General features: G+C 65.3%; 51 protein-coding genes (1 of these 51 cut by a window edge). 33 read left to right on the plus strand and 18 right to left on the minus strand.

Annotation, left to right across the window (positions count from 1 at the left end; genetic code table 11):
• Nucleotides 1-230: 230 nt before the first annotated feature.
• The 6 genes from QX108_RS19430 to QX108_RS19455 are packed head-to-tail and all read left to right on the plus strand — an operon-like array spanning nt 231 to nt 8,546.
• Complete coding sequence (locus QX108_RS19430) at nt 231-1,385, plus strand: glycosyltransferase (RefSeq protein ID WP_315787236.1); 1,155 nt, start codon at nt 231-233, stop codon at nt 1,383-1,385.
• Between the two features lie 26 nt (nt 1,386-1,411).
• Nucleotides 1,412-3,682: an exopolysaccharide transport family protein gene (locus tag QX108_RS19435; RefSeq protein ID WP_315787238.1), complete on the plus strand. Its 2,271-nt coding sequence runs from the start codon at nt 1,412-1,414 to the stop codon at nt 3,680-3,682.
• On the plus strand, nt 3,679-4,836 hold the full coding sequence (locus QX108_RS19440) for a glycosyltransferase family 4 protein (protein ID WP_315787310.1): 1,158 nt from the start codon (nt 3,679-3,681) through the stop codon (nt 4,834-4,836). Before QX108_RS19435 ends, QX108_RS19440 begins: the two co-directional genes overlap by 4 nt.
• Nucleotides 4,833-6,353, plus strand: coding sequence for a lipid II flippase MurJ (locus tag QX108_RS19445; RefSeq protein ID WP_315787240.1), 1,521 nt, complete (start codon nt 4,833-4,835; stop codon nt 6,351-6,353). The genes QX108_RS19440 and QX108_RS19445 overlap by 4 nt, the downstream gene beginning before the upstream one ends.
• Nucleotides 6,350-7,372, plus strand: coding sequence for a polysaccharide deacetylase family protein (locus QX108_RS19450; protein WP_315787242.1), 1,023 nt, complete (start codon nt 6,350-6,352; stop codon nt 7,370-7,372). Before QX108_RS19445 ends, QX108_RS19450 begins: the two co-directional genes overlap by 4 nt.
• Complete coding sequence (locus QX108_RS19455; RefSeq protein WP_315787244.1) at nt 7,365-8,546, plus strand: glycosyltransferase; 1,182 nt, start codon at nt 7,365-7,367, stop codon at nt 8,544-8,546. Before QX108_RS19450 ends, QX108_RS19455 begins: the two co-directional genes overlap by 8 nt.
• 9 nt (nt 8,547-8,555) lie before the next feature.
• Here the strand turns inward: QX108_RS19455 and QX108_RS19460 are convergent, their stop codons facing one another.
• The gene (locus tag QX108_RS19460) at nt 8,556-9,740 is read right to left on the minus strand and encodes a glycosyltransferase family 4 protein (RefSeq protein WP_315787246.1); all 1,185 of its coding nucleotides are present in this window, start codon (nt 9,738-9,740) and stop codon (nt 8,556-8,558) included.
• 132 nt (nt 9,741-9,872) lie between these two features.
• Between QX108_RS19460 and QX108_RS19465 the strand changes: the two genes are divergently transcribed.
• Both QX108_RS19465 and QX108_RS19470 read left to right on the plus strand, forming a co-directional pair.
• On the plus strand, nt 9,873-11,093 hold the full coding sequence (locus tag QX108_RS19465; protein ID WP_315787248.1) for a hypothetical protein: 1,221 nt from the start codon (nt 9,873-9,875) through the stop codon (nt 11,091-11,093).
• A 174-nt stretch (nt 11,094-11,267) separates the two neighbouring features.
• A complete protein-coding gene (locus QX108_RS19470) occupies nt 11,268-12,179 on the plus strand; it encodes an acyl-CoA acyltransferase (protein ID WP_315787250.1) in 912 nt (303 codons plus the stop codon).
• Between the two features lie 57 nt (nt 12,180-12,236).
• Here QX108_RS19470 and gmd read toward each other — a convergent pair whose 3' ends face one another.
• Nucleotides 12,237-13,328 carry a GDP-mannose 4,6-dehydratase gene (gene gmd / locus QX108_RS19475; RefSeq protein WP_315723723.1) on the minus strand — a complete coding sequence of 364 codons (1,092 nt, stop codon included), beginning with the start codon at nt 13,326-13,328 and terminating at the stop codon, nt 12,237-12,239.
• Between the two features lie 197 nt (nt 13,329-13,525).
• On the opposite strand from gmd, the gene QX108_RS19480 reads away from it, so the two are divergent.
• Nucleotides 13,526-13,726 (plus strand): hypothetical protein, encoded by a 201-nt coding sequence (locus QX108_RS19480; protein ID WP_315723724.1) that lies wholly within the window; start codon nt 13,526-13,528, stop codon nt 13,724-13,726.
• 126 nt (nt 13,727-13,852) lie between these two features.
• Nucleotides 13,853-15,490: an indolepyruvate/phenylpyruvate decarboxylase gene (ipdC, locus tag QX108_RS19485; protein ID WP_315787253.1), complete on the plus strand. Its 1,638-nt coding sequence runs from the start codon at nt 13,853-13,855 to the stop codon at nt 15,488-15,490.
• A 5-nt stretch (nt 15,491-15,495) separates the two neighbouring features.
• Here ipdC and QX108_RS19490 read toward each other — a convergent pair whose 3' ends face one another.
• Nucleotides 15,496-16,644 (minus strand): hypothetical protein, encoded by a 1,149-nt coding sequence (locus tag QX108_RS19490; protein ID WP_315787255.1) that lies wholly within the window; start codon nt 16,642-16,644, stop codon nt 15,496-15,498.
• Nucleotides 16,645-16,956: 312 nt separating this feature from the next.
• Here QX108_RS19490 and QX108_RS19495 point away from each other — a divergent pair, with 312 nt between their 5' ends.
• Nucleotides 16,957-17,556 carry a helix-turn-helix transcriptional regulator gene (locus QX108_RS19495; protein ID WP_315787313.1) on the plus strand — a complete coding sequence of 200 codons (600 nt, stop codon included), beginning with the start codon at nt 16,957-16,959 and terminating at the stop codon, nt 17,554-17,556.
• Between the two features lie 126 nt (nt 17,557-17,682).
• Here QX108_RS19495 and QX108_RS19500 read toward each other — a convergent pair whose 3' ends face one another.
• The 5 genes from QX108_RS19500 to QX108_RS19520 form a co-directional block, all read right to left on the minus strand.
• Nucleotides 17,683-17,928, minus strand: a complete 246-nt coding sequence (locus QX108_RS19500; RefSeq protein ID WP_172112836.1) for a hypothetical protein — start codon at nt 17,926-17,928, stop codon at nt 17,683-17,685.
• Nucleotides 17,929-18,146: 218 nt separating this feature from the next.
• Complete coding sequence (locus QX108_RS19505; protein ID WP_315787257.1) at nt 18,147-20,699, minus strand: hybrid sensor histidine kinase/response regulator; 2,553 nt, start codon at nt 20,697-20,699, stop codon at nt 18,147-18,149.
• A 6-nt stretch (nt 20,700-20,705) separates the two neighbouring features.
• Complete coding sequence (locus tag QX108_RS19510; RefSeq protein ID WP_172112834.1) at nt 20,706-21,119, minus strand: response regulator; 414 nt, start codon at nt 21,117-21,119, stop codon at nt 20,706-20,708.
• 226 nt (nt 21,120-21,345) lie between these two features.
• Entirely contained in the window at nt 21,346-21,735 is a 390-nt protein-coding gene (locus QX108_RS19515) for a response regulator (protein WP_006614400.1), read from the minus strand.
• Nucleotides 21,736-21,986: 251 nt separating this feature from the next.
• Nucleotides 21,987-22,709, minus strand: coding sequence for a Crp/Fnr family transcriptional regulator (locus tag QX108_RS19520; protein ID WP_315723744.1), 723 nt, complete (start codon nt 22,707-22,709; stop codon nt 21,987-21,989).
• 686 nt (nt 22,710-23,395) lie between these two features.
• Between QX108_RS19520 and QX108_RS19525 the strand changes: the two genes are divergently transcribed.
• The 10 genes from QX108_RS19525 to QX108_RS19570 all read left to right on the plus strand — a co-directional run bounded on the left by QX108_RS19525 (nt 23,396) and on the right by QX108_RS19570 (nt 33,560).
• Nucleotides 23,396-24,166: a histidine kinase dimerization/phospho-acceptor domain-containing protein gene (locus tag QX108_RS19525; protein ID WP_315726562.1), complete on the plus strand. Its 771-nt coding sequence runs from the start codon at nt 23,396-23,398 to the stop codon at nt 24,164-24,166.
• A 260-nt stretch (nt 24,167-24,426) separates the two neighbouring features.
• A complete protein-coding gene (locus QX108_RS19530; RefSeq protein ID WP_315787261.1) occupies nt 24,427-25,974 on the plus strand; it encodes a flagellin in 1,548 nt (515 codons plus the stop codon).
• A 214-nt stretch (nt 25,975-26,188) separates the two neighbouring features.
• On the plus strand, nt 26,189-26,584 hold the full coding sequence (flbT, locus tag QX108_RS19535; protein WP_315723746.1) for a flagellar biosynthesis repressor FlbT: 396 nt from the start codon (nt 26,189-26,191) through the stop codon (nt 26,582-26,584).
• 246 nt (nt 26,585-26,830) lie between these two features.
• Entirely contained in the window at nt 26,831-29,608 is a 2,778-nt protein-coding gene (locus tag QX108_RS19540) for a hybrid sensor histidine kinase/response regulator (protein ID WP_315799599.1), read from the plus strand.
• Between the two features lie 25 nt (nt 29,609-29,633).
• Nucleotides 29,634-30,107, plus strand: coding sequence for a chemotaxis protein CheW (locus tag QX108_RS19545; protein ID WP_315723768.1), 474 nt, complete (start codon nt 29,634-29,636; stop codon nt 30,105-30,107).
• A 30-nt stretch (nt 30,108-30,137) separates the two neighbouring features.
• A complete protein-coding gene (locus QX108_RS19550; protein ID WP_284422362.1) occupies nt 30,138-30,527 on the plus strand; it encodes a PleD family two-component system response regulator in 390 nt (129 codons plus the stop codon).
• Between the two features lie 30 nt (nt 30,528-30,557).
• The gene (locus QX108_RS19555; RefSeq protein WP_315787267.1) at nt 30,558-31,427 is read left to right on the plus strand and encodes a protein-glutamate O-methyltransferase CheR; all 870 of its coding nucleotides are present in this window, start codon (nt 30,558-30,560) and stop codon (nt 31,425-31,427) included.
• 33 nt (nt 31,428-31,460) lie between these two features.
• Nucleotides 31,461-31,784, plus strand: a complete 324-nt coding sequence (locus QX108_RS19560; protein ID WP_315787269.1) for a PilZ domain-containing protein — start codon at nt 31,461-31,463, stop codon at nt 31,782-31,784.
• Nucleotides 31,785-31,974: 190 nt separating this feature from the next.
• Nucleotides 31,975-32,484: a response regulator gene (locus QX108_RS19565; RefSeq protein WP_172115190.1), complete on the plus strand. Its 510-nt coding sequence runs from the start codon at nt 31,975-31,977 to the stop codon at nt 32,482-32,484.
• A gap of 440 nt (nt 32,485-32,924) precedes the next feature.
• Entirely contained in the window at nt 32,925-33,560 is a 636-nt protein-coding gene (locus QX108_RS19570) for a response regulator transcription factor (protein WP_006612093.1), read from the plus strand.
• Between the two features lie 57 nt (nt 33,561-33,617).
• On the opposite strand, the gene QX108_RS19575 is transcribed toward QX108_RS19570, so the two are convergent.
• Complete coding sequence (locus QX108_RS19575; RefSeq protein ID WP_315787272.1) at nt 33,618-37,226, minus strand: PAS domain S-box protein; 3,609 nt, start codon at nt 37,224-37,226, stop codon at nt 33,618-33,620.
• Nucleotides 37,207-37,641: a response regulator gene (locus QX108_RS19580; RefSeq protein ID WP_315787315.1), complete on the minus strand. Its 435-nt coding sequence runs from the start codon at nt 37,639-37,641 to the stop codon at nt 37,207-37,209. Before QX108_RS19580 ends, QX108_RS19575 begins: the two co-directional genes overlap by 20 nt.
• Before the next feature lie 406 nt (nt 37,642-38,047).
• Here QX108_RS19580 and QX108_RS19585 point away from each other — a divergent pair, with 406 nt between their 5' ends.
• Complete coding sequence (locus tag QX108_RS19585) at nt 38,048-40,249, plus strand: methyl-accepting chemotaxis protein (protein ID WP_315787274.1); 2,202 nt, start codon at nt 38,048-38,050, stop codon at nt 40,247-40,249.
• Between the two features lie 30 nt (nt 40,250-40,279).
• Here QX108_RS19585 and QX108_RS19590 read toward each other — a convergent pair whose 3' ends face one another.
• Nucleotides 40,280-40,987: a GntR family transcriptional regulator gene (locus QX108_RS19590; RefSeq protein ID WP_315787276.1), complete on the minus strand. Its 708-nt coding sequence runs from the start codon at nt 40,985-40,987 to the stop codon at nt 40,280-40,282.
• Between the two features lie 127 nt (nt 40,988-41,114).
• Here QX108_RS19590 and QX108_RS19595 point away from each other — a divergent pair, with 127 nt between their 5' ends.
• From QX108_RS19595 to QX108_RS19620, 6 genes are all read left to right on the plus strand, one after another.
• Complete coding sequence (locus QX108_RS19595; protein ID WP_315787278.1) at nt 41,115-42,146, plus strand: ABC transporter substrate-binding protein; 1,032 nt, start codon at nt 41,115-41,117, stop codon at nt 42,144-42,146.
• A complete protein-coding gene (locus QX108_RS19600; protein ID WP_315787281.1) occupies nt 42,146-42,910 on the plus strand; it encodes an ABC transporter ATP-binding protein in 765 nt (254 codons plus the stop codon). The genes QX108_RS19595 and QX108_RS19600 overlap by 1 nt, the downstream gene beginning before the upstream one ends.
• An 11-nt stretch (nt 42,911-42,921) precedes the next feature.
• On the plus strand, nt 42,922-43,782 hold the full coding sequence (locus QX108_RS19605; protein WP_315723787.1) for an ABC transporter permease: 861 nt from the start codon (nt 42,922-42,924) through the stop codon (nt 43,780-43,782).
• Nucleotides 43,779-45,515, plus strand: a complete 1,737-nt coding sequence (gene araD, locus QX108_RS19610) for an L-arabinonate dehydratase (RefSeq protein WP_315787283.1) — start codon at nt 43,779-43,781, stop codon at nt 45,513-45,515. Before QX108_RS19605 ends, araD begins: the two co-directional genes overlap by 4 nt.
• Before the next feature lie 70 nt (nt 45,516-45,585).
• Nucleotides 45,586-46,305 carry a ribonuclease activity regulator RraA gene (locus QX108_RS19615; RefSeq protein WP_315723791.1) on the plus strand — a complete coding sequence of 240 codons (720 nt, stop codon included), beginning with the start codon at nt 45,586-45,588 and terminating at the stop codon, nt 46,303-46,305.
• Nucleotides 46,306-46,589: 284 nt separating this feature from the next.
• Nucleotides 46,590-48,599 carry a methyl-accepting chemotaxis protein gene (locus QX108_RS19620; protein ID WP_315723793.1) on the plus strand — a complete coding sequence of 670 codons (2,010 nt, stop codon included), beginning with the start codon at nt 46,590-46,592 and terminating at the stop codon, nt 48,597-48,599.
• Between the two features lie 49 nt (nt 48,600-48,648).
• Here QX108_RS19620 and QX108_RS19625 read toward each other — a convergent pair whose 3' ends face one another.
• Nucleotides 48,649-49,323, minus strand: a complete 675-nt coding sequence (locus tag QX108_RS19625; RefSeq protein ID WP_315787286.1) for an MBL fold metallo-hydrolase — start codon at nt 49,321-49,323, stop codon at nt 48,649-48,651.
• Nucleotides 49,324-49,476: 153 nt separating this feature from the next.
• On the opposite strand from QX108_RS19625, the gene QX108_RS19630 reads away from it, so the two are divergent.
• Nucleotides 49,477-51,075 (plus strand): alpha-amylase family glycosyl hydrolase, encoded by a 1,599-nt coding sequence (locus QX108_RS19630; protein ID WP_315787288.1) that lies wholly within the window; start codon nt 49,477-49,479, stop codon nt 51,073-51,075.
• 131 nt (nt 51,076-51,206) lie between these two features.
• Here the strand turns inward: QX108_RS19630 and QX108_RS19635 are convergent, their stop codons facing one another.
• On the minus strand, nt 51,207-52,916 hold the full coding sequence (locus tag QX108_RS19635) for an alpha-amylase family protein (protein ID WP_315787290.1): 1,710 nt from the start codon (nt 52,914-52,916) through the stop codon (nt 51,207-51,209).
• Between the two features lie 121 nt (nt 52,917-53,037).
• Between QX108_RS19635 and QX108_RS19640 the strand changes: the two genes are divergently transcribed.
• Entirely contained in the window at nt 53,038-53,520 is a 483-nt protein-coding gene (locus QX108_RS19640; RefSeq protein ID WP_315787292.1) for an MmcB family DNA repair protein, read from the plus strand.
• 159 nt (nt 53,521-53,679) lie between these two features.
• Here the strand turns inward: QX108_RS19640 and QX108_RS19645 are convergent, their stop codons facing one another.
• The 3 genes from QX108_RS19645 to QX108_RS19655 all read right to left on the minus strand — a co-directional run bounded on the left by QX108_RS19645 (nt 53,680) and on the right by QX108_RS19655 (nt 54,527).
• Nucleotides 53,680-53,940 (minus strand): DUF1488 domain-containing protein, encoded by a 261-nt coding sequence (locus QX108_RS19645; protein WP_172115162.1) that lies wholly within the window; start codon nt 53,938-53,940, stop codon nt 53,680-53,682.
• Nucleotides 53,941-54,043: 103 nt separating this feature from the next.
• A complete protein-coding gene (locus QX108_RS19650) occupies nt 54,044-54,286 on the minus strand; it encodes a hypothetical protein (RefSeq protein WP_315723803.1) in 243 nt (80 codons plus the stop codon).
• Between the two features lie 103 nt (nt 54,287-54,389).
• Nucleotides 54,390-54,527: a hypothetical protein gene (locus QX108_RS19655; protein ID WP_315723805.1), complete on the minus strand. Its 138-nt coding sequence runs from the start codon at nt 54,525-54,527 to the stop codon at nt 54,390-54,392.
• A gap of 497 nt (nt 54,528-55,024) precedes the next feature.
• On the opposite strand from QX108_RS19655, the gene QX108_RS19660 reads away from it, so the two are divergent.
• From QX108_RS19660 to QX108_RS19670, 3 genes are all read left to right on the plus strand, one after another.
• Nucleotides 55,025-55,294, plus strand: a complete 270-nt coding sequence (locus tag QX108_RS19660) for a hypothetical protein (protein ID WP_172115156.1) — start codon at nt 55,025-55,027, stop codon at nt 55,292-55,294.
• Entirely contained in the window at nt 55,287-55,583 is a 297-nt protein-coding gene (locus QX108_RS19665) for a hypothetical protein (RefSeq protein WP_315723807.1), read from the plus strand. The genes QX108_RS19660 and QX108_RS19665 overlap by 8 nt, the downstream gene beginning before the upstream one ends.
• A 218-nt stretch (nt 55,584-55,801) precedes the next feature.
• Nucleotides 55,802-56,167, plus strand: coding sequence for a hypothetical protein (locus QX108_RS19670; RefSeq protein ID WP_315723809.1), 366 nt, complete (start codon nt 55,802-55,804; stop codon nt 56,165-56,167).
• A gap of 16 nt (nt 56,168-56,183) precedes the next feature.
• Here the strand turns inward: QX108_RS19670 and QX108_RS19675 are convergent, their stop codons facing one another.
• On the minus strand, nt 56,184-56,738 hold the full coding sequence (locus tag QX108_RS19675; protein ID WP_009025614.1) for an ActR/PrrA/RegA family redox response regulator transcription factor: 555 nt from the start codon (nt 56,736-56,738) through the stop codon (nt 56,184-56,186).
• A 176-nt stretch (nt 56,739-56,914) separates the two neighbouring features.
• Nucleotides 56,915-57,671: the 3' portion of an ActS/PrrB/RegB family redox-sensitive histidine kinase gene (locus QX108_RS19680; protein WP_315787296.1), read on the minus strand. The gene runs 593 nt beyond the window's last position; only the last 757 of its 1,350 coding nucleotides appear in the window; its start codon lies off the right edge, out of view; the stop codon is at nt 56,915-56,917.

Below are 57,671 nucleotides of genomic sequence, written 5' to 3' on the forward strand. Positions count from 1 at the left end.
GAGTGTGCCGAAGCGAGACCATAGCCTTGTTGTTCGTTCTGGTCCGGCACACCTGTCGCAAATCGAGACGCGGCGAGGCTGACATATCCTTAACCGATCCTTACCTGATAGCAGCGGATTCGACGGGTCGGAGGACAAGGGCGATTAACTAGAAGTTTAGGATTGGTTTTGTGCGCGTGAACGCCTCCCTTAAGGGTTTGTTCAAATACCCAGGGACTTGGGAGAGCGGGATGCGCGTCGCGATCGTCCACGATTGGCTTTACGTTCTCGGCGGCGCCGAGAAGGTGCTGCAGGAGATCCTGCGCTGCTACCCCGGTGCGGATGTCTTCGCGCTGTTCGACCTGCTCCGTCCCGAGGACCGCGCCAAGCTGGGCTTCGAGACGTCGCAGACCAGCTTCCTGCAGAAGATGCCGGGCTTGCGGAAGTATCACCGCTCCTATCTGCCGCTGATGCCGCTCGCGATCGAGCAGCTCGATCTGTCGAGCTACGACCTCGTGATCTCCTCGAGCTGCGCGGTGGCCAAGGGCGTGCTGACCGGGCCGGAGCAGCTGCACATCGCCTATGTGCATTCGCCGATGCGCTATGCCTGGGACCTGCAGCACCAGTACCTGGAGGAGAGCGGCTACGCGACGGGCATCAAGGGCCTCATCGCCCGCACCTTGCTGCACAAGATGCGGATCTGGGACGCGCGCACCGCGCACGGCCCCGACGCCATCTTCACCAACTCGCAATTCGTCGCCCGCCGCATCAAGAAGATCTACGGCCGCGACGCCAAGGTGATCTATCCGCCGGTGACGATCGGCCAGCGCGATGCGATCCTCCCGGTCGGCAACCACTTCCTGGCCGCGAGCCGTCTCGTTCCCTACAAGCGAATCGAGCCGATCGTCCGCGCCTTCAACACCATGCCGGACCTCGAGCTGGTCGTCGCCGGCGACGGCCCGGAAGCGGCGCGGTTGAAGTCGATCGCGGGCCCCAACGTGACCTTCGCCGGTTTCGTGCCCGACAAGCAGCTCCGCGATCTCATGACCACCGCCCGCGCCTTCGTGTTCGCGGCGGAGGAGGATTTCGGCATCATTCCCGTCGAGGCGCAGTCCGAGGGCGCGCCGGTTCTGGCATTGGGCCGCGGCGGTGCGCGCGAGTCGATCCTGACCACGGGGCCCCGTCCGACCGGCATGTTCTTCGAGACGCCCGAGCCCGCGGCGATCGCCGAATGCGTCCGCGCGTTCGTGGCCAGGGAGAAATCGATCTCGCGTCTCGATTGCCGCCAGCGCGCCGGTTTCTTCTCGGCCGATCGCTTCCGCAGCCAGTTCGTCGCGGCGGTCAACGAGGAGATCGAGAGCTTCCGTGCGGGACATCAGAGCCGCGCGACGCGGCTGATTGCGTAAGTTGGCATGTGGTGTGAGTGCAGATCATGAGGCAGGCGGCTCTCTCGGAGGCCTTGTCGGGCTTTGACGCCGTCGCCCGGATCTGGCGCCGCCGCGGCGTATTCGCCATTGTCGCGGGCGCGGTGCTCGGTCTTGCGATCGCCGCGCTGGTCCTGTTGCCCGTGCGTTATCTGGCCACCGCGTCCGTGATCATCGCGGAGCAGGAACCCGGCGCCAACACCTCGGCGGCCTGGGCGCAGAAGATCGGCGATCCCGCCGACATGGAGAGCCAGCTGCTGGTGATCCGCTCGCCCCGCTTGTTGCGTCAGATCATGTCCTCGCCCGGCGTCGTCGACGCGGTGGTCGGCGAATGCGAGCGTGGTCGTCTGATGGGCTCGACGGATGCGTGCCAGCGTCTCAGGACCGACTCCGGTGCCTTCATCGATCACGTCGACGGCCGTTTCAGCGTCGCCTCGGCCGGCCGCTCGCGCGTCATCAACATCTCTTATCAGTCGGGCAGCCCCGAGGTGGCGAAGACGCTCGCCAATGCGCTGACGCAGACCTTCCTCGAAGACCAGCGCACCGAAGGCGCCAACAGCCGCGAGGTCGCGACCTCCTGGCTCTGGCAGGAGCTGAAGCAGCTCGATCAGCAGCTGCGCGAGTCCGACGAGAAGATCCAGAAATTCCGTCGCACCAAGGGCCTGATGCGCGGCGCCAATGCGCCGATCTCGTCGGAGCGGCTGACCAGCATCGGCCAGCAGCTGTCGCAGGCGGAGGCCGCGCGCGCCGAGGCGGCCGCCCGGCTGCAGGAGATTAAGTCGGAGCAGGAGCGCGGGCCGACCGACGCGCCGTCGGTGCTGCAGAGCCGCACCATCGCCGACCTCAAGCAGCAGCTGACCACGGTCAGCGCCCAGCTCGCGAGCGCCGCCGGCGTGCTCGGCCCGAAGCATCCCTCGATCCTGGCGCTGACGCGCGAGCAGGCGATCATTCAGCAGCGGCTCGTCGAAGAGATGCAGTCGATCGCAGCGAGCGCGCAGAAAACCTTCGACGCCAACAACGCGCTGGTGAACTCGCTGAAGAAGCAGATGGACACGGCCAAGGCGGAGGCCGGCTCGGCCACGCTGGACGAAGCGTCGATCGAGAGCATGGTGCGCGACACCGAGATCAAGCGCCAGCAATATGCCGAGCTGTACAAGAAGGCGAGCGAGCTCGAGACCGAGCGGCGCGTCCTGCGCGGCAGCACGCGCCTCGTCAGCCTCGCCGAGCTGCCCAGCAAGCCGTTCTTCCCGAAGAAGATCCCGTTCCTCGCCGCCGGCCTGACGCTGGCGCTGATCTTCGGCGCCGGTGCCGCGCTGCTCGCCGACCAGCTCGGCTCGCGCGTCATCGAGTCGCCGGTGCCCGCGGCCCCGGACGCATCTGCGCAGCCGACCGACGTCGCCGAAGCTCCGACGATCGTCCCGGTCCTGCCCGAGTCCGACGTTGCGCCGCCGGAGATGACGACGACGACGTCTGCCGCATCGCCGGAGCGAAGATCTCATCTCCCGAGCGTCGCCGACGTATCCATCCTGGCCTGCCTGCCGCGCCTGAAGAGCTTGCGGCAGATGTCCGCCCTTGGCGCCATCCTCCAGGGGCATCAGCCGCTCGCGATCCCGCATGTACTGCGTCTCGCTTCCGAGGACACGGACTTTCAGCACACGCTGCACGACCTCGTCCACGAGCTCGGACTGCAGCAGTCGGCGCGGCCGCACCGCATCGTCGTGACATCTCCGGATGCCGGCGATGGCAAGACGACCACGGCCTGCGCGCTCGCGGAGCATCTGGCGGCCGCGGGCCTGCGCGTTCTCCTGGTCGAATGCGACATCGCGCATGCACGGTTCGCCGAGGTCATGGCCCTGCCGCCGAGCCAGGGATGGCTGGGCGCGCTGGAGCATGGCACGGCGTTGCACGAGGCGGTGCTGCGCACCGAGCATCCCTGCCTCGATGTGCTTCCTGCGGGCGCGGCCAACGGGCCGGTCGGAGACATCCTCGATGTTATCAGCCTCGAAGTTCTGCTCTCCGGCCTCGATGGCTATGACGCCGTCATCGTCGATACGCCCCTGCCGTCGCAACGGGACGACTTCCTGGCGGGCACGGACTGGGTGATCGTCTGCGTGCGCAGCGACCGTTCGCTGATCGAGCCGGCGGTCGCTACGGTGAACAAGAGCAGGGCGCTCGGAGCGATCGACGTCGGCATCGTCGTCACCATGACCGAAGCCGAGCAACACGCCACGACCGCGCCTCAGACCACCCCAGCGCCAGCCTTCGCCGGAGTCGGCTGATGTCGGCCGAGCGCGTCCTGTTCGTCGACCACACCGGACAGATCGGCGGCGCCGAGCTGATCCTGCTCGACGTGGTCCAGGGCCGTCGGGACTCGTCGGCTTTCCTGTTCGAGCCGGGGCCGCTCGCCAGGGCGCTGTCAGACCGCGGACTGTCCGTGATCGCGTCGCGCTGGGGCCGTGGCCTGTCGCAATTCAGGCGTGACAGCTCGTGGCTCAGGGCGTTGCCGCTGTTCGGCCGCCTTGCTGCGATCACTGCCGAGCTCGCACGCGTCGCCCGCCGCCATGACGTGGTCTACGCGAATTCGCAGAAGGCGTTCGTGCTGGCGGCGATCGCCAACATCGTGGCGCGCCGGCCGCTGATCTGGCATCTGCACGACATCATCAGCCCGGCCCATTTCGGCAAGCTACAGCGGCGTATGCAGGTGTTCCTCGCCAATCGCTTCGCCGCGAAGGTGATCGTTCCGTCCGAGGCGGCCGCCGCCGCGTTCATCGATGCGGGCGGCCGGCGCTCGCTGGTCGAGGTCGTCCCCAACGGCCTGGCCATTGAGCCCTTGCCGGTGTCGCAGCAGGAGCTGAGGCAGCGCCTCGGCCTGCCGTCCGGACCGCTGGTCGGCGTCTTCAGTCGGCTCGCACAATGGAAGGGCCAGCACGTCCTGATCGAGGCGCTGGCCAAGCGGCCCGGCGTTCATGGCATCGTCGTCGGCGACGCGCTGTTCGGCGAGCAGGACTATGCGACCGAGCTGAAGCGGCTTGTCGCCGAGCTCGGCCTCGGTGATCGCGTTCACTTCCTCGGCCATCGCAGCGATGTGCCGTTGTTGATGCAGGCCGTCGATGCGATGGTGCACCCGTCGATCGACCCGGAGCCATTCGGTCGTACGCTGGTCGAAGCCATGCTCGCGGGTGTGCCGGTCATTGCGACCGATGCCGGCGCTGCGCCCGACATTCTGGAGCATGGTCGCGCCGGCATGCTCGTTCCGCCCGGCGACGCACGGGCGCTGGCCGAGGCCTTGGATGCCGTGCTCGTCGAGCCGGAGATCCTCAAGCCGCAGCTCGACTACGCTGCGCGCCGCGCGCGCACGCATTACGGTCTCGCGCGCATGCTCGACTCCATCGGACTTCTGATCCGCAGCGTCGGTGCTGGAGCGGCGGTGTGAGCGCCTCCGGTCACTCGCTCAAGCGCTTCAGTGCGCTGCTGATCAGCGGTGCGCTGGCGAGCAAGCTGCTCGGCTTCGCCCGCGAGGTGCTGATGGCGCATGTGCTGGGCGCCTCGCTGATCGCCGACGGGTTCCGTGCCGCCATGGCCGCCGTGCTCATCCCGCTCGCTTTCCTGCAGAATGAGAGCGTGCCGGCGATCATGATCCCGATGCATCGCGAGGCGCTGCAGCGGCCGAATGCCGCGCGCAGCCTCGGTGCGCTGACGATCGTCATCGCCGTCGTCTCGAGCGCGGTGACCGCGATCATCCTGCTGCTCGGCGAACTCTGGGTGAGCGCGGTCGTCGGCGGCTTCTCGGCGGAGGGGCGCGAGCTCACCTTGCATTTCGTGCGCATGATGGCGTTCGGCATGCCGGCCTCGGCAGTCCTCAACGTGCTCGCGGCCGGCGAGATCGCGCTTGGCCGCACCCGGCTGACCAATGTCCGAGCCAGCCTGCTGAACGTCGCAGTGATCGGCGGCATCGGCCTGCTCGCGCTGACCGGCGATGCCTATATGCTCGCCTGCGCCTTCACCGTCGCCTTCAATGGGCTCGCGGCGTGGGGGCTGTTCTCGCTGTGGCGCGAGGGCGAGTTGAGCTTCTCCGGACTGACCGTCCGCACCGTCGCCGACAAGGGCATCGAGTTCTTCAAGCGGCTGCGCGTGCTGCTCGCGCTGCCGCTCGCCGAGCAGGGCAATGTCTGGATCGAGCGTCTCACCGCGTCGCGCCTGACCACGGGGGCCGTCGCGTCGCTGGACTACGCCCGCTCCCTGACCGAAAGCGCACTGCTCCTGATCAGCCAGCCGCTCGGCATGGCCGTGCTGTCGCAGCATGCGCCGGGCGATCCGCGGGCCCAGACCGAGGCGCTGCTGCGGCCGCTGCTCGCGCTGACCTTGCCGGCATCCGCGTTCCTCCTGGTGTTCTCGACCGACATCGTGCGCCTGATCTATTTCCGGGGTGCCTTCGGTGACGAAGCGCTGCTGCTGACCTCGCACGCCCTGAAGGGCATTGCCTGCGGCGTGTGGGCCGCGACGCTTGGCTGGATCCTGATCCGGCTGCTCAACGGCGCCGGCCGCAACGGCGTCGCCGCGCTGATCATCGTCTCGGCCTATCTGTCCAACATCGGCTTCAATCTGCTGACCCATCTGTTCGACCCGTCACCGGCCGCCGGCATGCAGCTGCTTGGCATCGGGGAGGCGATCCGCAGCCTGGTGCTGCTGGGTGGCGTCGTCTTCGTGCTCGGCGATGCGCGAAAGCTCCTGCTCGTGATCGGCCTGGCGCTGCTGCCGACGGCGTTGATGGTCGTGCTCGGCATGATGATCCAGGACGCAGTCCCGACCCTGCTGCCGCGTCTTTTCCTCGGCGGCTTGGCGTATCTGCTCTGCCTTGCTTTCGCGATCGGAATTCTGCTGCCGTCCAATGTGGCCGCTGCGTTCAGGCATGTTCGTCGCACGTTCAAGATGAAGGGAGAGCTGAGTTGACGATTTTGGCCCTCGCCGCCGCCAAGGCCATGATGGCGTCCAGCGCATTCGTTCTTCCGCTCGCCAAGGCCGCCGACCGCGTGCTCGGTCCGCGCGGCTGCTGCTTGACCTTCCACCGTGCGGCGCCGTCGCAGCAATGGGAGCGTCTGCCCAACCGTGACTTCTACGTCGATGCCGATTTTCTCGACCGCTTCCTCGGCTATGTCCGCGATCAGGGCTGGGATGTCGTGACCATCAGCGAGGCGTTGCGTCGGGCGGCGGGCGCCGAGTCGACCGGCCGCTACGTCAATTTCTCGATCGATGATTGCTACCGCGACACGTTCGAGCTGCTGGTGCCGGTGTTTCGTCGTCACAATGTGCCGGTGACGCTGTTCGTCACCACGGGGATTCCCGACGGCACCTTGCCGCTCTGGGCGGCCGGCCTCGAGGATGCGCTGCTGAGCGAGGATCGCGTGACGGTCGATGGTGAGGAGATGACGCTCTCGAGCCCCGAGCGGCGCCGCGCGGCGTTCGCCCAGATTGCGGCAAGCTGGGACGGCCCGCGGGCGGCTGATCGTTACGCCGCGTTCTGTGCCGCCAACGGCATCGACATCGATGCGATGCATTGGAAGCACGCGATCTCCTGGGAGATGCTCGAGACGCTCGCCCGCGATCCGCTGGTCGAGATCGGCGCGCACACGGTGTCGCATGCGCGAATCGCGTCACTGTCTCCCCACGATGCGCTGCACGAGCTGGCAGACGCGCGGCTGCGCCTGAACGCGCGGCTGGGACTCGAGGTGGAGCACTTCGCGTTTCCCTACGGACGGGCGGCCGATTGCGGTCCGCGCGATTTCGTGCTCGCGCAGCAGGCGGGATTTGCCAGCGCTGCGACCACGCGCAAGGGGCTGGTCCATGCCGGCCAGGATCCGTTCTCGATCCCGCGCAACACCATGAATGGATCGCATCGCTCCGTCGCGGCGATGGAAATGCATCTGACGGGTCTCAGCGGTGCCGTAGCAAAGGTGATGGGCCGTGTCTAGCAGGGGGCGTTTGCGGATCGTCTCGATTGCGCATCCGGCCACCAGCAGCGAAGCCGGCCGGCTGCGTTATCGTCATCTCGCGTCCCGGCCGGACGTCGATCTGCACCTCGTCATGCCGGAGGTGTGGAAGGAGTTCGGCCGTACGATCACCGCTGCGCCCTTTGACGACCGCTATCCGGTCCATCGCCTGCCGATCCGGCTGCCGGACGTCGGCCCGATGAAATGGTACCTGCATTTCTATCCGGCATTGCGCCGGCTGTTGCGCGAGCTCGATCCCGACGTGATTCACCTTTGGGAGGAGCCGTGGAGCATCGTGGCATTGCAGGCGCAGATGCTGCGCGGCCGTGCAGCGCTGGTGCTGGAGGTCGACCAGAACATTCTGAAGAGGCTGCCGCCGCCGTTCGAGGCGATCCGCAGGTTCGTCCTTGGCCGCACCGACCACATTCTGTCGCGCAGTCCCGCGGCAACCGATGTCGTCCAGGCGCGCGGCTATGCGGGCCCGGTGACGCCCATCGGCTATGGTGTCGATCTCGCGACCTTTGCTCCGGCCGGCGAGCGGCCGACCCGGACTGCGGATGTGCCGCTGCGGCTTGGCTATGTCGGCCGGCTCGTGGTCGAGAAAGGCCTCGATGACGCCCTGGAGGCACTTGCGCGCACGAGGTCTGCGGCCACGCTGAGCATCATGGGCGAAGGCCCGCACGAGGCGCATCTGCGCCAGCGGGTGAAGGAACTCGGCCTGGGCGATCGCGTCGATCTGCAAGGATGGGCCTCGCCAGCCGAAGTGGCGTCGTTCCTGCGCGGGCTGGATGCGCTGCTGCTGCTGACACGGACGACCGGTGCGGTGCGCGAGCAGTTCGGCCGGGTGATCATCGAGGCGCAGGCCTGCGCCGTTCCGGTGATCGGATCGACCTGCGGTGCCATTCCGGACGTGGTCGGCGAAGGCGGCTGGATCGTGCCGGAGCGTGATCCGAACCGTCTGTGTCGGCTGATCGACGATCTCACGGCTGATCGGCTGGAACTGGCGACGTGCGCACGGGCCGCGCGCGCCAATGTGCTGGCGCGTTTCACCTACGATGCCGTCGCAAGCGCGATCGAGACGGCGTGTCGTGATGCAGACATGTCGAGGAATGCGTCCCGCATGGTGCAGCGGCAGCCGCTCCAGGCGAGCCGCTAATTTAGTGCGCTATGCTTTGGCCGACACCGTCATCGCGGACTGGCTCGGCGCCCGTTTGGCTGCATCGATCTGCCTGAGCAGCTCGATATATTTCAGGCCGACCTCATCCCAGCCGTAGCTCCGCGCCGTCGCGCGCGCGCCGTCCCGGAGCCGCTGCAGCAGCGCGGGATCATCGAGCACGGCAGCGATCCTGGTCGCGATGTCCTCCGCGTCCATCCGGACACGAAAGCCGTTGATGCCATCGCGGAGGTAGTCCTCGATGCCGCCGGCCGGCGTTGCGAACACCGGCACCCCGCAGGCCATCGCCTCCATGCAGACCAGCGAAAAGGTCTCGTAGCTCGTCGGCAGGACGAACGCGTCGGCGGCGGAGTAGAGCGCGGGCATGTCGGATCGCGAGCCGGCAAAGATGAGCCGATCCTGCGCCTTGCGCGTCAGCTTGCGATAGGGTGCCGGATTGTCCGAGCCGACCACCAGCAGCCGGACCTCGTCGCCGAGCCGGTCGAGCGCGCCGACGACATGGGCCAATCCCTTGCGATGGAATTCGTGCCCGACGAACAGCAGCACGCGCGCATGCGTCGGAATGCCGAACTCGTGCCGGATCGCCTGTCCCGCCTTCTCGTCGCGGCTGAAGCGATGGAGATCGATTCCATTGGAGATGACATGAACGCGTGAGGAGGGAACACGATAGAAGCGCTGTAGCTCCGCGGTCACGCGCTCCGACACTGCGACGAAGGCGCGATAGCGAAGCCCGCCGATCATGAACCGGTCGCGCAAGGCCACCCAGAGATGCATGGGATTGAGCAGCCAGCGCCAGCTGCCGGCGGCACGCTTCTCGGCAAGGCTCTGCGCATTGACCGCGTGAACGATCAGCAGGTCGCCTTTGAGACTGTCACCGTGGCTGATGACGAGGGCGTCAGGATGATGCGCAAGCGCCCGGGTCGCTGCGAGCGTGAACAGCGGCACGACGACGGCGCGACCGATGTACCGGAAGAGCCCGCGGGTCGGAATCCGCGCAAGCCATGGCGCAACCCGCTCCACCCGGATCGACTGTTCGAGATTTTCAGCCACCGTGCTGGCCAGAACGACATTCGATAAACCATTCCGGCCGAAAACACGTGCAAGCTCGATGGCAACGGTTTCCACGCCGCCGGCATTGCTTATCTCTTGAACGACCTGGACGATCTCAAACGTCATTACGGACATCTACGGGACTAGACATTGCGACTTCGTTCCAATCTGCTGGTCATTAGCATAGTGCTATTAACGATTGGCTCGGCAACTCCAGGCGTTGCCGACGCTGTGAACGGTGCTGCGATCCGGTCTCTCATGGGCGGCGGCAATCTCGTCACGCATCTCGCCGGCAAGAGCACCCAGCTGTACCAGGCGCTGCATGGCGTCGGCGCCAGGATGGGCCGGATGGATTCCTATGGCTGGCGTACGCTCGCGCGTGTTCCGACGCCGCGGGATTTCGATGCGGCCATGCTCGAGGCGCACAGGAACGGCATCACGCCGCTGATCCTGCTCGAATATGAAGGCAGCTATCAAACCCTGAACCCGCCGCAGCCGATCGGGTCCTATCAGGACTGGTTTGCTGCGGGGCAGGCGATGGCGAAGCGGTTTCGCCCGGGAGGCGATTGGGGCCAGGAAAACGGCATTCCCGACTGGGGTGCAACCATCTTCACGGCAATCAACGAGCCCGACGTGCAGGCCTCGATTCCGCGCAAGGACTACCACGATGCGTTGGCGGGGCTGGCCGACGGTGTCCATAGCGTCGATCCGAAGCTGCGGGTCGTTCCCGGCGGCTTCGCCACCTGCAACTCGCATGGCGACGCGACGCTGCGCGGCTATGGGCCGGCGATTGCCGATCTGCTCGCGGACGGGCGGCTCGACGGGATCGATCTTCACACCTACTACAATGATCGATGGTATCCCATGACCAGGGGACGCGAGTTCTCGGTGCAGACCTGCTTCGATCGCGTCAAGCAGGCGATGGGCCTTCGTCGGGATGTCAACTTCTACACCACCGAGTTCAACGTCGCGCGCGCTGGCGCATGGGATAACGAGCAGGTGGCGGCCAGATTGTTTCTGAGTGCAATCTGGGATCAGCTCGCCGTGGTTGGGCAGGATGGTCGTTCGCCGGTTTCGGTGGTGGCTTTTCCCTGGAATCTCGGCGACACGCCGCGTGTCGATGGCCTCGCTTATGCGATGGCCAGCGGTGAGGATCCGTGGGTGCCCGAGGCGCGCAGCCTGGTCTTGAAGACGGTGCTGCAGCTCGCCGGCCACATGAGCATCGTGTCAATCGACCGGCAGCTCGCGCTTTATCGGTTGAGCGGCGCCGATGCCGAGCTGATCGTCTGGCAGAACATCGCCGGGTGGACCGATCGGCCAGGCCGCGCGGTCGAGATCGAATTGCCCGATTGGGCGCGCAGCCTCGAAGTGTGGGGATGGGACGGGCTGCAGCGTCGCATCGACGTCAGGCCCGGCCGCTTCTTCGTCGACGGGCTCAACGCCAACGAGACCTACATGTTTCGCGTGCCGCGGCCGTGACCGGCCGCCACGCCGCTGACGATGGCGGACGGCGGAATCCATGTCGCGCGTTAACGCGATGGTAATGACAGCCCGATGTGGTTCACTGCGGCACGCCGATTTTAGGCTAATTGCAGCGGTATCATCGCTTGCTGCGGCGAGCGCGCACAACGTTCTTGGTCGAGTAAATCCGGAATGCTGCCGATCAGAAGGACCGGTCTTGCGAGCGAGGGGGGTGCGCCGGCCCAGCCGGTCATTGGCGTGCGCATCCGCGAGATTGGAATGGCCGATCTTGCTGCAGTTGCTGCGTTGCTGACGCGCGGCTTCCCGTTCCGGCGTGAGGATTATTGGTTGCGCGGGCTCGAGCGCCACGCCGCCCGTCCACGGCCCGCGGGCTATCCGGCATTCGGCTATTGTCTCGACCATGGCGGCACGCCGGTCGGCGTCATCCTGCTGCTGTTTTCCGAAGTGCAGTGCGACGGCGCATCGATCGTCAGGGCCAATGTCTCCAGCTGGTATGTCGAGGCCGCTTTCCGTGCCTTCAGCTCGATGCTGGTTCGCGCGGCCACGCGCGACAAGAGCGTGACATACTTCAACATCACGCCGGCGCCGCACACCTGGCCGCAGGTCGAGGCGCAGGGCTTTTCGGTCTATTGCCGCGGCCAGATCTACGCGGCCCTGGCATTGTCACCGCCGAAGGCCGGAGTGACGATCGGCGAGTTCGCGGAGAGCGATTCAGCGGGGCTCTCCGCCTATGAGGCCGACCTGTTGCGGCAGCATGCGGACTGGGGCTGCCTCAGCATGGTCGTGCACGAGGCGGGCATCGCTTATCCGTTCGTGTTTCAGAAACACCGGGTCAAGAACTGGCTGCCGGTCCACCGGCTGCTCTATGTTCGGGACGTGGCCGATGTCGCCCGCTTTGCCGGCGCGATCGGACGGTTTCTGCTCCGTCGGGGCGGCCTGCTGGTGCGGCTCGATGCCAATGCGCCGATGACCGCGCTGGTCGGCTGGTACTCCGACCGGCGCGGCCGGAAATATGGCAAAGGACCACATCCGCCTGATCTCGGCGATCTTGCTTTCACCGAGGCTGCGCTGTTCGACGCATAGAGCAGTGACGCGGCAGAAACGTCACCAGGGAGCTCCGGCCGCCGATGTCCGCGCCCGTTACTCGTGGCGCGTGAAATAGCGGAAGCCATGCTGCTTGATCAGCTCGTCGCGCTTGGCCGATTCGAGATCTTCCCGCATCATCTCGCGGACCAGCTCCGCAAACGTCGTCCGCGGCACCCAGCCGAGCTTCTGCTTGGCCTTCGATGCGTCGCCGAGCAGGGTCGCCACCTCGGTCGGCCGGAAATAGCGCGGGTCGACCGAAACGAGGCACTTGCCGGTGGCGGCGTCATAGCCCTTCTCGTCGGCGCCGCTGCCTCTCCATTCCAGTGCGAGGCCGATCTCGTCAGCCGCCAGATTGACGAAGTCGCGCACCGAGTGCTGCACGCCGGTGGCGATGACGTAGTCTTCTGCCTCGTTCTGCTGCAGCATCATCCACTGCATCTCGACATAGTCGCGGGCGTGCCCCCAGTCGCGTAGCGCATCGAGGTTGCCGAGATAGAGATGGTCCTGCAGATCGAGGTGGATGCGGGCGAGCGCACGGGTGATCTTGCGGGTGACGAACGTCTCGCCCCTGACCGGTGACTCGTGATTGAAGAGGATGCCGTTGCAGGCATACATGCCGTAGGCCTCGCGGTAATTCACCGTGATCCAGTAGGCGTAGAGCTTCGCGACGGCATAGGGGGACCGCGGGTAGAAAGGCGTCGTCTCCCGCTGCGGGACCTCCTGCACCAGTCCATAGAGCTCCGACGTCGAGGCCTGATAGAATCGCGTTTCCTTCTCGAGACCGACGATGCGAATGGCTTCGAGCAGCCGCAGCGTGCCGAGCGCGTCGGAATTGGCCGTGTACTCCGGCTCCTCGAAGGAGACGGCCACATGGCTCTGCGCCGCCAGATTGTAGATCTCGTGCGGACGGACCTCGCCGACGATGCGGATGAGGCTGGAGGAATCCGTCAGGTCGCCATAGTGCAGCCGGAACGGCGGATCCGACTCATGCGGGTCCAGATAGAGATGGTCGATCCGATCGGTATTGAACAGGGATGAGCGGCGCTTGATGCCGTGGACCTCGTAGCCCTTGCTGAGCAGCAATTCGGCGAGATAGGCGCCGTCCTGACCCGTGACCCCGGTGATGAGCGCTCGCTTCTTGGTCATGAAAGGTCAGAACCCCGCTTGAATTTTCCCGGCAGTGTACCGTCTCGGCGATGGTCAATCCAGCTTGTAGCCACCTTGTGGGGTCGGTATCGACCGCGCGTTTTGCGCGCCGAATGCGGCGGCGGCGCTCCGTGACGGCGGACACAGTGCGAAAAGCCCCCATGGCCCATGGTCGCCGGCAACGGAGGAGGCGATCCATGTCCTACATGCTCGATCTGGTGCTGGCAGCGGCGCTGCTGTTCTTTCTGTTTCTGCCGATCACCGATCGCAGGACGGTCATGCTGAAGCTCGGCATGATGACTGCGGCGGTGATCCTGTTCGCGGCGGTGCTGGTCGCGCCGCATGCTGCCGCGCCGGCTGCCCCGTCGGCCCAGGCCCAGCTGGTCACGCGGAACTAGCGGCTCGTGATGTGGCGGCGAGCGTGTGGTGGAGGCGTCGGCAGAGGTTGAACGGCGGCGTGATTGGCAGCGCATCCCTGATCGTGTAGCACCGGCCGAACGCCACGCACACCCCGGAGGATCCGGATGCCCGCTCTGTCCCATGCGCTGCTTGCCGCTCTGAAGGATCACGGCGCGCGCGAGATCTTCGGAATACCCGGCGATTTCGTGCTGCCGCTGTTCAAGGTCATCGAGGAAAGCAGCATCCTGCCGAGCGTGACGCTCAGTCATGAACCGGCGGTCGGCTTCGCGGCCGATGCTGCGGCCCGCTATCATGGCGGGCTCGGCGTCGCCGTGGTGACCTATGGCGCAGGCGCCTTCAATGTCGTCAATGCCGTGGCGGGCGCCTACGCCGAGCGTTCGCCGGTCGTGGTCATCGCCGGTGCACCGGGCGCGCGTGAGCGCGTCTCCGGCTTCCTGCTGCATCACCAGGCGCGCACCGTCGACACCCAGCTCGCGGTGTTCAAGGAGGTCACCTGCGATCAGGCGGTGCTCAGCGATCCGGCGACAGCGCCGGCCCAGATTGCGCGCGTGCTGCGCAGCGCGAAGGAGTTGTCGCTGCCGGTCTATATCGAATTCCCGCGCGACATGGTCGATGCCGAGGTCGAGCCGGTGCGGCCGTTGCCCCCGCGCGCGGCCAATCGCGAGGCGCTGGACGAGTGCGTCGACGAGATTCTCGCGCGCATCGCCAGCGCCCAGCGTCCGGTGATCGTCGTCGATGTCGAAATCCGCCGCTATGGCGTCGAGGACCGGATCGCGGCGCTCGCGCGCAAGCTCGGCCTGCCGCTGGTCACCACCTTCATGGGGCGAGGCCTGCTCGACAACGCCGACGACGTCGTCGCCGGCACCTATCTCGGCGCGGCCGGCAATCCGGCCATCACCCAGCTCGTCGAGGATGCCGATCTCGTGCTGATGCTCGGCGTCATTCTGTCGGATACCAATTTCGCGTTGTCGAACCGGGCGCCGGATCCCCGCCGTATGATCCTGGCCGCCAGCCGCGAGGTGCAGATCGGGCATCACGCCTATCGCGACATGCCGCTTGGCGATCTCATCGACGCGCTGGAGGCGCGCGCCACGCCGCGGGCGACCGCTGCGGGCCTCCTCCGGCAACGCTCGACCTATCCTCGCGGTCTTGCGGCGGACGACCTGCCCATCGCGCCGTCGGACATCGCAACCGCGATCAACGACATGTTCGACCGGCATGGCCGGATGCCGATGACCTCGGATATCGGCGACTGCCTGTTCACGGCCATGGAGATCGACAACACGGCGCTGGCGGCGCCGGGCTATTACGCCGGAATGGGCTTCGGCGTGCCCGCCGGAATCGGCGTCGCCTCCACCGGCCTGCGGCCGCTGATCCTGGTCGGCGACGGCGCATTCCAGATGACCGGCTGGGAGCTCGGCAACTGCCGCCGCTATGGCCTCGATCCCATCGTCGTGCTGTTCAACAATTGCAGCTGGGAGATGCTGCGCGTGTTCCAGCCGGAGTCGCGCTTCAACGATCTCGACGACTGGCACTATGCCGAGATCGCCAACTCCATCGGCGGCACCGGCGAGCGTGTCACCACCCGCGCCGAGCTCGTGGCCGCGCTCGAGCGCGCCGTGCATCGGCGCGGGCGCTTCTCGCTGATCGAGGTGATGCTGCCGCGCGGCAAGACCTCGGACACGCTGGCGCGCTTCGTCGCCGGCTTCAAATCGGCTCGCGAACGGATGGCCAATGGGTGAGTCGATCAGCCAGTTGCCGAGCGCAGCGCTGTCTTGATGGCGTCGCGGCCTTTCCAGGCGATGTAGGTCAGGCGGTCACCGAACGAGCGGTGGCTGCGCAGCCGGTTGGAGCCGAGCACGTGTCCGACCTCGTCCGGGAAGCGCTTGACCTCGTCCTGGACCATCTTGGCCGTGTTGCTCATGATCACGCTCAGACGATTGCCCCAGTCCGACTCCTCGATCCTGTCGATGCGAACCTGGATGGCATATTCGATATCATAGATGTTGGTCAGAATTTCCTTGGCCGTCACGACGCGGTTGTTCTTCAGGGCAACGCGTAGCGCGAGGCGCTTGTCCTCGAGCTGGTCGAGCACCATCGGCACGGTCATGGCGTAGGGCGCCGTGATCACGTCGGCGACGTTCTTGGAGCGCGCCGCCTTGGTCGCCAGACGCATCACCTGCCAGGGCTCCTTCAGGCGCTTGGCAACCAGCGTCAGCGCAAAGGGCACGGCCTCAGGCTCTTTCTTGCGTAGGCCGTCGAGCAGCAGCGCCATCTTCTTGACCTGCGGGTCGTCGAATTCCGCGATCCTGTCCGGCAGCGAGTCGGCAAATTTCGCCAGCTCCTCGCGGGCGCGCAGCGCCTTCATCAGCTTGACGACGTCGTCGAACACAGACGGAGAGGCCGTGTAGGCCTTGAGCTTGTCGCGAACCTGCTCGATGCCGTCGGCTCGCCCCAGCGTACCTTCCAGGGACTTCGTCACCTTCGTCTGAAACGCGCTCGCGGTCTTGAGGATCTCGCGCTGCTTGTCGGCCGCGATCAGGTCCCTCATCTGCGCATTGTAGTCGCGGGCCATGGTCGGGAGCAGGTCGCGCGAAATCCATTCCCAGATCGGCGTCAGCGAACCGCGGGCAATGCGGCCTTCATTGGCATGCTCCGGCGAGCCGTCGATGAGAAGCTGCTCGACCGGCATGAAGAAGTAGCGCGACGGATTGATGGTGCGATGACCGCCGGCGCCGTTGTTGCGGATCTCGGCGCGCAACCGGGCCTGGAGATCGGCCGACCCGGGCATGTCGACGCCGCTCAGCTCCAGTCGTTCGAGCTCGCTGAGCAGACAGCTCCGCGTCAACGGCGACAACCGCTGCAGGAATTCCCAGATCCGGTCGACCGGTCCCATGGCGTATCCGGCTGTCTGCTCGAGGTCTCAACGGCTCGTCTCGACGGACGAGAACGGACGCATCGAACCACGAAACAGTTGGTGCCAAATTAATATCCGTAAATAATGGTCGGTATGCACGATGGAGTTGATAGCCCGCGAAGACGGGACATTCTGGGAGCCGAACAAGCCCCTGACGTTCTGGGTTAACTTTCTCGAATTACAACTCTTGAGAGAAAATATCGACGGTCGCGCGAGTTGGCCGAAATATCCCGTATTGTTACGGTTTCGGATGTTAACCATGTTAAAGCCGCGGTTGCGCCAGAATGGGGCATGCCACAGCTCAGCAACAGCCTTTCTGACGATCGCGCCGTTCCGGTTCCGGCCACGAAAGTTAACGACCATGGTGTCGCGGTGGCCCGTGAGGGCGCGCTCGCGGCGGAGCCCTGCGATGATCAGGACTCACTCGCGCTGGCGCGCCAGCTCAACGGCTCGCTCACGGCCCTGATGCTCTACATGGGCGAGATCAAGCAGCGCAGCGACGAGATTGCCCGTAGTCCCGGTGAGCGCCGGCACGTGCAGATCGTGGTCGACAACGCGCTGCTGCAGACCGAGCGTGTGTGCGCCCTCGTGAACAAGATTTCCGGTGCGCAGGGCCAGTTCGGTCCGCTGTCGCGCACGGGCTCTGCGCGTGATCAGGAGCAAGCGCCCGCTGCGTCCATGCGCTCCGGCCGTGCCAGCAAATCGCTGACCCCGCGCGAGCGCGAGGTTCTGAAGCTGATCAGCGATGGCCATTCGAACAAGGAAGGGGCCTTGCGGATGGGCATCAGCCCTCGCACCTTCGAGAGCCACCGGGCCGAGGCCATGCGCAAGCTCGGCGCACGCAACACCGCCGAACTGGTCCGCGCGGCGCTTCTCAACCAGATCGGATGATCGTCGGCGCGGGGGCGGGGCGCGCCCGTGCAGCGGGTTGAGCTCGTCGCCATGTGCTGACGTACCGCGCCGAGATCCCGATCAGGTCCGTTGCACGAACGGATCGGGGGCCGGCTCCCAGTATGATCAGAAATAGTCCTCTGCGAAAGGACGAACGCGGGAGGTCGGCCGCAGCGGCGCCTGGGCCTTTGGCGGCGTCGGCACGATGGTAATGGTCCAACGCGGCGGTACGCTTGCTTCCTTTTCCATCACGGAACGGACGTGGCCGGTGATCGTCGCGCCACCGGATTTCACGGTCGCGGTCCGGCCGTTGAACTGCGCAATTCGGAAACGCCTGACTTCCTTCTGGTCGGCGGTTTCAAAAGTAAACATGGGACACATCTCCTATGTGACCGCAGTCTCGCAGCTCATGATTAGTTGATTGTGAAAATCGTGAGCCGTAGAAGTACGGCGTCAACCCATTGGTAGGGAATATGAAGATCGCGTTCTGCGAATCTCGCCCATGAACGCCCCGTTCGCCATCTCGGCCTCGTCTCGGCGACGACGAACGCTCGATATGCGCCGGCGTGGTGCCGTGGCTGAGCGTGCGTTCAGTACTGCAGCTCCTGGGCCCTCGCGGCGGAGTAGGCGGCGTCGATGTTGTCGAGCAGCTCGGAGTATTCCCTGGAAGAGAGGCGCGGTGCACTCTTCTCCAGCGCAAGCGCATATGTCGCCAGACGCCTGTAGCCGAAGGTCCCGGCGGCGCTCTTCAGCGAATGCGCCTCGCGGCCGATCTTGATGCGGTCGCCATCCAGCGACAGCTTTCGGAACAGCTTCAGCCGCGCGTCCGTCTCGCTGAAGAACACATCGCGGATCTCCTGCGCGGCATCGTCTCCGATCTCTCCGACCAGCTCCGCATAGGCCTCGCGATCGAGCGCAGGCTCGGGAGCAACCTCCGTGTCGGCAGAGAGGTCGGCCGGCCTGGCGTCCTGCTCGGCCGGCACCAGCGGAGCTGTGTCGGACGCCGCCATCTCCACGACCGGCGTGGGGGCCGGCAGCACGCGCAGGATGGCTTCCACGAGCGCCTTCTTGCGCGCCGGCTTGACGACGAAGTCGTTCATGCCGGCTTCGCGGCAGGCGCGGATGTCCTCCATGAATGCGTTTGCGGTGAAGGCGATGATCGGCACGTTGGAGCGGCGCTCGCCCCGCGCACGAATGGTCCGGGTCGCCTGGAAGCCGTCCATCTCGGGCATGCGGACGTCCATCAGGATCAGGTCGTAGTTGAAGCGGCTGGCGGCGGTGACGGCCTCGGCGCCGTCGCACGCCGTGTCGGTCTGGATGTCGAAATCCTTGAGCATCTTGGTGGCGACGAGCCGATTGGTCGGATTGTCGTCGACCACCAGCACGCGCAACGGCCTGCCGAACGCCGCGATGCGGTTCTGCAGCGAGGCGTAGATGCTGTCGTCGTTCTGCTCGGGCACCGCCACGGCCTCGGCGATCGGCAGCGTCAGGCGGAACGAGAAGGTGGAGCCGCTGCCCAGCGTCGAGGTCACCTTGATCTCGCCGCCCATCTGCTCGGTGAGGCGCTTGCAAATGGCGAGCCCCAGCCCGGAGCCGCCGAACCGCCGGCTGATCGAGTTGTCGGCCTGCACGAAGTTCGCAAACAGCGAGCCGATCTTGTCGGCCGCGATGCCGATGCCCGTGTCGGTCACGGTCCACTCGACCGTCGCCTTCTCGTCATCCTTTTCGATGCAGCGCGTGGTGATGGCGACTTCGCCCGACGATGTGAACTTGACCGCGTTGGACACGAGGTTGAGCAGAATCTGACGAATGCGGCCGGCATCGCCCACCAGTGCCGGCGGCACGGTGGGATCGCTGACGTTCCTGAGCTTCAGATCCTTGGCGGAGGCGCGCGGCCCGATGATGCTCAGCGTGTTGTGGACCAGGGCTTCCGCGGAGAATGCGATGTCCTCGAGCGACAGCTGACCGGACTCGAGCTTGGAGAAGTCGAGGATGTCGTTGAGGATCTCGAGCAGATTGTCGCCGGCATTGTGGATCGCGACCACCGAGCGGCGCTGCTCCGGGTCGAGGTTGGTTTCCAGCAGCGTGGTGGCAAGGCCGAGCACCGCATTCATCGGCGTGCGGATCTCGTGGCTCATCATGGCGACGAAGGTGGATTTCGCGGCATTGGCCGCCTCGGCCGCTTCGATCAGGTGCTCGTGGCGTTCCCACCAGCGCGAGATGAGGACCGCCGCGGCGAGCACGGCCATTGCGCTCACCAGCGACACGAGGACCAGCAGCGTGGCCATGGCGCGCCAGGCCTTCAGGACGTCGTGCTCGAACACCGACACCACGATCATCGCGGGATAGTTGGGCAGCATCCTCGCCGCCCGCAGGCGCATCTCGCCCGTCCTGGCGGAGGGCTCGCGCAGCACGCCGCCGGCCGACAGCGCGCGCTGCCCGAAGCCGGAGGTCGGCTTGCCGATCTCGCTCGTGGGCGGGAAATGGGCGAGCAGCGTGCCATCCTCGCGGACCAGCGACACGGCGGCTTCGAGACCGAGCGCGGTGGAGCCGAAGAAGTTCTCCAGGTAGGGCACGGACATGGCGCCGAGCATCATGCCCATGAACTCACCCTTCGAATCGTCCAGACGTCGGGCGAAATAGATGTTCCAGGTGCCGTCGCCGCGATTTTGCACCGGCGTGCTGACGAAGGTCTGCAGCGCCGGATCGCCCTTCAGCGCCTTGAAGTAGTCGCGATCGGCGATGTTGACGTCGGGGATCGGCCAATAGCGGGAGAAGTTCAGGAGCTTGCCTTGTGCGTCGATCAAGGTGACCGCATCGATCTGCGGCAATCCGGCGATCTTCTCCTTGAGCAGGAGATGCGTCTGGTGATCGGAGGCGACCTTGCGGTACGCCGCGGCGTCGATGGCGCCGCCGCGCGCGAGATAGTCGCGCACGCTGGTGAGCACGAGGTCGACCGACTTCACCGAGCGGTCGGCATTCTCGGCGAGAGTAAGACTGTGTCGGCTGAGGTCTTCCTCGGCGTGCTGAAGCGCGTTCTCGCGCAGATTGGTCAGGAAGAACAGGTTGCTGCCGGCAATGACGCAGATGAGGATGAGCGCGATCGCGGCAGGCGCCCCCAGAAAACGTTTCTTGTTGCTCATTGTCAGCTACCAGCCCGCCGCTCTGACCAGCCTCTGGCGGTCGGTGTCGTGTGCGATCTGCTTCAGCGTCTGTCGGAGCAGCGTCAGATTGATCGGCTTGGAGAAGGGGGGATAGACGTTCAGTTCGAGAAAGTTCGCGATGCGGACAGAGGCGTAGAGCGCGTCTTCCTCGGACGCGCTGATGATCAGCACCGGACCACGAAATTTCAGCTCCGCGAGGCGATCCAGAACCTCGGTGCCGGATCGCTCGCCAAGCGAGAGATCGAGCGTCACGCAGTCGAAATGTCTCTTCTGCAACACGGCGGACGCAGCGTCGACCGAGTTGACGCCGGTCGTGTTGAAGCCGGCCTGAGCCGCGATCTTCCGCAGAATGGACAGATGCACTTCGGCATCTTCGATCACGAGGAGTTCGTTGCGCATGAATTCCCTGTCCCGTTGCCGGCTTGGCGCGTTATCGGCAAGCACCGTTTTGTCTAACGGCCGGCTCTGACCCCCTCGTAAATTTTGGTTTCCGTACAACTACGGAGCAGGAGCGCACGAGCACGCGATAGGCGCAGGGGCCTCGGAGATCCCGAGGCCTGGTCGCTCAAACAAACGGCCGGACTCCCGGTCCGGCCGCTGGACATCGCATTCCGGAACGCTCGTGCTATTCGGCCGGCCCGAACACGGCTTCCATCTTGGTCTTGAGCGTCGCGGCGTTGAACGGCTTGACGATGTAGTTGCTCACGCCGGCCTTCTTGGCGGCAATGACGTTCTCGGTCTTGGATTCGGCCGTGATCATGATGAACGGCGTCTTCGACAGCTCCGGACTGGCGCGCACCTCGCGCAGCAGGTCGTAGCCGGTCATCGGTTCCATGTTCCAGTCGGAGATCACCAGGCCGTACTTCTTCGCCTGCATCTTGGCGAGCGCGGCCGATCCATCGCTGGCGTCGTCGACGTTCTCGAATCCGAGCTGCTTCAGCAGGTTGCGGATGATCCGAATCATAGTGGCGTAGTCATCGACCACCAGGATCGGCATCGACAGATCAAAGGCCATGTCATTACTCCGCGCGTTTGGTCAAAAGCCGAACACGGGCGAGATATATCAGCACGAACATTATTCGACGCTTCTTGGAACTCGCGCTCGTCAGCACGTCGACAATTATCAGCGCCCGTTGAACAGCGCGTTAATTCCGTCGGGGCGAACGGGGGCGATCATACCATGAGCCGTAGTTGTACGGATTCCTCCGCGAGGCGGTCCGGCCACAACCGGCAGGCGAGCGAGGCTGCCCGAAGAGGCAAGGCTGCTCAGGGCAGACAGCGCGGGCGGACCAGCTTCTCGTACTGGCCTTTGACGGCGCCGTAGCATTCGCAGGCCGTCTTCTTCAGGCCCTCCAGGTCGATGATCTCGATATGGCCGCGGCTATAGTGGATGAAGTCCGCCTGCTGCAGCGTGCTCGCCACCAGCGACACGCTGTTGCGTCGCGCGCCGATCATCTGGGCCAGCGATTCCTGGGTGATGTAGAGCTTGTTGCCGCCCGAAAGATCATGCGTCTGCAGCAGGCAGCGCGCCAGCCGCGACTCGACCGTGTGGGCGGCATTGCAACCGGCTGTCTGCTGGCTCTGCACGTAGATGGCAAGCGCATGCCGCAGCATCTGCGAGCGGAAGGTTGCGCTTTGCTCGGCCGCGGTCCGCACCCGATCGATGTCGACGACGGAGGCGATGCCGGGCACGAGAACGGCCGCAGTGTTGAGCACCACCGGATCACCGCCAGCTAGCAGCGACATGCTACCGAAGAAGCTGTCGCGTCCGATCATGGCGACCTGAACGCGCTCGCCGCGCGCGAGGTTGACGACGAGCGAGATGACGCCGCGATGGGGGAAGTAGATGCGCGAAAGCTTCTCGCCGACCTCGGCGAGCACCGAGTCCTGCACGAGATCGACGGTCCGCAGATAAGGGCGGATCAGCTCGAAATCGTCGTCAGCCAATGACGACAGGAAGCCGTTCGGAGAACGCAAGCTGGGGTCCAAAGCCATCTCCTGCATTGCAGTCACAGAGCCTCTCGGATCTCAATGCACTCATGGTTCCATAAAGCCGCGTCCAGGCCGCTGACAAGAAAAATTACCAGGTAAGATTCCCAGTAACAGTGGTTGGTTCCTGCTGTGCTCGTTGTTGTGCAGACACCTTGAGGAGGCATCGACGTTCTTACCTCCGGACCCTCGCGTTGAGGTGATTTGATGGAGCGCAGCCTGTATACAAGCGGGAGCCAGGCTCGGCGCCCACGCCGCCGGCCCCCGGGGCCCGTGCTGCCAGGCGGCGATGACCGAAGAGGCTTGTCCCCGTCTGGATCTCGTCGCTCCGAGCGCGGGAGACGCTGCCGGCTCCAGCCCTGATTGACAGCCGACATCTTGAGGCCAAAATCGCTAACAAGCGCGCTGATTCGTTGACGGATCTTTTTCTGTCGGATGCAACTCTCGTCCTGAATGGCTGGCATCGGCCCGGCTCCCATGTCCCGTGATGACGATCGCTCGTCGTGACGGGAGCGAGGTTCTCAGGCTCATGAGGTTCTCAGGCTCATGGTGCGTCCAGCCGGAGCGCGATCGATGGTCAGCAACGACGGTGAACTCCCATGGCGAAGCCGCGCATGGCAGCGGAGCCGGCCCGTGTGCGTTCTGTCGGCAGCCCGCCATCTTCCCCAACAGGTAGCTTAGGACTCATGGCGCTTTCCCATCATCAAGTAGCCGGCCAGCCTTCGTCGAACACAAACGTGGAAGCCGCTGAGCCGGCGATGCACGACGTCAATCCGGGACTGGCGATCGTTGGTCAGGTCGCCGGCGGCCTTCTGCACGACTTCAACAACATTCTCACCGTGATCACGGGTACCATCGACATTCTCGCCGAGGCCGTCGAGGACAGGCCTGAGCTTGCAGCCGTTGCGCGCCTGATCGACGAGGCGGCGACGCGTGGCGCACGATTGACCTCGCAGCTTCTGTCGTTTGCAAGAGGGCGCCCGCCGCGTCCATGTATCGTCGAGCTGACCGAGCTGCTGACCGACGTCGGACGGCTGCTTCGGCCGACGCTCGGGACCGAGGTCGAAGTCACCACGTCCGTAGCCGCGGATGTCCCGGCCGTGTTCGTCGATCCCGGCCAGCTGATGGCCGCGTTGCTGTGTCTCGGAATCACGGCGCGCAACGGCATGGATGGCGGGGGCAAGATCGACATCGCGGCGATGAGGGCGGGCCCGCATGCATCGGACGGCGGCTCCGATCGCGACGCAGTGATCGTGCTGCGCGCGTCGGCCGTTGGCGAAGGCGCCACGCGGCCCGAGGCGATGTTCCACGACATCCGGATGGTCGAGGATTTCGTCAGGCGGTCCAACGGACGCCTGGAGCTCAAGGAGCCTCACGGCGAAGTCGCCAGCGTCGAGATCAGTCTTCCGCGCGCGGATCGAGAGCCATCCTCGTCGGCTCTCCTGTCCAGTTCATAGTTACCGTCGTCCTAACGACGGGGTGCGTCGCTGGCAAACGCCGCGAGCGAGCGCGCCAGTTTCGCGGGAATTTGCCGATTTCACCCGCAATTGACGGAATTGATTAGCAGCCAATTAGGATTAACCGCGGTCGCCAGGCGCGCCCGCCGCCGTTCCCGGCTCAATTTAACGAACGGGTAGGATTCCGGGGACCAGTCTGCCCCGTCGCCGACAGAACGGTTCGGCGAACACTACTCATGTTCATCCAGAAGGGAATGACAATGTCAGGTATCGTACTCTCTGCGTCGGTTCGCCAGAACCTGCTCTCGCTGCAGTCGACGGCTCAGCTCCTCGCCACCACGCAAAACAACCTCTCCACGGGCAAGAAGGTCAACTCGGCTCTCGACAATCCGACCAACTTCTTCACCGCCCAGGGTCTCGACAACCGCGCTTCCGACATCTCCAATCTGCTCGACGGCATCGGCAACGGCGTGCAGGTGCTGCAGGCTGCCAACACCGGCATCACCTCGCTGCAGAAGCTCGTCGACAGCGCCAAGTCGATCGCCAATCAGGTGCTGCAGAGCGCCGTGGGCTACTCCACCAAGTCGAATGTCACCTCGGCGGCTCTGAGCGGTGCGACCGCCACCGACCTGCTCGGCGCCAGCTCGACGGCTGTGACCGGCTCGGTCGTGCAGAACGACAACACGACCCCGGCCGCTATCACCGGCTCGACCAAGCTGTCGGGCACGTCGGGCACCGCGTCGAACAACCTCGCCACCGGCATCACCTCCGGTGAGACGCTGGTCGTCAACGGCACCACCTTCACCTTCGTCACCGGCACGTCCTCGACGGGCACCAGCATCGGCATCGGCGACAGCGTCACCAACCTGCTGTCGGCGATCCAGTCCCAGACCGGCGTGACCTCGTCGATCACCGCAGGCGCCATCACCCTGACGCCGCCGGCGGCGGGATTGACGCTCTCGGGCAGCAGCGGCACCTTGGCCAAGCTCGGGCTGACTGCTGTCGGCGACGGCTTGGCAGGACAGACGCTGACGGTCGGCGCCACAGGAGGTGGCACGGCGACCAGCATCACGTTCGGCCTGGGGACAGGACAGGTCAAGTCGTTGAACGATCTCAACGCCGCCCTTGCAGCCAACAACCTGCAGGCGACGGTCGACTCGTCCACCGGCAAGATCACGCTCACCACCACCAACGACGCGGCCTCGGCCACGATCGGCACGATCGGTGGTACGTCGGCAGCCTCGAGCCAGGCCTTCAACGGTCTGACGGCGGCGGCTCCGGTGGCTGATACCACCGCGCAGACGCAGCGGGCGAGCCTGGTCTCCCAGTACAACAACGTGCTGGCGCAGATCAACACGACCGCGGCTGACGCTTCGTTCAACGGCATCAACCTGCTGAACGGCGACACGCTGAAGCTGACCTTCAACGAAACCGGCAAGTCGACGCTGTCGATCACCGGTGTCACGTTCAACTCGGCGGGCCTCGGCCTCTCGACGTTGACCTCGGGCACCGACTTCCTCGACAACAACTCGGCGAACAAGGTCATCGGCGTGCTCAACTCGGCGAGCTCCACGCTGCGCAACGAGGCCTCCACGCTGGGTTCGAACCTGTCGGTCGTGCAGGTCCGTCAGGACTTCAACAAGAACCTGATCAACGTGCTGCAGACCGGCTCGTCGAACCTGACCTTGGCCGACACCAACGAGGAAGCGGCCAACAGCCAGGCGCTGTCGACCCGCCAGTCGATCGCGGTGTCCGCGCTGTCGCTCGCCAACCAGTCGCAGGCGAGCGTGCTGCAGCTGCTGCGCTAAGGCGCGGACGGCACTCATCATCATCGGAGGCGGCGGGGCTGGTCCCCGCCGCTTTCGGCTAGACGATCCGGGATTCACGCCGGGCTCGATCGAAGTCGACGGATGCTGCAGGCAAGCGCGGCGAGCGAGTGCAACGGCAGTCTCTTGTCGACGGGAGCGCAGCCTGCCGGCGATGCCGCTCCCGAAAGGAGACTCCCGAGAGGAGACTTGGGCCATGCCCTTGCGGGTCGAGCTGAAGCCTTTCGAACGAATCGTGATCGGCGACAGCGTGATCGTGAATTCGAACACGCGCGCGCGCTTCATTGTCGAAGGCGATGCGCCGATCCTTCGCGAACGTGACACCGTCACCGCGGAAACGGCCGATACACCGGCCAAGCGCCTCTATCTCTGCGTCCAGACGATGTATTTGAAGAACGACGCGATCCGCTATCGCGCGTCCTATCTCGCCTGCATGAACGAGTTGCGCAGAGCGCTTCCGGAAGCCGCCGGCCAGGCCGAGGCCGTGGACCGCCATGTCACCGAAGGCGCGCTTTACAAGGCCTTGAAAGAGATCAGGACGCTGATCGAGCGCGAGAGCTTTGCCGTTGTTCAGGCCGAAGCGGTGACCTGATTCCGGCCGCAGCCGGAGCGAAGGCGCGAGGTCTTCGGCATCGGTCTCGTCCGTATTAGCACGGACATTAAAATTAACGGGACGGATAAAGGCCCCGCCTAACGATGGCAGCGAGGAAAGTCCGTTGAGCCGAGCGACGGGCGGTTTGATCCGCACGCCTTGGCGAAAGCACTGGACCGACCGTCGCTCTGACAGGATCAGCGATCGAGCCGCGATCGCAGCGCCAATTCTTGGAAGGCCAGTTTCATGGATGATCTGTTGCGTGAGTTCCTGACGGAGACCAGCGAGAGCCTGGATACCGTCGACAATCAGTTGGTGCGGTTCGAGCAGGAGCCGAACAACGCCAAGATCCTGGATAACATCTTCCGGCTGGTGCACACGATCAAGGGGACCTGTGGCTTCCTCGGCCTGCCGCGGCTTGAAGCGCTGGCGCACGCCGCTGAAACCCTGATGGGCAAATTCCGCGACGGCATGCCGGTGACCGGCGAGGCCGTCACGCTGATCTTGACTACGATCGACAGAATCAAGGACCTGCTCGGACAGCTCGAGGCCAACGAGGCAGAGCCCGAAGGCGAGGACCGCGACCTCATCAGCGAGCTCGAGGCGATGGTCGAGCGCGGCATGGCCGCGATGGCCGCCGGCGAAGCCGCGCCGCCGGTCGCGCCCGCGGCTCCGGCCGCGCCGCCGGCACCTGCGGTGACGCAGGGCTCGCTGATCGACCAGACCCTGGAGCGTCCGCTGCGTCCGGGCGAGGTCTCGCTCGACGAGCTGGAGCGCGCCTTCCGCGAGACCGCGATCGAGACGCCGCCGGCGCATGAGACCGCGCCCGCGCCGAAGGCGTCCGCCCCGCAGGCCGCTGCGCCCAAGCCTGAGCCGGCGAAGGCGGAAGCAAAGGCCGAAGCGCCGAAGAAGGCGGCGCGGGCCAAGGCCAATGCCGACGGCGAGGTGCACGAGAACGACAAGGTCGCCAACCAGTCGATCCGCGTCAACGTCGACACGCTCGAACATCTGATGACGATGGTCTCCGAGCTGGTGCTGACGCGCAACCAGCTGCTCGAGATCGCCCGCCGCAACGAGGACACCGAGTTCAAGGTGCCGTTGCAGCGACTGTCGAACGTCACCGCCGAGCTGCAGGAAGGCGTCATGAAGACGCGCATGCAGCCGATCGGCAATGCCTGGCAGAAGCTGCCGCGCATCGTCCGCGACCTCGCGACCGAACTCGGCAAGCAGATCGAGCTCGAGATGCACGGTGCCGACACTGAGCTCGACCGCCAGGTGCTCGATCTGATCAAGGATCCGCTCACCCACATGGTGCGCAACTCGGCGGACCACGGTCTCGAAACCCCCGCTGAGCGCGCGGCGGCCAACAAGCCGGACCAGGGCACGATCCGCCTCTCCGCCTATCATGAAGGCGGCCACATCATCATCTGCATCGCCGACAACGGCCGCGGCCTCAACACCGAGCGCATCAAGGCCAAGGCCCTCGCGAACGGCCTCGTCACCGAGGCCGAGCTCGAGAAGATGACGGAAGCGCAGATCCACAAGTTCATCTTCGAGCCGGGCTTCTCGACCGCCGCTGCCATCACCTCGGTCTCCGGCCGCGGCGTCGGCATGGACGTGGTGCGCACCAACATCGACCAGATCGGCGGCACCATCGACATCAAGTCGGTCGCCGGAGAGGGGTCGTCCGTCACCATCAAGATCCCGCTGACGCTGGCGATCGTCTCGGCGCTGATCGTCGAGGCCGGCGGCGATCGCTTCGCGATTCCGCAACTGGCCGTGGTCGAGCTGGTGCGTGCACGCGCCAACTCCGAGCATCGCATCGAGCGCATCAAGGACACGGCGGTCTTGCGCCTGCGCAACAAACTGCTGCCGCTGATGCATCTGAAGAAGCTCTTGAAGATCGATGACGGCTCGTCGTCGGATCCGGAGAACGGCTTCATCGTGGTGACGCAGGTCGGCAACCAGACCTTCGGCATCGTGGTGGACTGCGTGTTCCACACCGAGGAAATCGTGGTCAAGCCGATGTCGACCAAGCTGCGGCACATCGACATGTTCTCGGGCAACACCATCCTGGGCGACGGCGCGGTCATCATGATCATCGATCCGAACGGCATTGCGAAGGCGCTCGGCGCTGCCGGCTCGGCGTCGCAGGCGGTCGCCGACGAGCATGCCGCACATCATGCCGTCGGCGGCGAGCAGCTCACGTCGCTGCTGGTGTTCCGCGCCGGCACGGCGCAGCCCAAGGCAGTGCCGCTGGCGCTGGTCACGCGTCTCGAGGAGATCGCGGCCGACAAGATCGAGATCTCCAACGGCCGCTACATGGTGCAGTACCGCGATCAGCTGATGCCGCTGGTGCAGATGGAGGGCGTGTCGGTGCAGACCACGGGATCGCAGCCGATCCTGGTGTTCGCCGACGAGACCCGCGCGATGGGTCTCGTCGTCGACGAGATCATCGACATCGTCGAGGAGCGGCTCAACATCCAGGTCTCCGGCGCGCGAGACGGCATCCTCGGCTCGGCCGTGATCAAGGGTCAGGCGACCGAGGTCATCGACGTCGGCCACTTCCTGCCGATGGCCTTCGCGGACTGGTTCATCCGCAAGGAGATGGCCACCGAGTCGCAGACGCAGTCGGTGCTGCTGGTCGACGACTCGCCGTTCTTCCGCAACATGCTGGCGCCGGTGTTGAAGTCGGCCGGCTACAAGGTGCGCACGGCGGCCTCTGCGCTGGAGGGGCTCGCCACGCTGCGCTCCGGGCACACCTTCGACATCGTCGTCACCGACATCGAGATGCCGGAGATGAATGGCTTCGAGTTCGCCGAGGCAATCCGCTCCGATCAGAACCTGCACCAGCTGCCGGTCATCGCGGTGTCGTCGCTGGTCTCGCCGGCGGCGATCGAGCGTGGCCGCCAGGCCGGCCTATATGACTACATCGCCAAGTTCGACCGGCCCGGCCTGATCGCGGCGCTGAAAGAACAGATCGAGGAACGGGCGCGCGCCGAAGCCAATCGGCGGGCCGCGTGACAGGAACGGGCAGGAGTAGCGTGCGATGAGCACCAAGATCGAAACCACCGAGGGCGCCGCCTCCGAATTCGTCACTGCCGTGATCGGCGGCCAGCTGTTCGGCCTGCCGATCTCGCGTGTGCAGGACGTGTTCATGCCGGAGCGGGTGACGCGGGTGCCGCTGTCGTCGGCCGAAATTGCCGGCGTCTTGAACCTGCGCGGCCGCATCGTGACCGTGATCGACATGCGGGCGCGGCTGGGCCTCGCCAGGGCCGATGACGGCAAGCCGCCGATGGCGGTCGGCGTCGATCTGCGCGGCGAGTCCTATGGCCTCTTGATCGACCAGATCGGCGAAGTGCTGCGGCTGCCCGAGGCCAGCCGGGAGGAGAACCCGGTGAACCTCGATCCGCGGATGGCGAAATTCGCAGGCGGCGTGCACCGCCTTGATGGCCAGCTGATGGTCGTCCTCGATGTCGATCGCGTGCTCGAAATCCTGCCGAAGGCAGCAATTGCCGCCTAGCCCGTCAACCATCCCATAGGGGAGACAAACATGAAGAGCTGTCTGGTCGTGGACGATTCCAGCGTGGTGCGCAAGATCGCGCGCCGCATCCTGGAGGAGCTGGGTTTCTCCGTGGTCGAGGCGGAGGATGGTGAGCGGGCGCTCGAGCTCTGCACCAAGAGCCTGCCCGATGCCATCCTGCTCGACTGGAACATGCCGGTCATGGACGGCTACGACTTCCTCGGGCGCCTGCGCCGGCTGCCCGGCGGGGAAGGTCCGAAGGTCGTGTTCTGCACCACCGAGAACGACATCGACCACATCTCGCGCGCGCTGAATGCCGGCGCCAACGAGTACATCATGAAGCCGTTCGACAAAGAAATTGTCGCCGCGAAGTTCCAGGAAGTCGGTCTCATCCAGGCCCTGTCAGCCGAATCCGCCTGATCCCCTTCGTCTGCCCAGAAGAGGCCGTCCGTGAACCAGCCAGATTATGAATTCCTGCGCAAGCTGCTTCGAGACAAATCAGGTCTCGACCTGTCTGCCGACAAGCAATATCTGATCGAGAGCCGCCTGCTTCCTCTCGCGCGCAAGGCCGGACTCGCCAGCATCAGCGACCTCGTCCAGAAGCTGAAGGACGGATCGAGTGCGCTCATCAGTCAGGTCGTCGAAGCGATGACGACCAACGAGACGTTCTTCTTCCGCGACAAGGTTCCGTTTGATCACTTCCGCGACGTGATCATGCCGGAGCTCCTGAAGGCGCGCGCCAATCGCAAATCGATACGGATCTGGTGCGCCGCGTGCTCGACCGGCCAGGAGCCCTATTCATTGGCGATGTCGCTCAAGGAGATGAGCGGTGCGCTCGCCGGATGGCGTGTCGAGATCGTCGCCACCGATCTGTCCCAGGAGGTGCTGGAGAAATCCAAGGCTGGCCTCTACAGCCAGTTCGAGGTGCAGCGCGGGCTGCCGATCCAGCTTCTGGTGAAATACTTCAAGCAGGCCGGCGAGCTCTGGCAGATCAACTCCGACGTTCGCGGCATGGTCCAGCATCGTCAGCTCAACCTGCTGCACGATTTCTCGCAGCTCGGGACGTTCGACGTCGTCTTTTGCCGCAACGTGCTGATCTATTTCGATCAGGATACGAAGATCAACATCTTCGGCCGCCTTGCCAAGCTGATGGAGCCGGATGGTTTCCTGGTCCTTGGTGCAGCGGAAACCGTGGTCGGTCTCACCGACGTGTTCAAGCCGCTCGCGGATCGTCGCGGCCTTTACCGTCCGAGCGGCGTGGCCTCCACGGCGAAGCCGCCGCTTCCGGGCACGCCCAGGGTCGCGGCCGCCAGCCACTGATCGCGCGAGCGCCGCAGGAGAGCAGGACACAAGATGTCTGAAGAGAACAAAGGCACCGAGCGCGTCACCTTCAGCCGGGGCTACGATGTCTGCATCATGGGCATCGACGGGACTTGGCGGCGGGATTGTCAGCTCAATGCCATCTCGGACAACGACGCGGTGCTGACCGTCGAGGGGTCCATCCAGGGATTGAACCTCAAGGAGTTCTTTCTGCTGCTGTCCTCGACGGGACTGGCCTATCGGCGCTGCGAGCTCGTCCGTGTCAATGGTTCCGAGATGGACATCCAGTTCATCAAGGGAAAGAACAAGAAGAAGCGGGGAAGCGTGTCCTCCGGCCAGGAAGCGACCGTCAACTAGCTCTCGTGCCTGCAGCTCCCCGGTTCGACCGCCTGCTGTTTGTGAGCTCCCGAGCGTGGAGCCCGCGCAGGACTCGAACCTCCTGCGCAAATCCTAAGCGCGGGGGCCGTTTTTCTTGACGGCGCTTTACGTCGCTGCAGGATCGGGTGTGTACGACAATGAAGTCAGTCAACTTTCCCAGGAACGGCCAATGTCGGTCATGAGTTCTCAGCCTTCAGCCAGCCGGCCCGCGGCTGTTGACGATGGCGATCGGCGCGCGCTGCAGCTTCTCGTCGTCGATGACGATGCGTCCCAGAGGACGCTGATCTCGCTGGCGGCCAAGCAGGCCGGCCATGCGGTGACGGTTGTTGCGACCTGCAGCGATGCGATCCGCGAAGTGCGCAACAAGCGCTTCGATTGCGTGACCCTCGATCTCATGCTCGAGGATGGGGACGGCACCGAGGTTCTCAAGGCGATTGCCGACAGCCGTTTTGCCGGCTCGGTCATCGTCATCAGCGGCATGGATGCGGCGCGGCGGATCGCGGCGCGGCTCTATGCCCGCTCACTCGGAATCGATCTGCAGAGTCTGCCCAAGCCGGTCGACCTTGCCGCATTGCGAATCTATCTCGCCAATCTCGGCAAGACGGCGCTCGGCCTGCCGGTGGTGCACACCTGGGGCGGCGTCGCGGCCGACAGTGTTGCTGCGAAGCATCGGTCGTGAGAGAGCTGCATCGGCTCGACGCCTGATCGATGGATCTCGACGGTATGCAACGTTCCCGTCCCACCTCCGCCTGATCAAAACACGGGCAATGCTGGCCGCTGCCCAGCCAATTTGTGTCGAATGCCGTGCAGAAATCCCATCGATGAAACCGTCGGTCCCGCGCGAACCGAGCGCTGCCCGACGCGCAAGCCGTATGAGTTTGACTTCGATCATGATCGTGTCGGGGCCGATGTGTTTTGCAAGGCAGCATGTGATCCGCAACGACCGTCTTGAGATCGTGTCCATATCGTGTTCTCGTGATGACGGTCACCGGTCCGCAGCTACTACTTGTGGGTTTGGACCATAAGCCGTACAAATACGGGTGCCCAAACCACCTGACGAGTATGGTATCATAAGACGCGCTTTCATTGTTTCTTCTCCCTTTGCAAGAGCAATCGCCCATGGCCGAACAAACAACTTCCCGCGGTGAGATTTTTGTCGTCGATGACGACCCAGCCGTGCGCGACACCCTTTCGATGGTTTTGTCGGCTGGCGGGTATGAGGTGATCTGCTTCGCGGATGGCGCCGCGCTTTTGGCGGTGGCGCGAAGCCGGACTCCGTCCTGCATTCTTCTCGACGTGCACATCCCCGGGAAATCGGGGCTCGACATTCTGAGGGAACTTCACGGCGAGGATTATCCGGCGCCGATCTTCATGATCTCGGGTCAGGGCGACATCCCGATGGCGGTGAACGCCATCAAGAACGGCGCGCTCGACTTCATCGAGAAACCGTTCCGCGGCAGTGAGATCGTGGCCCGTCTGAATGAGGCGATCGGCGCGTTCGCGCGCCGCCAGAAGGAGAACGCCTCGCCAAAGATCGGATCATTGCATTTCCCCGGCCGGGAGCCGCTGACGCGGCGCGAGCGTGAGGTCCTGGAGCAGTTCACGGCGGGCGCCTCGAACAAGGAGGCCGGGCGAACGCTCGGCATCAGCCCGCGGACGATCGAGGATCATCGCGCCAACATCATGAAGAAGCTAGGTGCCCGCAACGCCGCCGACCTGATCCGTATCGTGATGACGGCGTCGCGCGCCAATTGAGGCTGTTGGCAAGGCCTCCCGAAGGCGGCTCTGTCGATGGCTCGCCGCGTGGCAGCCTCAGGCGTCCTGGTCGGCGAGCGCCTTGCGCACCATCTTGGCGAGCTCGGATTTGCGGTACGGCTTCGGCAGCAGCAGGATCCCCTCATCGAGCCGGCCGTGATGCACGACTGCATTCTCGGTGTAGCCGGAGGTGAACAGCACGCGCTGGCCCGGACGAAGCCGCTGGATCTCGGACGCGAGCTGACGTCCGTTCATCGTCCCGGGCATGATGATGTCGGTGAACAGCAGATCGAAATGCTCGCCGGCAGTGACGATCCCGAGCGCTTCGGCGGCGTTGCCGGCTTCGAGGGTCGCGTAGCCCAGCGCATGGAGCTGGGCGAGCACGTAGCCGCGCACCAGCCGATCGTCCTCCACCACCAGGATCGTTTCGTGGCCGCCTTCCACGGCCGGTGCGGTTCCCGACGACGGAGCAGACGCGCCCTCGCTGCCCGGCGGCAGGTACATGCGGATCGTGGTCCCGTGACCTTCCTCGCTGTAGATCCTGATGTGACCGGCCGACTGCTTTACGAAGCCGTACACCATCGACAGTCCGAGCCCGGTGCCCTTGCCGGGGCCTTTCGAGGTGAAGAACGGATTGAAGACCTTGTCGATGATGCCAGCCGGAATGCCGCTGCCGCTGTCGCTGACCGCAATCATCGCATAGCGGCCGGGCCTGACGTCGTCGTAGAGGCTCGCGTAGTTCTCGTCGAGTTCGGCCCAGCCGGTTTCCAGGATCAGCTTGCCGCCATTGGGCATGGCGTCGCGGGCGTTGAGCGCAAGATTGATGATCGCCGTGGCGAGCTGGTTGGGATCGACATGCGCCGCGCAGGTTTCGTCCTGGAACACGGATTCGATCTCGACCTGCTCGCCGAGCGTTGGCCGCAGCAGCTTGGCGGTGTCGATCATCAGCGTGTTGACGTCGACCTCGCGCGGCTGCAGCGGCTGGCGGCGTGCGAAGGCCAGCAGGTGCTGGGTGAGATCCGCGCCGCGCGCCGCAGCCTCGTCGATCATCCTGGTGATCGCGGCCAGCTGCGGCTCCTTGGCGACGGCCGCCGCGAGGATCTCGATCGTGCCGGTGATCACGGTGAGAATGTTGTTGAAGTCATGCGCGATGCCGCCGGTGAGCTGGCCGATCGCCTCCATCTTCTCGGACTGGCGGATCCGCTCCTCGGTCGCGATCTTGTCGGTGAGGTCGCGGAAGAAGCCGTTGAGCACGAAGCCGTTGCGCGTCTTCAACGCAGTGACGCTCAGCTCGGCCTTGAACTCGCGGCCGTCGCGCCGCTTCACCATGACCTCGCGCCGCCGGCCGACGCCCAGCGCGGAGGCCTGCCCGGTCATCACGATGCGGCCGAGCGCCGTACGCAATTCCTCGCCCTCGCCTTGGACCGTGATCACGTCGAACACGTCCTTGCCGAGGATCTCGGCGCGCGACCAGCCGAAGATCTTCTCGGCTTGCGAGTTCCAGTTGAGGATGGCGCCCTTGTCGTCGATCTGGACGAAGGCGTCCAGCGCGGTCTCGACGATGTTGCGGGCGAGCTGCTCGCTTTCGCGCAGCGTCTCCTGCGCCAGCCGGCTCTCCGTCATGTCGCGCCCGATGAAGAAGTGGCGTTGCACCGGCTCCGACCAGTTCGAGGTCCACGACAACGTCACGACGCGGCCGTCCTTGTGGATGTAGCGCGCGTCGGAGGTGCGGCTGCGCAGGCCCTGGCGGGAGGCGCGAAGCTCTTCGCGAGACTTGGCCAGATCGTCCGGATGGATGAAGTCGGCGCCGCTGCGGCCGATCATCTCGTCGGGCGTATAGCCGAGCGCCGCCTCGACGCTGGGCGAGACCTGCACAAGGACGCCGCTGCGATCGGTGATCAGGATCAGATCCTGCGACGTCTCGAAAATGCGTCGGCGCTCTTCGGTCTGTTGTTGCAGCGCCTGCTCGGTCCTGCGGCTCGCGGTGATGTCGCGTGCGATCTTTGATGCGCCGATGATCTGCCCGGATGGAGACTTGATCGGAGAGACGCTGAGCGAGACCAGGATGTGCTCGCCGTCCTTGCGGATGCGAACCGTCTCGAAGGCCTGGATCCGTTCGCCGCGCGCAACGCGCAGCAGGATGTCCTGCGCTTCGGTCATCCGGTCCGGCGGGACGACGAAATCGGCCTGGCGGCCCACGGACTCTTCGGCAGAGTAGCCCAGCATGGCCTCGGCCGCCGGATTCCAGCCGGTGATGGTGCCGTCGAGCGCCATTGTGACGATCGCATCGTTCGACGATTCGACCGCGGCGCTATAGAGACGCTCGCGCGCGGCGAAATGATCGCGGGCCGCTTCGGTCAGATAGTGCTCCTGGACCTCACGCTCCAGCTCGGCGGTCTTGCTCCGGACCTCGTCGAGCACGCGGGCGAAGGCGCGCGCCAGCACGCCGGTCTCGCCCACCGCCTCGAGCGGGATCTTCACCGTCTCGCCGCGTCCGACGCCCTCGACCGCCTGGGTCAGCTGGTTGATCGGCCGCGTCAGGGAGCGCGCGACCACGAAGGCCAGCGCCGCCGCGCACAGCATCGCGATCAGGCCGACCTCGATGGCCGTCTTGCGGATGGCGAGCGCGGGCGCCATGAAGGCGGTGTTCGGGATCGTCTCGATCACTGCCACCCATTCCTGCCCGGCGAGCAGGGCGGGCGCGAAGGCGACGCCGCCGGGACGATCGGCATCGTCGTGCAGGATCCGGGCAAAGCCTTCCGTCGTGCCGGTCGCGCCGGCGAGCGTGGGGAAGTCGTCCTGCCAGCGCGTCGAGCCGCCGCGTTTCGACGCGAACTCGCGGTCGGATTCGGGATGGAAGAGATAGTCGCCGCGGGCGTTCACGACATAGAGCTGAGCGCCCGGACGCGCGGCGTTGCGCAGATGCGCGAACACCGGGCGCATGTCGAGATCGACCATCAGGATGGCGAAGGGCTTGCCGTCCGGCGCGAACACCGGGGTGCCGACGCACAGCATCGGGACCCCGGTCTTGGGATCCGTGGTGTTGCCGTCGAGAACGACCGGGGAAATTCGAATGCCCCCTGGCGGCAGACTCAGCGTCTCCTTGATGTAGTTGCGCTCGCCGCGTGCGATCAGCTCGTTCTCGGGGACAATGCGAACGGTGCCGCCCGGTCCGAGCCGGTCGACGCGGATCAGCTCGCGATAATCGTTTTCAATCCCGACCAAGCGGATCATCGCATAGGTCTGCTTGGCCTGCAGCTCGGCGAAATAGCGCATCGCGACCCGCTCGCGCCACGACTGTGCCGGCAATCCCTCGCGCGGATCGGGAGCGCCGGTCTTCAGCGTGCGCACCAGGGTCGCGAGGTTGGGCGAGGCGCGATAGCCGTTGATGTCGTTGCGGGCGCCGCCGACATAGTTCTCGAGCTCGTTCGCCATCAGGCGGGAATGCGATTCGATACGATCCAGCGCCCGCGGCAGCAGCGCCCGCTCGAGGCTGCGGTAGCCCAGCCAGCCGACGGCGAACACTGCAATGGCCACCAGCAGGATCATTGCGATCGCCAGCCGCGTCGTCAGGGTCATGCGGCCGAAGCCGCGGGCCTTGCTCGTGCCGCGGGTGTTGCTCAGCGCAGGCTCGCCGGCTCTGCTCTCAGGAGTTCGGAACAGCATCGTTGCCTGGCCGGGGTGGAGCAGATGGCTTCCCTGCCGCCGCCAGGCAATCGGAGACCATCGCCAGGAGGGTGGCCGGCTTGAACGGCTTGGGCAACGCGGAAACGGCTCCCAGCTTGGTGGCCATGGTAAGATAGTCAGGCTCCGAAACCGAGTTCGGAGCGTGCGAGCGGCCCGAGGTCATGATGATCGGAACGCCCGGCGTCTGTTTGAGGATCATCCGCATCGCCTCGAGCCCGTCCATGCCCGGCATGAAGATGTCCAGGATCACCAGATCGAACCGCTCGTTGCCGAACCGGGCGAGGGCCTTCTGGCCGTCGCTCGCGATCCCAACGGCATGGCCCGCGTGCTCGAGCACGCGCTGAATCGTCAGCTGCATGACCGGATCGTCGTCCACGACCAGTATCTTCGCCACGCTTTGCGCCTCCCGAACGGCCGGCAGCAAGACCACCAACGGTCAGTTGTAAAGGTTTTGCCCAATTTGCGGCGCGCCGCAAGCGCTTCGCGGCTCAAGTCACATGCGGGATCGGCGGATTTGAGCGGCACGTGCACGCAATGCAGGCGGCCCGTTGGCGGCCGGGGTTCACCGCGCGGTGCTGCTCGAACGAGGTCTCTGCCTCACAATGAGGCACTCGCGCCGTAGTTGTACGGCTGGAACGCTTCACATTCGCTTAATTCGACCAGGAGAAAAGTCATCGAGGCTCGCGCTCTGCTTGTATTGGGGGCGTAGGCTTGGCTGCACAACCTTTGGGCACATCGCATCGATCTTGCGATCATGGATGGTCGGTTGAAGCCGTGTTGGGAGTGTTTGGGGGATTGAAATGTTTGGCTTCGTTTCCAACGTCAAAATTCAGAGCCGGCTGCTTGCCGGCTTCGGTCTGATTTGCACATTGCTCGCCTGCGCCGTCGGCTATTCCGCCTATGCCGTTTCCGACGTCGCGCAGAAATTTCGCAAGATCGTCGAGCTGAGATCGCCGGTGGCGATCGGCAGCACCCAGCTGGTCGGCGACCTCCATGCCACGCTCGCGGCGCTGCGGGGCTATCTGCTCACGGGCGATGCCGAGATGAAGCAGCGGCGGGCGTCGATGTGGGTGGAGTTCGACAAGTCGATCCAGGATTTCGACCGCCTTGCGGACAAGCTCAGGGTCCCTGCCAACCGCGCCTTGTGGGCGGAAGCCAAGCCGCTGCTGGCTGAGTTCAGAGCGGCCCAGGACAAGGCCGAGGCGGTCGCCTTCACTCCCGATGCCTATCCGGCGACGAAGCTGCTCGGGACCGAGGCGTCGCCGCTGATCGCGACCATGTTCGCCGAAGTCACCAAGATGATCGACGAGGAGAGCTCCCTGGAGGCGACGCCAGAGCGGAAGCGTCTGCTCAAGACCATGGCCGACCTGCGCGGCAACCTCGCCGCGGCGGGCTCGCAGCTCAGGCTCTACGTCGCCTCGGGGGATGTCTCGGACCGCGACAAGTTCGCCGGTCCCTATAGCAACTACAAGAACGCGGTTGCGATCATCACGTCCCAGGCGGGCCTGCTGACACCGTCGCAGAAGGCCGCGTTCGACAAGGTGACCAAGGCGAGCGAAGCGTTTGCGGCACTTCCCGACAAGATATTCGCGCTGCGCCAGTCGCCGCAATGGAATGCCTCCGTGTTCCTGCTGGCGACCGAAGCGGCGCCGCGTGCGAACAAGCTGCTGGAGATTCTGGACGGCAAGCCGCGGCCGGACGGAACCTTCGGCGACGGCATGAAAACCAATCAGCAGGACGTGTTGGTCAAGGAGTCCGCCGACGTGGCGGCGTTGATCGAGCGCCTTCTGGCGGCGGAATGGACGCTGCTCGCGATCGGGCTGGTGCTCGGCGTCCTCGTCGCCGTCCTGGTGGCGCGCTCGATCACGAAGCCGATCCGGGAATTGGTTGCCGACTCGGCTCGCCTGTCGGAAGGGGATACGACGGTGGCGTTCGACACGGCCGAGCGTGCCGACGAGATCGGCGATGTGTCGAAGGCGGTGGCGAAGTTCCGCGACAACGTGATCGCGCAGCAGCAGGCCTCGTCCAACTACGTCCGCGAGGCCGAGGCGCGCGACGCCATGAACCGCAACATGGAAGCCGCAGTCGAGGCATTCCGCGTCAAGTCGACGGAGCTATTGTCCGAGGTCGATGACAACGTCAGAGTGATGAAGAACACTGCGGAGTCGCTGACGGGGATTGCGGGCCATGCCACCGAGCAGGCTGCTTCTGCGGCCGGCGCTTCCGAGAAGACAGCCGTCAACGTGCAGACGGTCGCAGCCGCCGCGGAGCAGCTGACGAGCTCCATCGTCGAGATCGGCCGTCAGATCGAGCTGTCCAACTCCACGGTGCGCAACGCCAATGCAACGACGGCCCGGTCGGAGGCCGAGATCGAGGGCCTGGCGCAGGCGGCGCAGAGCATCTCGACGGTCGTCGATCTGATCCAGGCGATCGCGGCCCAGACCAATCTTCTTGCGCTCAACGCGACCATCGAAGCCGCCCGCGCCGGCGAGGCCGGGCGCGGCTTTGCCGTCGTCGCACAGGAGGTGAAGTCGCTGGCCGAGCAGACCGCCAAGGCGACGCAGGAGATCGGCCAGCACGTGCAGGGGATCCAGAACTCGACCAGCAACGCCGTCGCCTCGGTGAAGGAAGTCTCGACCGCGATGCGTCAGATGGCGGATGTCACGACCGCCATCGCCAGCGCCGTCGAGCAGCAGGGCGCGGCGACCCGCGAGATCTCGCACAATGTCCAGATGGCGGCCTCCGGCAGCAAGACGCTTGCAGCGAACATCTCTACCGTCAGCGGTGCGATCGAGGAGACCAGCGAGTCCGCCGCAAGCGTCCGCAATGCGTCGACCAACGTCTCGCGCGTGGCCGAGAGTCTGTCCGCCGAGGTGCAGGAGTTCTTCAAGCGGCTGCGCAGCGGTGCGCTCGATCGCCGTGTCGCTGATGATCCGAACTATCGCGGGCCGGAGCGACGCGCCAATCATGTCGCGGGGCAGCAGCGCCGGCGGGCGGGGTGACGTCGCGGCGCCCTCGCCCGACGATCCCAGCTAACCGCTGAGATAATCCGGCCAGAGACCGCGGATCGTGGCGAGATCGCTGAGCGTGCCCGTGAGGTGTTCGCGCAGGTGGGCCTGCGCTTCGTCCGGCCGGCCGGCCGCGATCGCGTCAATAATTTGCTTGTGATGGCGCAGGATGGTCTGCGCCTTGCCGGGCGAGGGCAGATGCAGCCGCCGCAGGCGGTCGATGTGGCCGCTGCGGCTGCGCACCAGGGTCCATAGCTCGTGCTTGTCGGCGGCGGTATAGAGCCGCTCGTGAAAGGCGTTGTCGGCGATCGTAAACGACGCGAAGTCGCCGTCCTTGGCGAACCGTCGCTGCTGAGCGATCAGCCCGAGCAATTCGTCGACGGGCGCAACGGCAGGCGTCAGCGCCAGCAGCCGGACGATTTCGAGCTCGAGCGCCTGGCGCAGAAACTGCGCCTGCTGGGCACGGGCCACGTCGATGCGGCTGACCAGCGTCGCATGCTGCGGGAAAATCTCGACCAGCCCTTCCTCCGCCAGCCGCATCAGCGCGTCCCTTATTGGGGTCGAGCTCAGGCCGAACTCGGCCTGCAGCGCGACGCGCGACAACGGCGCGCCCGGCGGTAGCGCCAGGGCGAGGATCTGGTCCCGCAGCCGCTCGAATACCTGCGGCGCTGCGCGCCGGCTCGGATCGAGCCGTTCGGGAAGAGCTGCGTGAGGCGTCGCGGGCTGGGCCATGAGGATCGAACGTCCGGCTCGAATGTCGCAGGGCGCAAAACGGCGCTTGTCAGAGATGCACTAATGCATTAGTGCATCTCCCGGCCGGCCGTCAAGAAGGAGCCGGGCACGCGAGGAGGGATGTCCCATGTTCGATAGATTCGGGCGCTCGGCCCTACGAGCCGCAGGCTTGCTGGCCGCCATGCTGGTGACGGCGTCCTGGAGCGCCGTGGCGCAGGCGCAGCAGAAGACCGAAGTCTCGCTGTCGCGGCAGCCCGGCATCTTCTATATGCCGAGCCACATCATCGAGAAGAACAAGCTGATCGAGAAGCACGCCGCCGCCCTCGGCCTGCCCGGCGTCACGACCAAGTGGCTGACCTTCTCCGGCGGCGGGGCTCAGACGGATGCGCTGCTGTCGGGCAGTGTCGACATCCTCAACACCGGCACCGGCAATCTGCTCTTGCTGTGGGACCGTACCCGCGGCGGCGTGAAGGGCATCGTCGCGACCTCGGCGCAGCCGATGACCTTGATCAGCCGTGATCCCAACATCAAGTCGATCAAGGATTTCGGCCCCGGCGACAAGATCGCGGTGCCGACCGTGAAGGTCTCCACCCAGGCCATCGTGCTGCAGATCGCCGCAGCCGAGGCATTCGGCGCTGATCAGTGGAACAAGCTCGACGCCAACACCGTGCAGCTCGGCCATCCCGACGCCTACACGGCGCTCAGCAATCCGCAGCACGAGGTCCATAACCATTTCTCGATCCCGCCCTATACGTTCCTCGAACTGAAGAACGTCCCCGGCGCGCATGTCGTGATGAATTCGCCCGACGTCATGGGCGGCCCACTGAGCCAGGCGCAGTTCTTCACCACCACCAAGTTCGCCGACGCCAATCCGAAGATCATCCAGGCCGTGCGAGACGCCACCAAGGAAGCGCAGGATCTGATCCGTAGCGACACCAAGACGGCGGTCGAGATCTACAAGGAGATTACCGGCGACAAGACCTCGGTCGAGGACCTGCTGGCCTGGCTCAAGGAGCCCGGCATGATGGAGTGGAATTTGGAGCCGCAGGGCACGATGAAGTTCGCCGCCCACCTCGCCAAGATCGGTACCATCAAGACCCAGCCGAAGGCGTGGACCGACTATTACCTGCCCGTCGCGCACGACCTGAAGGGCAACTGATGTCCGCGCTTCTCGATGTCGACGGCGTCACGCTGCGCTACAAGACCTCCAGCGCCGTGATCACGGCGACGGAGCGGGTCGGCTTCTCGGTCGACCGCTCCGACCGCTTCGTGCTGCTCGGTCCTTCGGGCTGCGGCAAGTCGACCCTGCTCAAGGCCGTCGGAGGCTACATCAAGCCGAGCGAAGGCCGCATGCGCATCAGCGGCCGCGAGATTACAGGGCCCGGCGCCGACCGCATGATGATCTTCCAGGAGTTCGATCAACTGCTGCCGTGGAAGACGGTGCTCGCGAACGTGATGTTCCCGCTGCTGACGGCGCGGCGCATGCCGCGCAAGGAGGCCGAGAGCCGCGCCCGCGCCTACATCGAGAAGGTCGGCCTGACGCGCGTCGTCGACGCCTATCCGCACACGCTGTCCGGCGGCATGAAGCAGCGCGTCGCGATCGCACGCGGCATGGCGATGGAGCCGGACATCCTGCTGATGGACGAGCCGTTCGCGGCGCTCGACGCGCTGACGCGGCGGACCTGCCAGGACGAATTGCTGCAGCTGTGGAATGAAACGAAGTTCACCGTACTGTTCGTAACCCATTCGATCGCGGAAGCGATCAAGATCGGCAATCGCATCCTGCTGCTGTCGCCGCATCCTGGCCGGGTCAAGGCCGAGGTGATCGACGTCGACAAGGTCGCGGCCGACGACGGCAGCGCTGCGCGACTGGAAAAGCAGATTCATGATCTCCTGTTCTCCGAACCCGCCGCGGCGCATTGAGGGCATCTCCCATGGCTGACGCCAAGATCATCCTGCGCGATACGTCGGCGGCCAGTGCAACGCCGGCCGACGTCGAGCGCAAACTAAGCGTGTTCGAGCTGTTGTGGAACGACGGCTTCGTGCGCAAGAGCCTGATCATCGTCGTGCTCGCGGCGATCTGGCAGGCCTATGGCAGCTATCTGGACAATCCCCTGCTGTTCCCGACCTTCTCCGACACCATCGCGGCGCTGTGGGAAAAGGTGCGCGACGGCACCATTCCGATGCGCGCCTGGACCTCTCTGAAGGTGCTCTTCATGGGTTATGCGGCGGGCATCGTGCTGGCCGCGATCCTGACCGTGCTCGCGATCTCGACCCGCATCGGCACTGATTTTCTCGAGACCGTCACCGCGATGTTCAATCCGCTCCCGGCGATCGCGCTGTTGCCGCTCGCCTTGATCTGGTTCGGACTCGGCAGCGGCAGTCTCGTGTTCGTGCTGATTCATTCGGTACTCTGGCCGGTCGCGCTCAATACCCATTCCGGCTTCAAGAGCGTGTCGAACACGCTGCGCATGGTCGGTCGCAATTACGGCCTCAGCGGATTTTCCTATGTGATCCGGATCCTGATCCCGGCGGCGTTCGGCGCCATCCTCACCGGCCTGAAGATCGGCTGGGCCTTTGCATGGCGTACCCTGATTGCCGCGGAGCTGGTATTCGGCGTGTCCTCTGGGCAGGGCGGCCTCGGCTGGTTCATCTTCGAGAACCGCAATCTGCTCGAGATCCCTGCGGTGTTCGCCGGCCTCCTGACGGTCATCCTGATCGGCCTCGTGGTCGAGAACCTGATCTTCCGCACCATCGAGCGCAAGACCGTGCTGACCTGGGGCACCCAATCATGACCGAACGCAAGCAACCCGACCAGCTGCGCAGCGCGCGCTGGTTTGCGCCCGACGATCTCCGCTCCTTTGGTCATCGCTCGCGGGTGATGCAGATGGGCTATGCCCAGGAGGAGTGGAAGGGCCGCCCGGTCATCGCCATCGTCAACACCTGGTCCGATGCCCAGCCCTGCCACATGCATTTCAAGCAGCGCGTCGATGACGTGAAGCGCGGCGTGCTGATGGCTGGCGGCTTCCCGATCGAGCTGCCGGCGCTGTCGCTGTCGGAGTCGCTGCTGAAGCCGACCACGATGCTCTATCGCAACATGCTGGCGATGGACGTCGAGGAGCTCCTGCGCGGCCACCCCATCGACGGTGTCGTGCTGATGGGCGGCTGCGACAAGACCACGCCGGCGCTGCTGCTTGGCGCCACCAGCATGAACCTGCCGGCGATCTATCTGCCCGCGGGCCCGATGCTGCGCGGCAATTGGAAGGGCAAGACGCTCGGCTCCGGTTCCGACGCCTGGAAGTACTGGGATGAGCGCCGCGCCGGCAAGCTGTCGGAGGCCGATTGGAGCGCGATGGAGGCCGGCATCGCCCGCAGCCACGGCACCTGCATGACCATGGGCACGGCCTCGACCATGACCGCGATTGCGGAAGCGATCGGCATGACCCTGCCGGGCGCATCGTCGATCCCCGCCGCTGATGCCGAGCACATCCGCATGAGCTCGGAATGCGGCCGCCGGGTCGTCGAGATGGTCTGGGAGGATCTGACGCCTGCGAAGATCCAGACGCACGAAGCGTTCGAGAACGCGATCGCGGTGGCGATGGCGATGGGCTGCTCGACCAACGCCATCATCCATGTGATCGCGCAGGCGCGCCGCGCCGGCGCCGATATCGGCCTCGACGATTTCGAGGCCGCCAGCCGCAAGGTGCCGGTGCTCGCCAATGTCCGGCCGAGCGGCGACACTTATCTGATGGAGGATTTCTACTATGCCGGCGGTCTGCCCGGACTGATGAGCCGGATGACCGAGCACCTCCATCTCGACTGCCTCACCGCCAACGGCCGCACGCTCGGCGACAACATCAAGGACGCCGGCGTCTACAATGACGACGTGATCCGCCCGCAATCGAACCCGATCTATCGCGAGGGCGCGCTCGCCGTGCTCAAGGGCAATCTCGCCCCCGACGGCTGCGTCATCAAGCCCTCGGCGTGCGATCCGCGCTTTCTCAAGCATACCGGCCCGGCGCTGGTGTTCGACGACTATCCCTCGATGAAGAAGGCGATCGACGATCCCGATCTCGAGGTGACGGCCGACCACGTGCTGATCCTGCGCAATGCCGGGCCGCAGGGCGGACCGGGGATGCCGGAATGGGGCATGCTGCCGATCCCGACCAGGCTGGTGAAGCAGGGCGTGCGGGACATGGTGCGGCTGTCGGACGCGCGCATGAGCGGCACCAGCTACGGCGCCTGCATCCTGCACGTCGCGCCCGAGTCCTACATCGGCGGTCCGCTCGCGCTGGTCCGCAACGGCGATCGGATCACGCTCGACGTCGCCGCGCGCACGATCAATCTCGATGTCGCCGCGGATGAGCTGGCGCGCCGCCGCGCTGCCTGGACGCCGCCAACACCGCGCTTCGAGCGCGGCTATGGCTGGATGTTCGCCCGCCACATCAGGCAGGCCAATGATGGCTGCGACTTCGACTTCCTCGAGACCGGCTTCGGCGCGCCCGTGGGCGAGCCGGCGATCTATTAGTTCAATTGTCATTCCGGGGCGCCGCGGAGCGTTGCGCGCGCCCCGGAATGACGACCGGAGAGAGCATCACATGACCAAACTCAGCACCGCCACCCGCAACAAGCTCAAGACCGTCTCGACGGCCACCGTCGCCACCGCGCTGTTCAAGCGCGGCCTGCGCATCCAATGCATCCAGAACGTTCATCCGCTGAGCTCAGAGCAGCCGACCATGGTCGGCGAGGCCTTCACGCTGCGCTACATCCCGGCGCGCGAGGACCTCAACACCATCGAGGTGTTTCGCGATCGCGGCCATCCGCAGCGCAAGGCGGTGGAGGATTGTCCGCCCGGCGCGGTGCTGGTGATGGACAGCCGCAAGGACGCGCGCGCCGCCTCGGCCGGCGCGATCCTGGTGAGCCGCCTGCAGCAGCGCGGCGTCGCCGGCGTCGTCACCGATGGCGGCTTCCGTGACGCGGCCGACATCGCCCGGCTCGGCATCCCCGCCTTCCATCAGCGACCGAGCGCGCCGACCAATCTCACCTTGCACCATGCGATCGAGATCAACGGCCCGATCGCCTGCGGCGACGCGCCGGTGTTTCCCGGCGACGTGATCCTCGGCGATTCCGACGGCGTCATCGTCATCCCCGCGCATCTCGCCGACGAGATCGCGGAGGAGACCTTCGAGATGACCGCGTTCGAGGACTTCGTCGCCGAGCAGGTCGCGAACGGCCGCTCCATCCTCGGCCTCTATCCGGCCACCGACCCGCAGACGCCGCAGGACTTCGCCGCCTGGCGCGCGAAGAACGGCCGGTAGCGGTCCTGACATTCCGCTGTCGGCCTGGCGAGCATGGGCGTCGATGAGCTGCGATGCGCGATCACGATTGTGCAGCGATCTCATCGCCCATTCGCTGTGCAGCGCCTGCCTTGCAAATGACTCCGAACAAACCCCGTAAATTCACGGTCCCTTAAAGGCGGTCATCTACAGCTTCGAAAGTCCCGGGGCGGTCGACGCACATGACGGTGCGGCGGCGTGGGATGGATGGGGGCTGGCGTGGCGGAGGCTACGCATCCCGCATGGGGTGATCGACGATGAGCGGAATGAAGATCAAGACCCGGCTGTATTTCGGGTTCGGAGTCCTGGTGGCGCTGGCGCTGCTGTTGGCCGGATTTGGCTTGTGGCAGTCGGGAGTCGTGTCCGGGCGTGTCGAGCAACTCGGCGCAGAGGCGCAGAATGCGCTTCGGGTCGGCAAGATATCGAGCGAGATGCAGGCGATTCGGCGTGCTCTGCTGCGCTATCAATTCGATCAGGATGCGGCCGCCTTCGCCGAAGCCGAGCAGCGGCTGAACGCCACCGAGACGCTGCTGCAGGCCGCGCTCAAGGAGACCGAAGCGGCAGATCGCAGCGGTGCCTATCGACAGTTGCAGAAGAGCGTTGCCGCCATTCTCGACGCCCGGACCGCGCTCGGTGGCGCGGTACAGGCCTATGCGGCCGGCAGAGAGGCGCTGTTCGCCGAAGGCGATCGCATGACGGGGGACGTCCAGCGATTCCTGGAGGCGATGCAGGCAAGCGATTTCGCCGATGCCGCGCGCACGTTGGAAAGCCGCGTGCTGCTGGTGCGGGTTGCCAATTGGCGCTTCCTGGCCACCCGGGAGCTGAAGGGACGAGACACCTTCAAGGCCAATCTCCGCAGCGCGCTGACGCAGGTCGCCGAGCTCGAGCAGCGCGAACTCGCGCCAGCCCAGACGAAGCTGCTGGAGCTGGTCAAGCAGGGCTTGTCACGTTACGCCGATGCCTTCGACAAGACCGCCGTCAGCATGCTGCGCGGCGACGAGGTGTACTACAAGGACGTGGCCCCTCTGACCGCGTCGGCGGTCGAGATCATCGATCGCGCCGAGCGCGACATCCGCGCTGCTTTTACCGGGGCGGTCAAGGAGACCAACCAGCAGATCGGCCACGCGACCACGCTGCAGCAGGTGGCGGCGGTTGCCGCCGGGCTTCTCGGTCTGTTGATCGCGTTCCTGATCGCGCGGGGCATCAGCAATCCCCTGATGTCGCTGGTCCGCGATGCGCACAGGCTGTCGGGCGGCGATACCAGCGTCGAATTCCTCGACGCCCGCCGTGGCGACGAGATCGGCGACGTCGCCAAGGCGGTCGCCAACTTCCGCGACAACGTCATTGCGCAGCAGGAGACCGCGCGAGAGGTGACGCAGGCTGCCGCTCAGCGCGATGCCGCGAACCGCAACATGGAGGCCGCCGTCGAGCAGTTCCGCCGCGCCTCCGAGCAACTGTTAGGCACGGTCGGCGACAACGCCGGCAAAATGCGGCAGACGGCCGAAGCGCTGACCGCCGTCGCCGGGGAGGCGACACAGCAGGCCTCCGCCGCGGCGCAGGCCTCAGAGCAGACCGCCAGCAACGTCCAGACCGTGGCCTCGGCCGCCGAGGAGCTGGCCGGCTCGATCCAGGAGATCGGTCGCCAGATCGAGCGTGCCAATTCGACGGTGCGCGCCGCCGGCACTGTGACCGCACGCTCAGAGGGCGAAATCGAAGGGCTGGCGCAGGCCGCCCAGAGCATCTCCTCCGTCATCGATCTGATCCAGGCGATCGCCGCGCAGACCAATCTGCTCGCGCTCAATGCCACGATCGAGGCAGCTCGTGCCGGCGACGCCGGCCGCGGCTTTGCCGTGGTGGCTCAAGAAGTGAAGTCGTTGGCCGAGCAGACCGCCAAGGCCACCCAGGAGATCGCGCACCACGTCCAGGGTATCCAGACCTCGACCGGCACCGCGGTGGCCTCGGTGAAGGAGGTCGGGCAGGCGATGCGCCAGATCGACGAGGTCACCTCGGCGATTGCGACCGCCGTCGAGCAGCAGGGCGCCGCAACCCGCGAGATCTCGCAGAACGTCCAGATGGCCGCTGCCGGCACGCAGACCCTCGCCGGCAACATTGCCACGGTGGGTCAAGCCATCCTCGAAACCAACCGCTCCGCCGACCACGTGCTCGGCGCGTCCGGAAATGTCTCCCATGCCGCGGATGCGCTGGCGTCGGAGGTCCAGGCGTTCTTCGCCCGCCTGCGCGACGGCAGCGCGAGTCGGGTCCGAAACGTGGCGTGACGACCTGAGTCAGTCGTCCGCCGCGTGTCCTTGTCGCATGGCTGATCGCTCAGCCTAAGGCGATCCCGGTCAGGAACGGGTTGGTCATCCGCTCCTGACCGAAACTCGAGCCGGCGCCGTGGCCGCAAATGAAGCCCACGTCGTCGCCGAGCGGCAGCAGCTTGTCCTTGATCGAGCGGATCAGCGTGTCATGGCTGCCGCCGGGCAGATCGGTGCGGCCGACCGAGCCGTTGAACAGCACGTCCCCGACATGGGCGAAGCGCATCGCCTTGTTGAAGAATACGACGCTGCCGGGCGAATGGCCGGGGCAATGCAGGATGTCGAACGTGAGCTCGCCGATCTCGACCGTGTCGCCTTCCTCCAGCCAGCGGTCGGGCGTGACGTCGCGCACGCCCGTGATGCCGAAACGCGCGCCGCTGGCGACGACGTTGTCCAGCAGGAACTTGTCGGCGATGTGTGGGCCCTCGATCGGCACCTTCAGCGCATCGCGCAGATCGGCTGCGCCCCCGACGTGATCGATATGGCCATGCGTCAGCCAGATCTTCTCCACCGTGACCTTGGCCTGCGCGATCGCCGCCTGGATGTTCGGCACGTCGCCGCCGGGATCGATCACGATCGCCTTCTTGGTCGCCTCGCACCACAGGATGGTGCAGTTCTGCTCGAATGGCGTGACGGGCACGATCATCGCGCCGGCCTTCGCCTTGGTCTGGTTCTGCTCGCTCATGGCGTCAGCATGCCGATTTTTCGCAATGCGCCAAGCGAAAACATCGGCTCGCGGTGGCTTGAAACCCTTCTCCGGACGATCATGTCGCGTGCCTTGTGAACCTGCCGCCGGTTCCTGCGTTGGGCCGCACGTTGCGAGCAGGAAGTGGTCGAGATGACAGAGCGTGGCGCCTGGTGGCGCGAGGGGATTTTCTACCAGATCTATCCGCGCTCGTTCCAGGACAGTGACGGCGACGGGGTTGGTGACATCACCGGCATCGTTCACCGCCTGCCCTATCTGATGGCACTCGGCGTCGACGCGATCTGGCTGTCGCCGATCTTTACCTCGCCAATGGCCGATTTCGGTTACGATATTGCCGATTACACCGGCATCGATCCGCTGTTCGGGACGATGGAGGATTTCGATGCGCTGGTGAAGGCGGCGCATGATGGCGGACTCAAGGTGATCCTCGATCTCGTGCCGAACCACACCTCGGATCAGCATCCGTGGTTCCTGCAGGCGCGTCAGTCGCGCGACGACCCGCATCGCGACTGGTACATCTGGCGAGATCCCGCTCCGGACGGCGGCCCGCCGAACAACTGGCTGTCGGAATTCGGCGGCAGCGCGTGGCAGTTCGATGAGGCGACGGGGCAGTATTACTATCACGCCTTCCTGGCGCAGCAGCCCGACCTCAACTGGCGCAATCCGGCGGTACGCGCGGCAATGTATAACGTCATGCGGTTCTGGCTGCGCAAGGGAGTCGACGGCTTTCGCGTCGACGTGATCTGGCACCTGATCAAGGACGCCGAGTTTCGCGACAATCCGGCCAATCCCGACTATCACGGCGGCCGGCCGCCGCATGAGCAGATCATCTCGCGTTATTCCGCCGATCAGCCGGAGGTGCACGAGGTGGTCGCGGAATTGCGCGCGGTGGTCGACGAATTCGATGACCGCGTGCTGATCGGCGAGATCTATCTGCCGGTCGAGCGGCTCATGAGCTACTACGGCAAGGACCTTGGTGGTGCGCATCTGCCGTTCAACTTTGCACTGCTGTCGGCACCGTGGCATGCCCGCGAGATCGAGCGCATCATCGCGGACTACGAAGCCGCCTTGCCGCAAGGCGCGTGGCCGAACTGGGTGCTCGGCAATCACGACCGGCCGCGGGTGGCGAGCCGGGTCGGTGCGGAGCAGGCGCGCGTCGCGGCGATGCTGCTGTTGACCCTGCGCGGCACGCCGACGCTGTATTATGGCGACGAGATCGGCATGCATCAGGTCGCGATCAACCCGGAGCAGGTGCGCGATCCCTTTGAGAGGAACGTGCCCGGCATCGGCGTCGGTCGCGACGGCTGCCGCACCCCGATGCAGTGGAGCGCGCTGCCTGGAGCTGGCTTCAGCCACGTCGCGCCATGGCTGCCGGTGGCGGACGATTTCACGCACGAGAACGTCGTCAATCTCACGGCCGACCGGCGCTCCATCCTGAACCTGTACCGCGCGTTGATTCGGCTGCGAAAGCAGCACCGCGTGCTCGTCACCGGCGTGTATCGGCCGGTCGCCGCGCAAGGCGATCTCCTGCTGTACCGCCGCGAAGGCAACGGAGAGGTCGTCACGGTGGCGCTCAATCTGAGCGACGAGCCGGTGGCGATCGCGACCGAAGGCAGCGGCCTCGACGGCGAGATCCTGCTCTCCACCTGGCTCGACCGCGACGGCGAGCGCATCGACGGCACGCTGGATCTGCGCGGCAATGAGGGCGTGGTGATCGGACGTAGCGCTTAGCTATGTGTTGCGCGACCGCGTCAACCCACCCTCAGTGTCGTCCCGGCGTTCGCCGGGTCAAGCCCGGGACGACACTGAGTTTGATGAGGTCGTGTGGTCAACTGATACGTTGTGTCGTGTGCTTGCGGCGCTCATCGCCGTCGCAGCTTCCTTACCTTCTTCCCCGGGCTCTCCGTCTCGATGTCGCTCCGCCGCAGCAGATAGTCCAGCCCGCCGACGCGGTACCAGCGGTAGCCGTAGGGCTCCAGCACCAGGGTATGACGACCGCGCTCGTCGGCGTGGCTGTGGTCCTCGGCGAGCAGGTTGATCAGCAGCTTGCCGGTGTCGTCGGGCAGACCGGCGTCGAACGTGATCTCGCGCGGCTTCTCGTCGAGATTGTGCACGAACAGCACCGAGTTGTTGCGCCAGTCATAGCGCATGATCAGGACGGCCGGGTCCTTGGTCGCGATCACCTGGAAGTCGCCCCAGCCGATTTCGGGCACTTCCTTGCGCATGCGGATGATGCGCTCGGTCCAATTCAGCATCGAGTTCGGATCCCGGCGCTGCTTTGCCGCATTGATGTGCTCATAACCGTAGGGGCCGTGGCCGATCACGGGGCACGCCGACGTTTCGCTCTTGGTGAAGCCGCCATGCGGCTCGGTCGACCATTGCATCGGCGTGCGCGCGCAATTGCGCTCGGGCAGGCTGAGGTCGTCGCCCATCGCGAGCTCGTCGCCATAGCGGATGACCGGCGTGCCGGGCAAAGTGAACATCAGGCTGTAGGCAAGCTCGATGCGGCGGTGGTCGCCGCCGAGCATCGGCGCCAGCCGCCGCCGGATGCCGCGATCGTACAGCTGCATGCTCTTGTCCGGACCGAACGCCGCGAACACGGTCTCGCGCTGTTGTTTCGTCAGCCGCCCGAGATCGAGCTCGTCGTGATTGCGCAGGAACAGGCCCCATTGCGCCGAGGCCGGCCGCGGCTTGGTGGCTTCCAACGCCTTCGCCAGGGGGCGCGTATCGGAGGCCGCCAGCGCATAGAACAGATGCTGATTGACGTGGAAGTTGAACATCATGTGCATGCGGTCGCCGTCGTCGCCGAAATACTCCATGTCGGTTTCCGGCAGCACGTTGGCTTCGGCGAGGATGATCGCCTCGCCCTGGCGCCACTGCAGGAACTCTCTGAAAGTCCGGAGCATGTCGTACTGCTCGACCGGCTTCTTGACGCCGGAGCCCTTAGTTGCGATCACGAACGGCACCGCGTCCATGCGGAAGCCGGAGACGCCGAGCTGGATCCAGAATCCCATGATCTTCAGGATCTCGGCCTGCACCTCCGGGTTCGAGGTGTTGAGGTCGGGCTGGAAGTCGTAGAAGCGGTGGAAGTAGAAGGCGCCCGACTGCTTGTCGCGCGTCCAGGTCGTCTTCTGCACGCCGGGAAACACCATGCCCTTGTCGGCATTGGCGGGTTTCTTGTCCGACCAGACATACCAGTTCCGGTGACGCGAGCTCTTCGAGCTGCGCGCGTCGATGAACCAGGGATGCTGGTCGGAGGTGTGGTTGACGACGAGGTCGATGATGACGCGGATGCCACGCTGCTTGCAGCCATGGGTGAACTGCACGAAATCGCCGAGCGTGCCGTAGCGCGGGTCGACGCCGTAATAGTCGGCAACGTCGTAGCCGTCGTCGCGCTGCGGCGAGGGCTGGAACGGCATCAGCCAGATCGCAGTAATGCCGAGGCCGTGCAGGTAATCGAGCCGGCGCGTCAGCCCCTTGAAATCACCAATCCCGTCTCCGTCGGCGTCCATGTAGGTGCCGACCGACAGGCAGTAGAATACCGCATTCTTGTACCAGAGATCGTCGATCATGGACGGCGCCTCGTTGCGCCGCCCGGCCGGCGGCCGCTTGTTAAGCGGAAGGCCGGCGTCAGGTTCCGGTTCCCGTGATCAGCGCGCTTGGGAGACGCCTGGAATCGGCTATGCTGCGGCAATGGAATCGTCCGCCGCCAGGGTCAGCCTCGTTCCCATCGACCGCCGCCAATCGGAGACGGCGCTGGCAATCGCGCGCGGCACCTCGCGCCTGCTGCGCTCGCTCGGCTTTGCCACCATCAGCGAGCTGCCGCTGCCGTCGGGCCGTCGCGCCGACCTGGTGGCGCTGAACGAGCGCGGCGAGATCTGGATCGTCGAGATCAAGTCGTCGGTCGAGGATCTGCGCGCGGATCACAAATGGGAGGACTACCGTGCCCATTGCGACCGGCTGTTCTTCGCCTTCACGCAGGATCTGCCGTGCGAGATCTTTCCGCGGGACACCGGCCTGATCGTCGCCGATGCCTATGGCGCCCACCTGCATTGCGAGGCGCCCGAGCACCGATTGCCGGCGGCGACGCGCAAGCTGATGACGGTGCGCTTCGGGCTCGCGGCGGCGCAGCGGATCAACCGGCTGATCGACCCACAGGGCCACGCGGACCTCTAGAGAATCCTCAACTAGGCTCTCCTGGACGGTGGTTCCCCGCCTAGGGAGGTGATGCAGGCTCCGTCAGGTCACGACTCTCGAGATGAGAGACATCAGCATCGCTGAGAGCCTATCCGCATCACGCCGGCCTTGCGGATTGGGCGCCAGCCGGCATCGCCGTCAGAAATTGGCGGCGACGAGATCGTAGGAGCCCCGGCTGCCGCGGACATAGAGCCGGGCGGCGGCGGCGCAGATCCGCTCGCGGTTGGAATCGAATGCGGTCAGAAAGCCCGACTCGTCGGGACGGGTGTCGGGTTGAAGGCGTCTCAACGCACCCTCGTCGACGAAGAACGACGCTTCCATCGCGCTGTCATAGCCCCAGAACCGTACGGCACGTCGCGTGCGATCATAAGAGCGGCTGTGATTTGGAAACTCAATCATGTGTGTGACCGATCAGGTTCGGAGGACACCGCGGTGACGGCGGACGTCATCCAAGGGGCGTCGTTCGGCAATGGTCGCCGGCGACAAAGGGGTTGCGCGCATCTCAATCGAAGGCCGACGGCAACTCGCCGTGGCGGAAGAAGACCGTCGGCTCATCGTCATAGTCACCCATGTCGGGATCTCCCGAGGATGAGAAGGCGACGACGCCGGCCTTGCTGGACACCAGCCGTTCCGCAGTCCGGAGCGCGCCTGCTTTCGTCTTGCAGGCGATCGGCGTCTCGGCTTTCGCGCGTCCGCCCCGGCCGGCGCTGAACGCCTGAACGACATAGATCGTTTCGCGCGCCATGTTCTGTCCTTTGGACTATCGAGTACGGTCCGCCGCATCGGCATTGCATTGCGTGCGGACTTGCGTGCGGGAGACGATCCAGACTGATGAGACCGGAAATCCCCTAGCGCTTCTTCTTATCGCTGGAAAAATCCGACTGCCATGCTCCGGCCTTTTGGCTCGGCGCTGCAGCAATGCTCTTGGGCTTTTCCTTCTTGGGCTTCTTGGCTTCGCGATTGCCTTTTTGCTGACCTTTGGCCATGTCGGTCTCCTCGACTCGGGTTGGATCTGGTTCAACGTATCGGACGAGCACCCCGTCGATCCTGCGTGCGCGGCGCCACTGCCGGTCGTCGTCCACCGGTTGCCGATGCGGGAGTCGTGGTGGTCGGATCTACGAATGCAGCGCGGCAACTGCGAGCGCGAGAAGGATCAGCAGAAGCGGCACGACAATGGGTGGAACGATCCACTCGCTCAGACGAAACTGCGGCATTGGCTACCCCTCGCATGGTTTGCGGCGGGAGCGCTCGTGACCCTCAGTCACCGGTGAATGCCGTCGGAATGGCGGTGATCACCATTGATACACCCTGACTTCTGCAATAGCGAGCACCAAAGCGCAGCGGCACGGTCCGATGACGCCAGGCCGCTCATCACGTCGTGCTGATGAGAAAGCGGTGGCTATTGCCGGCCGCAAGGCGCATGCTTTGAAGAACCTCAAAGTCGCGACAGCGACGGCGAAGCCGTTGCGAAAGGTAGGCGCAGATGAGCATCCGCTCGCGGCGCGAATTCGTCACCTTCAAACACCCGTTCCGGATCAGGAGCATCGAGCGTCTCTTGCCCGAGGGCACCTACGAGGTGGTCACGGACGAGGAGCTGATCGAGGGATTGTCCTTTGCTGCCTACCGCCGTGTTGCGACGATGATGATGGTCCCGGTCGCCGGTTCGCGCTCTGCTGCCGTCGAGATGCTGTCCATAAGCTCGGTCGATCTCGCAGACGCGCAACGTGTCGACGCGAGTGCGTCGGATGACTGACGAGCCGCTCGATCTCGACAGGCACCGCGGGATGAGCGCGCAGAAGGCCGTGGACCTCCGTCGCGCGTTGGCAGAGGCCGAAAGTCATGCGCGGGAGCTGCGCGAGCGGCAGGCTGTTCTCGAGCAGCACCTGCTCGCCAACGCGGCCACGTCGTGGCCGGAAGCCGCTGCGAAGGCGCGCTATCTCCTGAACATCTACGCCGCAAGCCTTGCGGAACAGGATACCAGGCATCGGGAGCTGATCGCTGCCGTCCTGGCCGACTTCTCCAGGCTGACGGGGGAGAGTTGACGTCGGGCCGGCGCATCGTGGTGCCTTCCAGATCCAACTGTGAACCTGCCCGCGCCCGATTCAGGACTGTTGCCGGCGCGCGACAGCATCCGCTCGTTCCGGCCTCCTGCCAATTTCCCCGGCTCTGCCCGACAATTGCCCCGCATGGGGCGCAACATGCCGGAACATTTTTAAGGCTCGAGCGGTATCCAGCCCAGGGGTGCGGACAGGGACGACAGATGCGACGGGTGGTCTTGGCGCTGACACTGCTCTTCGCGACCGGAGTCCGCGCGGAGGAGGTGGCGTTCTACGTTCTCGGCGTCGGCGCCGATTCCTGCGAGCGCTTCATTGCCGCCGCCGAGGAGCAGCCGCCCGGCACCTACAAGGCCATCGGCAATCCCGACGGCCCCTATGTCAACAGCATCTCGAAATATCAGCAATGGATGATGGGCTATGTCTCGGCCGTCAACGCCGGGCGCGGCGACGAGGGCCGGCAGATCAAGCTCGATTTGACCGAGATGGACAGCTGGATGCGAAACTGGTGCAGTCGAAACCAGCGGCGCACGGTGTTCCATGCGCTGCAGGCGTTCGTGAAATCGCACTAAGGGGTACGCCGTCCGCCTATTTCGGCGCGCGCTTCGCCAGGATGCGCTGCAGGGTGCGGCGGTGCATGTTGAGGCGGCGCGCGGTCTCGGAGACGTTGCGGTTGCACATCTCGTAGATGCGCTGGATGTGCTCCCAGCGCACGCGATCGGCCGACATCGGGTTCGACGGTAGTTCGGACTTCTCGCTGGTGGTCGCCAGCAGCGCGGCCACGACGTCATCCGCGTCGGCGGGCTTCGCCAGATAGTCGACGGCGCCCATCTTCACCGCGGTCACCGCAGTGGCGATGTTGCCGTAGCCGGTGAGCACGATGGCGCGGGCTTCGGGCCGCTTGCGCTTCAGCGCCGACACCACGTCCAGGCCGTTGCCGTCGCCCAGTCGAAGGTCGACCACTGCGAACGCCGGCGCCGACTTGCCGATCTGCGAGATGCCTTCCGCGACGCTCTCGCAGGAGGTGACGGTAAAGCCGCGAGTCTCCATGGCGCGCGATAGCCGCTCCAGGAACGGCTTGTCGTCCTCGACGATCAGGAGAGAGCGGTCCGGGTGGTTCGTCAGTTCGGCGATGGCGCCCACGGTCATATCCTTGAGAAGAAGGCTCGATGTTGCGAGACGATCTGTCATAGGTGACATATGGGCCCTGCATGGCTCGCTGCCAAGATCGCGGGATGCCGCAGTCTGCGGCGTGACGCCGCGCGTTCGGGCGGCTCTCCCGGTGTTCCGTATGCCAGCCGTCAGCCCCGATGGTTCAGCTACTCCGGCTCGGCCTCCTCGCCATCCTCGCTGGCCTCGAAACGCCGCCGCGGCCAGACGATCTGGACCACGGCGCCATGGTCCGGAAAGGTACGGTTGGTAAACGAGACCTTGGCGCCGGTCCGCTCCAGCAACGTGCGGGCGATGAACACGCCCAGCCCGAGGCCGCCGCCCTGGTTGCCGCCCTGGCCGTCCTCGGCGCTGCGCCGCCGGGACAGATACGGCTCGCCGATGCGCTTGAGGATGTCGGGCGCGAAACCCGGGCCGTCGTCGGAGATCACCAGTTCGACGGTCTCGTTGTTCCACCAGGCGTTCACCTCGACGGCATTGCGGGCGAAGTCGACCGCATTCTCCAGGATGTTGCCGACGCCATAGAGGATGGCCGGATTGCGCGAGCCGACCGGCTCCTTGGACGCCGCGACGGCCACGCGCACCTTGATGTCGACGCCGAAGTCGCGATGCGGAGCGACCGTCTCCTCGATCAGGGTCGACAGCTTCATGCGGTCGTACATCGAGCCGATCGACGACAGCTGGGTGATCTTGCCGAGAATGTCGCGGCAGCGCTGCGCCTGCTCGCGCAGGGTCTTGATGTCGGAGGTGACCTGGCTGTTGTCCTGCAGCGCGCGCTCCAGCTCGCGCGAGATCAGCACGATGGTCGCGAGCGGCGTGCCGAGCTCGTGCGCGGCCGCGGCGGCGAGGCCGTCGAGCTGGGTGAGATGCTGCTCGCGCGCCAGCACCAGCTCGGTGGCGGCCAGC

The organism is Bradyrhizobium sp. SZCCHNR1002 (genome assembly GCF_032381435.1).
GTDB classification, from domain to species: Bacteria; Pseudomonadota; Alphaproteobacteria; order Rhizobiales; family Xanthobacteraceae; genus Bradyrhizobium; species Bradyrhizobium aeschynomenes.

Coding starts and splice junctions, on each gene's coding strand:
- QX108_RS19430 (WP_315787236.1), top strand. CDS start 231: ATGCGCGTCGCGATCGTCCACGATTGGCTTTACGTTCTCGGCGGCGCC.
- QX108_RS19435 (WP_315787238.1), top strand. CDS start 1,412: ATGAGGCAGGCGGCTCTCTCGGAGGCCTTGTCGGGCTTTGACGCCGTC.
- QX108_RS19460 (WP_315787246.1), bottom strand. CDS start 9,740: ATGACGTTTGAGATCGTCCAGGTCGTTCAAGAGATAAGCAATGCCGGC.
- QX108_RS19465 (WP_315787248.1), top strand. CDS start 9,873: ATGGGCGGCGGCAATCTCGTCACGCATCTCGCCGGCAAGAGCACCCAG.
- QX108_RS19470 (WP_315787250.1), top strand. CDS start 11,268: ATGCTGCCGATCAGAAGGACCGGTCTTGCGAGCGAGGGGGGTGCGCCG.
- gmd (WP_315723723.1), bottom strand. CDS start 13,328: ATGACCAAGAAGCGAGCGCTCATCACCGGGGTCACGGGTCAGGACGGC.
- QX108_RS19480 (WP_315723724.1), top strand. CDS start 13,526: ATGTCCTACATGCTCGATCTGGTGCTGGCAGCGGCGCTGCTGTTCTTT.
- ipdC (WP_315787253.1), top strand. CDS start 13,853: ATGCCCGCTCTGTCCCATGCGCTGCTTGCCGCTCTGAAGGATCACGGC.
- QX108_RS19490 (WP_315787255.1), bottom strand. CDS start 16,644: ATGGGACCGGTCGACCGGATCTGGGAATTCCTGCAGCGGTTGTCGCCG.
- QX108_RS19495 (WP_315787313.1), top strand. CDS start 16,957: ATGCCACAGCTCAGCAACAGCCTTTCTGACGATCGCGCCGTTCCGGTT.
- QX108_RS19500 (WP_172112836.1), bottom strand. CDS start 17,928: ATGTTTACTTTTGAAACCGCCGACCAGAAGGAAGTCAGGCGTTTCCGA.
- QX108_RS19505 (WP_315787257.1), bottom strand. CDS start 20,699: ATGAGCAACAAGAAACGTTTTCTGGGGGCGCCTGCCGCGATCGCGCTC.
- QX108_RS19510 (WP_172112834.1), bottom strand. CDS start 21,119: ATGCGCAACGAACTCCTCGTGATCGAAGATGCCGAAGTGCATCTGTCC.
- QX108_RS19515 (WP_006614400.1), bottom strand. CDS start 21,735: ATGGCCTTTGATCTGTCGATGCCGATCCTGGTGGTCGATGACTACGCC.
- QX108_RS19525 (WP_315726562.1), top strand. CDS start 23,396: ATGGCGCTTTCCCATCATCAAGTAGCCGGCCAGCCTTCGTCGAACACA.
- QX108_RS19530 (WP_315787261.1), top strand. CDS start 24,427: ATGTCAGGTATCGTACTCTCTGCGTCGGTTCGCCAGAACCTGCTCTCG.
- flbT (WP_315723746.1), top strand. CDS start 26,189: ATGCCCTTGCGGGTCGAGCTGAAGCCTTTCGAACGAATCGTGATCGGC.
- QX108_RS19540 (WP_315799599.1), top strand. CDS start 26,831: ATGGATGATCTGTTGCGTGAGTTCCTGACGGAGACCAGCGAGAGCCTG.
- QX108_RS19545 (WP_315723768.1), top strand. CDS start 29,634: ATGAGCACCAAGATCGAAACCACCGAGGGCGCCGCCTCCGAATTCGTC.
- QX108_RS19550 (WP_284422362.1), top strand. CDS start 30,138: ATGAAGAGCTGTCTGGTCGTGGACGATTCCAGCGTGGTGCGCAAGATC.
- QX108_RS19560 (WP_315787269.1), top strand. CDS start 31,461: ATGTCTGAAGAGAACAAAGGCACCGAGCGCGTCACCTTCAGCCGGGGC.
- QX108_RS19565 (WP_172115190.1), top strand. CDS start 31,975: ATGTCGGTCATGAGTTCTCAGCCTTCAGCCAGCCGGCCCGCGGCTGTT.
- QX108_RS19570 (WP_006612093.1), top strand. CDS start 32,925: ATGGCCGAACAAACAACTTCCCGCGGTGAGATTTTTGTCGTCGATGAC.
- QX108_RS19575 (WP_315787272.1), bottom strand. CDS start 37,226: ATGCTGTTCCGAACTCCTGAGAGCAGAGCCGGCGAGCCTGCGCTGAGC.
- QX108_RS19585 (WP_315787274.1), top strand. CDS start 38,048: ATGTTTGGCTTCGTTTCCAACGTCAAAATTCAGAGCCGGCTGCTTGCC.
- QX108_RS19590 (WP_315787276.1), bottom strand. CDS start 40,987: ATGGCCCAGCCCGCGACGCCTCACGCAGCTCTTCCCGAACGGCTCGAT.
- QX108_RS19595 (WP_315787278.1), top strand. CDS start 41,115: ATGTTCGATAGATTCGGGCGCTCGGCCCTACGAGCCGCAGGCTTGCTG.
- QX108_RS19600 (WP_315787281.1), top strand. CDS start 42,146: ATGTCCGCGCTTCTCGATGTCGACGGCGTCACGCTGCGCTACAAGACC.
- QX108_RS19605 (WP_315723787.1), top strand. CDS start 42,922: ATGGCTGACGCCAAGATCATCCTGCGCGATACGTCGGCGGCCAGTGCA.
- araD (WP_315787283.1), top strand. CDS start 43,779: ATGACCGAACGCAAGCAACCCGACCAGCTGCGCAGCGCGCGCTGGTTT.
- QX108_RS19615 (WP_315723791.1), top strand. CDS start 45,586: ATGACCAAACTCAGCACCGCCACCCGCAACAAGCTCAAGACCGTCTCG.
- QX108_RS19620 (WP_315723793.1), top strand. CDS start 46,590: ATGAAGATCAAGACCCGGCTGTATTTCGGGTTCGGAGTCCTGGTGGCG.
- QX108_RS19625 (WP_315787286.1), bottom strand. CDS start 49,323: ATGAGCGAGCAGAACCAGACCAAGGCGAAGGCCGGCGCGATGATCGTG.
- QX108_RS19630 (WP_315787288.1), top strand. CDS start 49,477: ATGACAGAGCGTGGCGCCTGGTGGCGCGAGGGGATTTTCTACCAGATC.
- QX108_RS19635 (WP_315787290.1), bottom strand. CDS start 52,916: ATGATCGACGATCTCTGGTACAAGAATGCGGTATTCTACTGCCTGTCG.
- QX108_RS19640 (WP_315787292.1), top strand. CDS start 53,038: ATGGAATCGTCCGCCGCCAGGGTCAGCCTCGTTCCCATCGACCGCCGC.
- QX108_RS19645 (WP_172115162.1), bottom strand. CDS start 53,940: ATGATTGAGTTTCCAAATCACAGCCGCTCTTATGATCGCACGCGACGT.
- QX108_RS19650 (WP_315723803.1), bottom strand. CDS start 54,286: ATGGCGCGCGAAACGATCTATGTCGTTCAGGCGTTCAGCGCCGGCCGG.
- QX108_RS19655 (WP_315723805.1), bottom strand. CDS start 54,527: ATGGCCAAAGGTCAGCAAAAAGGCAATCGCGAAGCCAAGAAGCCCAAG.
- QX108_RS19660 (WP_172115156.1), top strand. CDS start 55,025: ATGAGCATCCGCTCGCGGCGCGAATTCGTCACCTTCAAACACCCGTTC.
- QX108_RS19665 (WP_315723807.1), top strand. CDS start 55,287: ATGACTGACGAGCCGCTCGATCTCGACAGGCACCGCGGGATGAGCGCG.
- QX108_RS19670 (WP_315723809.1), top strand. CDS start 55,802: ATGCGACGGGTGGTCTTGGCGCTGACACTGCTCTTCGCGACCGGAGTC.